Source organism: Cellulomonas sp. P4_H12 (assembly GCF_056400905.1).
In genome coordinates, this window is sequence record NZ_JBFUKJ010000017.1 from 1 (window position 1) to 55,392 (window position 55,392).

Sequence of the window (55,392 nt, forward strand, 5' to 3'; positions counted from 1 at the left end):
GCGCTGGAGCGCGCCGAGCTGGTCCTGCGCGGCGCGCGCCTCGTCGCGGGCCGCTGCCGCGTCGGCTCGCGACCGCTCGACCTCGGCCTGCGCCCGCTCCAGGCGGGCGCGCAGCTGTCCGGCGTCCGGGTCGGCGACCGCCTCCTGGGGCGGGAGCAGGTCGGGCCACCGGGACGACCCCTGGAGCCAGGCGCCGACGGCAGCGGCGACCGACGGCTCCGGCGTCCCCGGTCCGTCGGGGGCGACCTCGGTCGCCAGCTCGGGGTTCGCCTGTGCCCACACGCGCGCCACGCGGGCGCGGAACGCGTCGTCCTGCAGCGCGGACCACAGGGGTCCGGCGCCCGCGGTGGCGCGCCGGCGCGGGGCGAACCGGTGCACGGCGCGCAGCGACGCGGGCACCTCGGCCGCTTCGGCGGCCCCCAGCGCGTCCGCGGCGGCCTGCACGAGCGCGGCCCGCAGCGGGGCCGGCACGTCGACCGCCTCGTCGCGTGTCTCGTCCGCGCTGCGCATGTCCAGCACCCTAGGCGGCCCGGATGCGCGACGCGGCACGACGGGCGGGCGCGACCGGGTGATCGCCGGGAGCGCGGTGACCGGGTGCGCGACGCACCGGGCGAGGAGCGAGGGCGTGTCGGTGCGCGTAGGTAGCGTCCGGGTCATGTCGCCCGTCCGCCGTCTGCGCCCCGTCTGGGCGGACGCGACCCCGGACCCCGCGGCGCGACCGGTGCAGCTGAGCCTGGACGACCTGGGCACCCCGCTGTCGGACGTCGTCTTCGTCGTGGTCGACCTCGAGACGACGGGCGGCACGCCCGCGGACTCGGCGATCACCGAGATCGGCGCGGTCAAGGTGCGCGGCGGCGAGGTGCTGGGTGAGTTCCAGACGCTGGTCGACCCCGGCGGCCCCGTCCCGCCGTTCATCCAGGTGCTCACCGGCATCACCACCACCATGCTCATCGGCGCCCCGCCCATCGAGCAGGTGCTGCCCAGCTTCCTGGAGTTCTCCCGGGGTGCCGTGCTCGTCGCGCACAACGCCCCGTTCGACGTCGGCTTCCTCAAAGCCGCGGCGGCCCGCACCGGCCACGCGTGGCCGGGCAACAAGGTCGTGGACACCGTCCGGCTCGCCCGCCGCGTGGTCACCAAGGACGAGGCGCCCAACCACAAGCTGTCCACGCTCGCGAACCTCTTCCACGCCACGGTGACGCCGAACCACCGGGCGCTGTCCGACGCCCGCGCGACGGTCGACGTCCTGCACGCCCTGCTGTCCCGGATGGCGCCGCTGGGCATCACGCACCTCGAGGACCTGGCGACGGCCACCGACCCCGTGCCCGGTGACGTCCGACGCAAGCGCACCCTCGCCGACGGGCTGCCCGATGGCCCGGGCGTGTACCTGTTCCGCGGCCCGGGCGAGGAGGTCCTGTACGTCGGCACCTCGACCACCTCGCTGCGGCAGCGCGTCCGGTCGTACTTCACGTCGGCCGAGAAGCGGAGCCGGATGATCGAGATGGTGCGCGTCGCGCAGCGCGTCGACCCGATCCCCTGCGCGACGCCGCTCGAGGCCCGCGTGCGCGAGCTGCGCCTCATCGCCGCCCACTCCCCCCGGTACAACCGCCGGTCGCGCTTCCCCGAGCGGATGCCGTGGGTCCGGCTGACGTCCGAGCCGTACCCGCGCCTGTCCGTCGTGCGAGAGGTCAAGGACGAGGACGGCGCCACCTACATCGGGCCGTTCTCGTCGGCCTCCACCGCCCAGCTGGCCGTGGACGCCCTGCACGAGACGTTCCCCGTCCGGCAGTGCACCCGTCGACTCCCGCTGGTCGCGCCGGCGGGCGCGTCGGCCTGCGTGCTCGCGGAGATGGGCAAGTGCGGCGCACCGTGCACCGGGCACCAGGGCGTGACCGACTACGCCGACGTCGTCGCACGGGTTCGCGCCGCGATGCTCGCGGACGCGACCCCGGTGGTCGAGGCGCACGCCGACCGGATCGAGTGGCTCGTGGCGCAGGAGCGGTTCGAGGAGGCCGGCGTCGTCCGGGACCGGCTCGGCGGCTTCCTGCGCGGCGCGAGCCGCGCACAGAAGTTCGCCCCGCTCGCCGCGTGTGCCGAGCTCGTCGCTGCCAGGCGTGCCGACGACGGCGGCTGGGAGCTGGTGCTCGTGCGCTACGGCCGACTGGCCGGGACCGCGCGCGTCGACCGCCGCACCGACCCCCGGCCCGCGATCGCCACGCTGCAGGCCACAGGCGAGCAGGTCGAGCCGCCGGTCGCGCCGGCCCCGGCGGCGCACCCCGAGGAGACCGACCTCATCCTGGCGTGGCTCGAGAAGCCCGGTGTCCGCCTGGTCGAGGTCGACCGCCCGTGGGCCTGCCCGGTGCGGTCGGCGGAGGCGCTCGGCGACCCCGCAGCCGCGGTCGCGGCCGTGGTGCGACCTCGCCTCGCGCCTCTGATCCAGCTCGTCACCGCCGGGTCCGGGGAGCGCGAGCTCGACCCCGCCGAAGCCCGCCCGGTGACGCTGGAGCTCGACGACGCGCGGGTCATCCCGATCGGCATCCGCGCGCCCCGCACGGCATGATGACGAGCATGCTGACCGCCATCGTGCTCATCGACTCGGACGCCTCGAGGATCCCGGAGGTCGCCGCCGCGATCGCCGACATCCCGGGCGTCAGCGAGGTCTACTCCGTGACCGGGGAGGTGGACCTCATCGCCATGGTCCGGGTGCGCGAGCACGACGACCTGGCGGACGTCATCGCGGACAAGGTCAGCAAGATCGAGGGCGTCATCCGCACGCAGACGTACATCGCGTTCCGCACGTACTCGCAGCACGACCTGGAACAAGCGTTCGCCCTCGGGCTGGAGGACTGATCCGGAGCGCAGCGCAAGGTGAGGGGCGCGGAGCGTCACTCGCCTGGAGCGGAGCGCAGGATCAGGCCGACCGACAGCTGGAGGACTGACCTGGAGCGCAGCGGAGGCTGAGGGGCGCGGAGCGTCACTCGGCCGGAGCGGAGCGGAAGGTCAGTCCGACCAACAAGCACAGGGGACTGTTGGTGAGCCGACGAAGTCAGGGCCGCCCCTACGCCCCGCTCGCCGCCCGCCAGCGCTCCAGCACGTCGGCGGCCGCGCCGGTGTCCAGCGACCGCCGGGCGTGCTCTCGACCGGCGACGAGGCGCTCGACGAGGGTCCCGTCGGCGGTGCCGGGCAGGGTCCCGTCGGCCACGAGGGCCGCGGCGACGTTGAGGACGACGGTCTCGCGCACGGCGCCGGGCTCGCCGGCGAGGAGTCGCCGCGCGACGTCGGCGTTGTAGTCGGCCTTCGCGCCGCGCAGGGACGCGAGCTCGATGCGCGCCACTTCGAGGTCGGTCGCCCAGTCGACGACGGACTCGGTGACCTCCCCGTCGCGGACCTCCCAGATACGGGTCGGGCCGGTCGGCGCGATCTCGTCGAGGCCGTCCTCGCCGCGGAACACGAGCGCGCTGGAGCCGCGCTGCGCGAGCACGCCGGCCATGAGGGGCGCCATGCGGGGGTCGGCCACACCGATGGCACCCGAGCGCGGCTGCGCGGGGTTGGTGAGCGGGCCGAGGAAGTTGAAGGCGGTGCCGATGCCGAGCTCGGTGCGGGCGGCGGCGGTGTGTCGGAACGACGGGTGGAACACCTGCGCGAAGCAGAACGTGATGCCGACCTCGGTGGCCAGCTCGGCGACGCGGGCCGGGGGGTGGTCGAGCCGGATGCCGAGCTCCTCGAGCACGTCGGCGGAACCGGAGGACGACGACGCGGCCCGGTTGCCGTGCTTCACCACGGTGATCCCGGCCCCCGCGATGACGAGGGCCGACATCGTCGAGATGTTCACGGTGTGCGAGCGATCACCGCCGGTGCCGACGATGTCGAGGGTGCGGCCGGGGACCTCGATGCGGACGGCGTGCGCGAGCATCGTGTCGGCCAGGGCCGTGAGCTCGGCGACGGACTCGCCCTTGGTCTTGAGACCGACGAGGAACGCGGCGACCTTGGGCGTCGACGCGGCGCCGCTCATGATCTCGGCCATGGCCCACGACGTCTGCTCGGGTGACAGGTCACGCCGTGCGGTGAGGGTGCTGAAGAGATCGGGCCAGCTGGCCGTCTGCGACCCAGCGGCCACCTCGGTCATCGGGTGACGGCCTGCGCCTCGACGAGTGCCGCGACGGCCCCGTGCAGCTCGACCGGGTCGAGCGGGCGGCTGACCACGCCGTCGGCGTTCGACCAGGAGGCCAGCCAGGCGTCCTGCGGCCGGCCGGTGAGGACGAGCGTCGGGGGGCAGCGGTAGATCTCGTCCTTGAGCTGGCGCGCGAGGCCGAGGCCGCCGACCTTGTCCGCCTCGCCGTCGAGGATGACCAGGTCGAGCCCGCCGGCCTCGGTCGTGGCGATGACGGCCGCGGCGGTCGCCACCTCCACCCACTCGATGTCGGGCGCCCCGCGCCTCAGCCGACGCCCGACGGCGAGCCGGACCTGCGCGCGCGCGTCCACGTCGTCGCTGTACAGCAGGATGCGCGGACCGGGGGCCGCGGCTGCCTGATCGGGGTGCGCCGTGCTCGTGGAGCTCATGGAGAGGGTTCCTCACTCGTCGTCGACGTGACGTCCGAGGGCATCTTGGCACGGCGCGTCCCGCCCTGTCGGTGAGGCCCGCGATCGGGTCGCCCGGACGCATAGCACGGGGCTCGCGACGCGCCGCACGACGCCGGCCCCGCACACCGCCCCGACGGGTTCTCCGGCACGGCCAGATCCGCGTGAAATCCGGCCGACGCCTCGCGCGCGAGCGCCCAGATCCTGACGGTGTGACATTTACCTGTGGCGACGCTGAGGGTCCAACGTCCCATGCGGGTGCGTCATCAGCCATAATGACGAACGTGTCGACCGCAACGGCTGCCCCGCGCACCAGCCCCCACGTGAGCGTCAACCGACCGAACCCCGTGTCGGTAGGGACGATCGTCTGGCTGGCCAGCGAGCTCATGTTCTTCGCAGGCCTCTTCGCCATGTACTTCACGCTGCGTGGCGCAGCGCCGGAGGCATGGGCGGAGAACACGCCGAAGCTCAACGTCACCTTCGCCGCCATCAACACCACGGTGCTGGTGCTGTCGTCGGTGACGTGCCAGATGGGCGTGTGGGCCGCCGAGCGGTTCCAGCCCGTCCGCAGCGGGTCGATCTTCCAGGTGAACCGCTGGGGCATGAACGAGTGGGTGGCGCTCACCTACCTCATGGGCGCCTTCTTCATCGGCGGCCAGATCTACGAGTACGCCGGGCTGGTCAGCGAGGGCCTGACGATCTCGTCGAGCCCCTACGGCTCGGTCTTCTACCTGACCACCGGGTTCCACGGTCTGCACGTCGTCGGCGGTCTGCTCGCCTTCCTCTTCCTGCTCGGTCGCTCGTTCAGCGCCAAGCGCTTCGGTCACCACGAGGCCACCACCGGCATCGTCACGTCGTACTACTGGCACTTCGTCGACGTCGTGTGGATCGCGCTCTTCGCCGTCATCTACCTCTTGAAGTAAGGAGCGCCGGGCGCCTCCGCCCGATGCTCCGAAGTCCCTATCCCCCACGTGCGAGACGAGGATCGATCCGTGAAGGCACTCGCAGCCCGCAGGCAGGATCGGCGTGCGCCGATCGTGCTGCTCCTGCTGGCGCTGCTGCTCACCGGTGGCCTGTACGCGGTGCTGGCACCGACGTCGGCCGATGCGACGCCTGTGAAGGCGAGCACCAACGACATCGCGGCCGGCGAGAAGCTGTTCCAGGCCAACTGCGCCTCCTGCCACGGGCCTTCGGCGTCCGGCACGGAGAGCGCCCCGTCCCTCATCGGGGTGGGTGCCGCGGCGGTCGACTTCCAGGTGGGCACCGGCCGCATGCCGGCGCAGATGAGCGGCCCGCAGGTGCAGGTCAAGCCCGTCCAGTTCGACCAGGACCAGATCAACCAGCTCGCCGCGTTCGTCGCGTCGCTGGGTGCCGGTCCGGCCATCCCGACAGCGGAGCAGGTCGACCCCAGCCTGGGTGACCCCGCCACGGGTATGTCGATCTTCCGCACCAACTGCGCGATGTGCCACAACGCCGTCGGCGCCGGCGGTGCCCTCTCGCAGGGCAAGTTCGCGCCCAACCTGTGGGCGACCACGCCCACCCACCTGTACGAGGCCATGCTGACCGGCCCGCAGTCGATGCCCGTGTTCAACGACGCGAACATCACCCCCGAGGAGAAGCGCGACATCATCGCCTTCATCGACCAGCAGGGTGGCGCGTCCCCCGGCGGTCTCGACCTCGGTGCCCTCGGACCGGTGAGCGAGGGCCTGTGGGCCTGGGTCGTCGGCATGGGCCTGCTCATCGGCGCAGCAGTCTGGATCGGAGCGAAGTCCTCGTGAGCAACCTCGAACGCGGCCACGAGGCCAGCAACGAGATCACCACCCCCGTCCCGGCGGCCGTGCCCGACCGGTTCGAGGACCCGGGTCACCCGGAGCACCACGACCGCCTGGGCGACAACGACCCGAAGGCGAACAAGAAGGCCGAGCGTCAGGTCGTCTTCCTGTTCGCGATCTCGGTCCTGGCCACCATCGGCTTCCTGGTCGCGTACTTCGCGATCCCGCCGGGCGAGTCCGTCGAGTCGATGCGCCTCTCGAACCTCCTGCTCGGGCTCGGGCTCGCGCTCTCGCTCCTGGGCATCGGCTTCGCCGCCGTGCACTGGGCCAAGGCGCTGATGAACGACCACGAGAAGTCCGAGGAGCGCCACCTCCAGCAGAGCGACGAGCCCACGCGTGCGGCGGCTGTCGAGGTGCTCAAGGAGGGCGCCGCGGACTCGGCCATCGGTCGGCGCGGCGTGCTGCAGGGCGCCATGATCTCCGCCCTCGCGCTGTTCCCGCTGGCCATCATCGTGCCGCTCATCGGCAACGTGGGTGGGGACTGGAACGTCTCGAAGTTCCGTCACACCCTCTGGAAGAAGGGGACGCGCCTCGCGACCGACCCCACGAACCGGCCCATCAAGGCGTCGGACGTGACGATCGGCTCCGTGTTCCACGTCATCCCGTTCGACCTCGAGAAGTCCGACAACCCGCTGGACGAGAAGGCCAAGGCCGTCGTCCTGCTGGTCCGGCTCGACCCCTCGGAGCTCAAGGAGTCCGAGGAGAAGAAGAGCTGGTCCTACAACGGGATCGTCGCCTACTCGAAGATCTGCACCCACGTGGGTTGTCCGGTCGCGCTGTACGAGCAGCAGACCCACCACCTCCTCTGCCCGTGCCACCAGTCGACGTTCGACGTGGCCGACGGTGCGAAGGTCGTGTTCGGACCGGCGAAGCGGCCCCTGCCGCAGCTGCCGATCACCGTCGATGACGAGGGCTACCTGATCGCTCAGAGCGACTTCAACGAGCCCGTCGGCCCGAGCTACTGGGAGCGTCTGACGAAATGACGACGACAGCCAACCCGTCCCCCGTCGAGAAGCTCGCGGCGGGTACGGCGGACTACCTGGACCAGCGGACCGGCGTCGGCACTGCCGTCAAGGTCTTCGCTCGCAAGATCTTCCCCGACCACTGGTCGTTCCTGCTGGGCGAGATCGCGCTGTTCAGCTTCATCACGATCCTGATCTCCGGCGTGTTCCTCACGATGTTCTTCGTGCCGAGCATGAACGAGGTCACCTACGACGGACCGTGGGCCTCCCTGCAGGGCGTCCACATGTCCGAGGCGTTCGCCTCCACCCTGCACCTGTCGTTCGAGGTGCGCGGCGGCCTGCTCATGCGGCAGATCCACCACTGGGCCGCCCTCATCTTCATGGCCGCGATCGTCACCCACATGATGCGTGTCTTCTTCACGGGTGCCTTCCGCAAGCCGCGTGAGATCAACTGGGTCGTCGGCTTCCTGCTGCTCATCCTGGGCCTGGCCGCCGGCTTCTCCGGCTACTCGCTCCCGGACGACGTGCTGTCCGGCAACGGCCTGCGCATCACCGACGGCGTCGTGCGGTCGATCCCGATCATCGGCAGCTACACGTCGTACTTCATCTTCGGCGGAGAGTTCCCGGGCGAGGTGCTCATCCCGCGCCTGTTCACGGTGCACATCCTGCTGGTGCCCGGCATCATCCTGGCCCTGATCGGGCTGCACCTCTTCTTCGTGGTGCTGCACAAGCACACGCAGTACCCGGGCTCCGGCCGGTCGGACAAGAACGTCGTCGGCTACCCGCTGTTCCCGATCTACGTGGCGAAGGCCGGCGGCTACTTCTTCACCGTGTTCGGCGTCATCGCGCTGATGGCGGCGACCATGACGATCAACCCTGTGTGGAACTACGGCCCGTACGACCCGTCACCGGTGTCGGCAGGCGCGCAGCCCGACTGGTACATGCTGTTCCTCGAGGGATCGCTGCGCCTCATGCCAGGGTTCGCCGAGGTGGTGATCGGGCACTGGACGCTGTCGCTCAACGTGATCATCCCGGCCATGGTCGTGCCGGGCATCCTGTTCACGCTGCTCGCGGCGTACCCGTTCGTCGAGGCCGCTGTGACCGGCGACCGCCGCGAGCACCACGTGCTCGACCGCCCGCGCAACCGGCCGTTCCGCACGGCGTTCGGCGTCTCGCTCCTCACCGCGTTCTTCATCCTGGTGCTGGCCGGCTCGAACGACCTCATCGCGACGCACTTCCACCTGTCGATCAACGACATCACCTGGGCGTTCCGGGTGCTGATCTTCGTCGGCCCGTGGTTCGCGTTCTGGGTGACCAAGCGCATCTGCCTCGGCCTGCAGCGCAAGGACCGCGAGCTGGTGCTGCACGGCCACGAGACCGGTCGCATCGTGCGGTTCGCCAACGGTGAGTACATCGAGGTGCACAAGCCCCTGGACGCGCACGAGCGCTGGCTGCGCGTGCAGCACGACGCGATCCGCCCGCTCGAGATCGAGCCCGCGGAGGACTCGCGTGGCGTGCGGCGCAAGGGCTACGCCCTGGACCGCATGCGGCAGCGTCTCTCGCAGACGTTCTACGAGGACCGCGTCGAGCCCGTCACGCCGGCCGAGCTGGCGGCGTCGCACTCGCACGGCGAGCACGACTCCCTCGAGGGCGCTCCGGAGCACGCTCCGGCCCAGCTGACCGGCGCCGTGGGCGGCGGCCAGCACCTCGTGGATCCGCAGGATGAGACTGCCCCCGACGGGCGGAATCGCTGATCCTGAGCAAGAGTTGATCGTGGAGTCGGGCGGCTCGCCGTAACGGCGGGCCGCCCGTTCTTCGTTCCGACGGGCCGCGGCACGCGGTCCCAGACCGACGCAGGAGAGGTGTACTCACGCATGGCTGACTACTCGCTTCCGGATCTGCCCTACGACTACGCGGCACTCGAGCCGCACATCTCGGGGCGCATCATGGAGCTGCACCATGACAAGCACCACGCCGCCTACGTGACCGGCGCCAACACCGCGCTCGAGAAGCTCGCCGCGGCGCGCGCGTCCGACGACTTCGCCGCCGTGAACCTGCACGAGAAGAACCTGGCGTTCAACCTGGGCGGCCACGTCAACCACTCGGTGTTCTGGGAGAACCTCTCCCCCGACGGTGGCGACAAGCCCACCGGCGAGCTGGGCGCGGCGGTCGACGAGTTCTTCGGCTCGTTCGAGGCCTTCCAGAAGCACTTCGCGGCCAACGCGATCGGCATCCAGGGCTCCGGCTGGTCGATCCTGGCGTGGGACTCCATCGGCCAGAAGCTCGTGATCGTGCAGCTGTACGACCAGCAGAGCAACATCGCGCTGGGCCTGGTCCCCGTCGTCGTCCTGGACATGTGGGAGCACGCGTTCTACCTGGACTACGTCAACGTCAAGGCCGACTACGTCAAGGCGTGGTGGAACATCGTCAACTGGGCCGATGCCGCCGCACGCTTCGACCGTGCCCGCACGCAGACCTCGGGCCTCATCGTCGCGCTCTGAGCGCACGGCGCACGAAGGCCGGCACCCGTTCGCGGGTGCCGGCCTTCGGCGCGTCAGCGCCCCCTCAGGAGTTCGGTTGGAGCGTGCCGATCTCGATCCCGAACTCGTCGGCGAAGACGAGGTTCTCGCCCTGCACCGTCGCCTTCACCGACTCCGACAGCCACGTGTCGACGCTCTGGCACGCCATCCGCGTGGTCGCCCACGGCCCGAACGCCACCTGGTCGCCGTCCTGCTCCCACGTGCCCGTCACCCGGTTGCAGCCATCCGTGCCCGAGATGCTGCCGTCGTCCGCCAGCTCGAGCGACACCACGCCCTCGGTGTCCTGCATCCCCCACACGCCCGCCACGTCCGGCACGGGGGCGGCGGGGGTCGCGCCGGCAGTCCCCGTCGCGCCGCCGCACCCCGCCAGCCCTGCGGCGGCCGCGAGGACGACCACCGCGAGACGCGCCCTCATTTCGTCTTCTCGAGCGTGCCGATCTCCTTGCCCTTGTCGTCCATCACCGTGAGCTCCTTGCCCGACACCGTCGCCGACGACGCTCCCGAGAGCCAGGTGTCCACGCCGTCGCAGTGCATCATCGTCGCGGCGAAGGCGCCGAACTCGATGGTCGAGCCGTCGATCTTCCACGTCCCGTTCAGCTGGTTGCAGCCGTCGGACCCGTTGACGGTCCCGCTCTCGAGCATCTGGAGGTACACCAGCGGCGACGACTTCGGCTGCGACCACTCGCCGGTGACGTCCTTGGTGCTCAGCGCCGAGCCCGAGTCGCCGTCAGAGCTGCTGCTCGCGCACCCCGCGAGCACGACCCCGACCGCGCCGACGAGGACGGCGGTCCGGGCAGCAAATGCGTATGAATGCCTCATTCCGCCGACGCTAGCGCAGCGGACGCCAGAAGGCCCCCACCGAAACGGCGGGGGCCTCCTCGAGACGTCAGATCAGTGGGCGTGCTGTCCGCGGGAGAACTCGAACACCCAGCCGACCAGGCCGATCACGCCGAGGGCGACGCCGATGTAGGACAGCCAGAACCCGACCGCGAGGCCCGCGAACGTGATCGCGGCCGACACGCCGAGCACCAGCGGCCACCAGCTCCACGGGCTGAACACGCCCTGGTCGCCGGCGCCCTGCTCGATCTCGCCCAGCGGGTCGTCCTCGGGGCGCTCGTCGATGCGTCGCGACAGCAGCGCGAAGTAGGCACCGATCATGCCGACCAGGCCGCCGACGAGCGGGATGCCGACGGTACCGACGGGCTCGCCGTGGCTCCACGCCGCGTAGATCAGGCCGACGGGGACGAAGAACAGCACCCCGTAGAGGAAGAGCTTGGTCTCGAGCTTCATCGCGTGCCCTCCTCGTCGGTCGTCGGGCGGTCGTCGACGATCGTGGCCGACGACTGCTCCGGCTCACCCTTGCCGTTGACGACGCGGTCGGTCGCGACCTCGTTCAGGCCACGCCGGTCGCCCTCCCAGTCCAGGGGTCCGGGGTTCGGCTCCACGTGGTCCATCGCGGCGACCTCGGGGTGGTGCAGGTCGAACGCGGGGCGCTCCGAGCGGATCCGGGGCAGCGACGTGAAGTTGTGCCGCGGGGGCGGGCAGCTGGTGGCCCACTCGAGCGAGGCGCCGTAGCCCCACGGGTCGTCGACGGTGACCAGCGGCGCGTTGCGCCACGTGGTGTAGACGTTCCAGAGGAACGGCAGCGTGGATGCGGCCAGGATGACGGCACCGACGGTCGAGAGCTGGTTCATCCACGTGAAGCCGTCGTCCGGCGAGTAGTCCGCGTAGCGGCGGGGCATGCCCTTGACGCCCAGCCAGTGCTGGATGAGGAACGTGGTGTGGAAGCCGATGAACAGCATCCAGAAGTGGACCTTGCCCAGCCGCTCGTCGAGCATCCGGCCGGTCATCTTGGGCCACCAGAAGTAGAAGCCCGCGAACATGGCGAACACGACGGTGCCGAACACCACGTAGTGGAAGTGGGCGACCACGAAGTACGAGTCCGACAGCGAGAAGTCGAGCGCCGGGCTGGACAGGATGATGCCGGTCAGGCCGCCGAACAGGAACGTGACGAGGAAGCCGATCGTCCAGAGCATCGGCGTCTCGAAGGTGAGCTTGCCGCGCCACATCGTGCCGATCCAGTTGAAGAACTTCACGCCGGTCGGCACCGCGATGAGCATCGTCATGAACGAGAAGAACGGCAGCAGCACCGAGCCGGTGACGTACATGTGGTGGGCCCACACGGTCACGGACAGGGCCGCGATCGCGATCGTCGCGTACACCAGGCCCTTGTAGCCGAAGATCGGCTTGCGGCTGAAGACCGGCAGGATCTCGGTGATGATGCCGAAGAACGGCAGCGCGATGATGTAGACCTCGGGGTGCCCGAAGAACCAGAACAGGTGCTGCCAGAGGATGGCGCCGCCGTTCTCGGGGTTGAACACCTGGGCGCCGAGGCGCCGGTCCGCGCCGAGCGCGAAGAGCGCGGCGGCCAGCGGCGGGAACGCCATGAGCACGAGCAGCGACGTCACCAGGGTGTTCCAGGTGAAGATCGGCATCCGGAACATGGTCATGCCGGGCGCGCGCATGGTGACGATCGTGGTGATGAAGTTGACGGCACCCAGGATGGTGCCGAAGCCGGCGAGCGCCAGGCCGAACACCCAGAGGTCGCCGCCGAGCCCCGGCGAGTACACGGTGTTCGACAGCGGCGCGTACGCGAACCAGCCGAACGACGCGGCGCCCTGGGGCGTGAAGAACCCGGCACCGGCGATGGTGCCGCCGAAGAAGAACATCCAGTACGCGAGCATGTTGAGCCGCGGGAACGCGACGTCGGGCGCACCGATCTGCAGGGGCATGATCACGTTGGCGAAGCCCGCGAACAGCGGCGTCGCGAACAGCAGCAGCATGATCGTGCCGTGCATGGTGAACGCCTGGTTGTACTGCTCACGGGACTGGAAGATGTCCATGCCCGGGGCGAACAGCTCGGCGCGGATGAGCAGCGCCAGGATGCCGCCGATGGCGAACCAGACGAACGACGTGATCAGGTACAGGTACCCGATCGTCTTGTGGTCGGTCGAGGTGATCCACTTGATCACCGTGCGTCCGAGGGTCTGGCGCGACGGCGCCAGACCGGGGATGTGCTCCGCGACGGCGGCCATCACTTATCGCCTTCCTTCGGAGCGCTGTCCAGGTCTTGCTGGCGGCTGTACTCGAGACCGAGCGAGCCCTCCTGACCCTTCGCCTTGAGCTCCTCGATGTGCGCGTCGTAGTCCTCGCGCGACACGACCTTGACGTTGAACAGCATGGACGAGTGGTACTCGCCGCAGAGCTCGGCGCACTTGCCCAGGTACTCGCCGACCTGCGTCGGGGTGACCTGGAACGAGTTCGTCTTGCCCGGGATCATGTCCATCTTGTAGAGGAACGCGGGGATCCAGAACGAGTGGATGACGTCGCGGGAGTCGAGCGTGAACTCGACCCGCTCGTTGACGGGCAGGTACAGCGTGACCTGGTCCTTGAGCACCCCGGTGCCGGCGCTGCCCACGTCCTGCGCGTGCTGGCCGGTGTCGTACGCGTCGTCGTCGAGGTAGTTGAAGTCCCAGCTCCACTGCTTGCCGATGACCTGCACGTGGACGTCCGCGTCGGCCGAGGTGTCCTGCACCGCGGTGGTGTCGCGGTTCGTGTAGTAGAAGAGCACCCCGACCATGATGATCGGCAGGATCACGTACATGACCTCGAGCGGGACGTGGTACCGCAGCTGCACGGGGAGGGTGTCGTCACCCTTGCGCTTCCGGTAGACCGCGACGCACCACAGGATCAGGCCCCAGGTGATGAGGCCGACGACGAGCGCGGCGATCCACGAGCCGACCCACAGGCTGGTGATCCGGCCGGTCTGGTCGGTGATCTCGTGCTCGGAGCTGCCGGGGAGCCAGCCGCGCTGCACCTCGGCGGAGCATCCGCTCACGGCGACGGCGACGACGGCAAGCAGACCGGCCAGCAACAGGGCTGGTCGCCGCGTGCGACGGGGGGTGTCCGGGTGCAACGGGGGGACCTCTCACTCGCGTCCCGTCGACTCCCCCGCACTACTGCAGGACGCCGCCCGGGACCTTCGTCCTCGACCCGTGCAGCCTAGCGCGCCGACCACATCCTTTCGTCCTGGCGACACCCCTTGACGACACCGTGTCAGCACCATCACACCGCGGGTCCTTCACCGGACCCGACGCCCGTCGGGCACCGACAACCCCGTCGTCGCGCGCCTGGTCAGGTCCCTGCGGGGTTACGGTGCCCCCGTGAGCAGCCAGCCCGACCAGGCCGGCGTCGACGCCCCGCGCGACGCCCGTGTGACGCACACCACTGCTGCGCGGGTCGTCCTGGACGCCGGCGGCCGCGCCCCCTTGCTCCCGGCGGCCCGCACCGCGTTCCTCGAGGCCCTCGACCAGGGCTGGGCGGACCCGCGTCGTCTGCACGCCGAGGGTCGCCGTGCCCGCATGCTGCTCGACGGCGCACGCGAGGCGATCGCGGCGGCCGTGGGCGCCCGGACGCCGGAGGTGGACCTCGCGCCCTCCCACACGGCGACGCTGCACGGCGCCGTCCGGTCCGTGGCCCGTGGGCGCCGACGCACCGGCGCGGACGTCGTCGTCGGTGCGGTGGAGCGCGCCGCCGTGCTCAACGCGGCGGACTTCGCGGGGAACCGCGTCACGGTCCCGGTGGACCGGCTCGGCCGGGTGGACGGGGACGCGTTCGCGGCCGCGATCGCTCGGCCCGGGGTCGCGCTGGCCGCGCTCCAGCACGCCAACGGCGAGGTCGGCACGCTGCAGCCCGTCGAGGCCGCCCACGCCGCGGCACGGGCGGCCGGCGTGCCGCTGCTCGTCGACGCGGGCGCGAGCCTGGGCCACGTCGACGTCGGTGACGCGTGGGACCTGCTCGCCGCGGACGCGGGCGACTGGGGCGGCCCCGGCGGCCTCGGCGTGCTGGTCGCCCGGTCGGGTGTGCGGCGCTCGCCGGACTGGCCCGAGGACGAGGACCGCTGGTTCCCCGGGGGCGTGAGCGTCCCCGCCGCGCTCGCCGCCGCGGTCGCGTTGCAGGCGGCGATCTCGACCCGCACGACCGACGACGCGGTGCGCCGCCGGCTGGTGGACGTGATCCGGACGCGCGTGGCGGCCGACGTCCCCGACGTGGACGTCGTCGGCGACCCGACGGACCGGCTCCCCCATGTCGTGACGTTCTCCTGCCTCTACGTCGAGGGCGAGGCGCTCCTGTCGGCGCTGGACGCCCGCGGCTTCGCGGTCGGCTCGGGCTCGGCGTGCACGTCGAGCGCGCTGGAGCCCAGCCACGTGCTGGCGGCGATGGGCGCGCTCACGCACGGCAACATCCGGCTCGCGCTCCCCCGCGCCACCTCGCCGGCCGACGTCGACCGGTTCCTCGCCGAGCTGCCCGGCGTCGTCGCCGGCGTGCGGGAGTCCTGGGGGGTGGGCGGTCTGTGATCACCGTCGACGCGCGCGGGCTGCGCTGCCCGGCGCCGGTGATCCGGCTGGCGCGCGCGGCCTCGGACGCCCCGCCCGGGTCGGAGCTGACGGTGCTGGCCACAGACCCGGCGGCGGTGCACGACGTGCCGGCCTGGGCCCGGATGCGGGGCCACCAGATGGTCGCGACGACGGAGGAGGACGGCGTGCACGCGCTGACCGTCCGGACGCACGCATGACACAGGCCCGGCCCCCCGAGGGGGAACCGGGCCCGTGGTGAGCTCAGGTCAGCTGAACGACCCGCCGCACGCGCAGGCGCTGCCGGCGTTCGGGTTGTCGATGGTGAAGCCCTGCTTCTCGATCGAGTCGGCGAAGTCGATCGTGGCGCCCTCGAGGTAGGGGACGCTCATGCGGTCGACGACGACCTCGACACCGTCGTAGTCCTTGAGGGCGTCGCCGTCGAGGACACGCTCGTCGAAGTACAGCTGGTAGATGAGGCCCGAGCAGCCGCCGGGCTGGACGGCGACGCGCAGACGCAGGTCGTCGCGGCCTTCCTGCTCGAGGAGGCTGCGAACCTTGGAGGCGGCGAAGTCCGTGAGGAGGACGCCGTGCGTCTCGGTCGCGGTCTCGGTCGCGGTGGTCTCGCTCATGGTCTCTCCTGGGTGCTCGCTGGACAGCACTGCTCACGCATCAATCCTGGGCAACAGCACCAGGTTCGAGGTTGTTCCCGTCCAGGGTACGACCCGCGGGACAAGATCCCCGTCAACGTGACCAGGTTCTCGCCACGCGGGCGGACCGCGCCGCCAGGCTCCCCACCGGGTCCGCCAGCGCGGCGGCCACCTGCTCGGGCGTCTCGGCCACGGCGTAGGCCGCGGTGATGCCCGCCGCGGACAGCTCGCGGCGCCCGACCAGCACTTCCCCGGCGACGACCACCGTGGGCACGGCGTGCGCGAGCGCGCGGGACGCCACCTCCGGGACGACCTTGCCGTGCAGCGACTGCCAGTCGAACCGGCCCTCGCCGGTGACGACGACGTCGTGGTCGCCGATCCGGGCGTCCAGGCCGACGGCGTCCGCGACGAACACCGACCCGGGCACCAGCCGCCCGCCGAGCAGCGCGAGGCCGAAGCCGAGGCCTCCGGCCGCGCCGGCACCGGGCGCGGCGGTGAGCCGCGTCGTCGCCGACGCGGTACGCGTGCCGGCGAGCAGGTCCGGGCGCAGCGCATCACCCAGGGCGGCCGTGGCCGCGTGCGCGAAATGCCCCAGGGCCCGCTCGAGCTCCTGCGCCTGCTCGGGCGTGGCGCCCTTCTGGGGTGCGAACCCGGCGCTGGCACCGTGCAGGCCCAGCAGCGGGACGTCGACGTCGGTGGCGACGACGAGCTCCACGCCGCGCAGCCGGTCCCGCAGCTCCCGCAGACCGGCGAGGTCGTCCGGACCCACCGCGGCCAGCGATCCGCCGCCCGCGTCGAGCAGGTCGCTCGGCCCGTCGAGACCGAGAGCGCGCGCCAGCCCGACCAGCGCACCAGCCCCGCCGTCGTTCGTCGCCGAGCCCCCCAGCCCGACGACGACGCGGCGGGCGCCCGCGGCCACCGCCGCGGCGAGCAGCTCGCCGACCCCGCGGCTGGACGTCCGCGTCGGGTCGCGGAGCTCGTCCGGCACCAGCGGCAGGCCGACCGCCTGCGCGGACTCGAGGTACGCGGTCGTCCCGACGAACAGCAGCACGGCGGGCACCCGCACGCGCACGGGCGAGGTCACGGTCACCGGCACGAGCTCGCCGCCCAGCGCGGCGTGCAGGGTGGCGACGAAGCCCGGTCCCCCGTCGGACAGCGGGCACGTGCTCACCTCGTCGTGCGGCGCGGTCGCCCGCCACGCACCGGCCATGGCCTGCGCCGCCTCGTCGGCGGTCAGGCTCGAGCCGAAGCTGTCGGGGGCGATGAGCACGCGCACGCCGTGCATCGTGGCACGGCAGTCGACCGGCGGCGTGCAGGCCGGATTGTGCGAGGATCGCCGCGTGAGCGTGAGCACCTTCTCCGAGCCGGCTCCGTCGGCCCTCCTGCTGCTGGGCCGCGGCGTCGACCTGGCCTCCGAGCGCGGCGTCGAGTGCGTCGGCGATCTCCCCGCACCGAGCGACCCGGACCTCGTCGAACGCGCCCGCGCCGCGCGTGCCGCGCTGGGCAGCCGGGCGTTCGTGCTGGGGCACCACTACCAGCGCGACGAGGTCATCGAGTTCGCCGACGTCACGGGCGACTCCTTCAAGCTCGCGCGCGAGGCCGCCGCCCGGCCCGAGGCCGAGTTCATCATCTTCTGCGGCGTGCACTTCATGGCGGAGTCGGCGGACATCCTGACGTCCGACCACCAGCAGGTGATCCTCCCGGACCTCGCCGCGGGCTGCTCCATGGCGGACATGGCCGCCATCGACCAGGTCGAGGACGCGTGGGACGTGCTGGTCGACGCGGGGATCGCGGACCAGACGGTCCCGGTGACGTACATGAACTCGGCGGCGTCGATCAAGGCGTTCACTGGCCGCCACGGCGGCACCATCTGCACCTCGTCCAACGCGCACGTCGCGCTGCGGTGGGCCTTCGACAAGGTCGGCGGCGTCGGCGGCACCGGCAAGGTCCTGTTCATGCCCGACCAGCACCTCGGCCGCAACACCGCCGTGCAGCAGCTCGGTCTCTCTCTCGACGACTGCGTGGTCTTCGACCCGCGCAAGCCCGGCGGCGGCCTGACCACCCAGCAGCTGCGGGACGCCCGGATGATCCTGTGGCGCGGGCACTGCTCGGTGCACGGGCGGTTCTCGGTCCGGAACGTCACGGACATGCGCGCGGCGGTCCCGGACGTCACCGTGATCGTGCACCCCGAGTGCCAGCACGAGGTCGTGCTCGCGGCGGACCTCGTGGGGTCGACGGAGTACATCGTCAAGGCGCTCGACTCCGCGGCGCCCGGCAGCTCCTGGGCCGTGGGCACCGAGCTCAACCTCGTGCGGCGGCTCGCGGCGGCCCACCCGGACAAGAACATCCACTACCTGGACTCCACGGTCTGCTTCTGCTCGACCATGAACCGGATCGACCTGCCGCACCTGGTGTGGGCGATGGAGTCGCTGGTGGCCGGTCGGCCCGTCAACCGGATCGTCGTGGACGCGGACGACGCCCACTGGGCTCGCGTCGCGCTCGACCAGATGCTCGCCCTGCCGGGGTACTGAGCGTGTCCACGGGGCACCACCTGCGAGTCGGCATCTTCGTCTTCGACGACGCCGAGGAGCTCGACGTCGTCGGCCCGTACGAGGTCCTCTCGTACTGGGCGAACACCTCCGAGCTGCGGCCCGAGGTGGTGACGTTCTCCGTCGACGGCTTCGGCGTGCGCTGCGCCAAGGGCCTGCGGCTCGTCCCCGACCTCAGCCGGGACGAGCTGGGACCCGTGCACGTGCTCGTCTACCCCGGCGGCGCCGGCACGCGCCCGCTGCTGCGGGAGCCCGAGCACCTCGAGTGGGTGCGCGGCATGCGCGCCTCGACGCCGCTGCTCACGAGCGTGTGCACCGGGGCCCTCGTGTACGCCGCCGCGGGCCTGCTGTCGGGCCGCCCGGCGACCACGCACTGGGCGGCCTTCGACGAGCTCGCCCTGCTGGACCCGACCGTGCTGGCCGACACCGAGGCCCGCTTCGTCGACGACGGGGACATCGTCACGTCGGCCGGGGTCTCGGCGGGCATCGACATGGCGCTGCACCTGGTGGCCCGCCTGGAGTCCGTCGACGCCGCCAAGGCCGTGCGCCGCGGCATCCAGTACGACCCCGAGCCCCCGGTATGACGGGACCGCTCGACGCCCTGGTGCTCGAGCACGCGCTGCTCCCGGTCCGCGCCGGCCACGAGGACGAGTTCGAGCGGGCGATCGCTGAGGCCACGCCGCTCGTGGCGAGCATCCCGGGCTTCCGCGGGATCCACGTGTCGCGCGGCGTCGAGAGCCCCTCGACCTACCTGCTGCTCATCGGCTGGGACTCGGTCGAGGCGCACGAGGTCGGGTTCCGTCGGTCGCCGCAGTACCTGCGGTGGCGTGAGCTGCTGCACCACTTCTACGAGCCGTTCCCGGTGGTCGAGCACTTCGTCGCCGTTCCCGCCGAACCTACTCGCGAGTAACATCGCGCGGGTGACCCGGATGATCCAGCTCGCACTGGCCACCACCCGCCCCCGACCGGCCGTCCCCGGTCGCGGTCTGTTCGACCCGTCCGTCACCCGCATGCGCGTGCACCTGGGCGACCTGGACTTCTACCGGCACGTCAACAACGGCGTCTACCTGCAGATGATGGACGTCGCGCGCAGCAACTTCCTCGCGGACCTGGGTGCCTTCGGTCCGCTCAAGGAGCACGGCTGGTATCCCGTCGTGGCGTCGTCCACCGTCTCCTACCGCCGCTCGCTCACCCTCGGCCAGCGCTTCGAGATCTCCACCCGGTTGCTCGGCTGGGACCCCCGGTGCGCCTACCTCGAGCAGACGTTCCGCCGAGGTGACCAGCACGTCGCTCGCGGCGTCGTCGCCGGCCGGTTCCTCGGTCGGGACGGGTCCCGCATCCCCGCGCCGGACGTGATCGACCTGCTGGGCACCCACGACGGCCCGTCGCCCGAGCTCCCCGGCGACGTGCAGGCGTGGGCCGAGGCCGTCGGCGTCGCGCACCGCGAGACGGCCTGACCTCCCGCCGCGCTAGCCCGCTGCCAGACGCTCCAGCAGCAGCGCCTCCGCGAGCACGACCTTCTCCAGCTCACCCAGGTGGACCGACTCGTTGGCGCCGTGCGCCCGACCGTCGGGGTCCTCGACGCCGGTCACGAGGATCGACGCGTCGGGGTACACCTCCAGCAGGTCCGCGATGAACGGGATCGAGCCTCCGACGCCGATGTCCACCGGATCGGTCCCCCACGACTCCGCGAACGCCCAGCGGGCGGCCTGCATCGCCGGCGAGTCGAGCGGCGCCTGGAACGGCTTGCCCTGCTCGCCGTCGGTCACGGTCACGCGCGCGCCGAAGGGCGCGTGCTCGACCAGGTGCGTGCGCAGCGCGGCCATCGCGGCGGCCGGGTCCTGACCGGGCGCGAGCCGGACGGAGAGCTTGGCGGAGGCGCGCGGGGTGATCGTGTTGGACGCGCTGGCCACGCGCGGCGCGTCGAAGCCGATGACGCCGATGGCCGGACGCGTCCAGAGCCGGGCCGTGATCGGTCCCGTGCCCGCGAGCCGGACGCCGTCCAGCACGCTGGCGTCGGCGCGGAACGTCGCCTCGTCGTAGTCCACGGTCGGGTCCGGCGCGCGCACCAGCCCCGCGACCGCCACGTTGCCCTCGTCGTCGTGCAGCGTCGTGATCAGGCGGGCGAGCAGGGTCGGCGCGTCGAGGATCGCGCCGCCGAACATGCCCGAGTGCACGGCGTGCTCCAGGACCGCGACCTCCACCACGCAGTCGACCAGGCCGCGCAGCGACGTGGTCAGGCCGGGGACCCCGATCGCCCAGTTCGACGAGTCCGCGACGACGATGACGTCGGCCGCCAGCTCCTCGCGGTACGCGTGCAGAAAGGCGGTGAAGGTCGGCGAGCCGATCTCCTCCTCCCCCTCGACGAAAACGGTGACGCCGACGCCGAGGTCGTCGCCGAGCACCCGCAGCGCCCCGACGTGCGCGATGACGCCGGCCTTGTCGTCCGCCGCGCCGCGGCCGTACAGCCGGCCGCCGCGCTCGGTGGGCTCGAACGGCGGGCTGTCCCAGTCGGCGTCGTCCCCCGGCGGCTGGACGTCGTGGTGCGCGTAGAGGAGCACGGTCGGCGCACCCTCCGGGGCGGGGCGGCGCCCGACGACCGCGGGGGCACCGCCCGGCACGGAGAGCACCTGCACGTCGTCGAGGCCCGCGTCCCGCAGCAACGCCACGACGGCGTCGGCGCTCGCCGCCACGTGCGCCTGGTCGAACTCGGCGTTGGACACGCTCGGGATGCGCACCAGGGCCTCGAGGTCGGCACGCAGCGCGCCGAACGCGGACGCCGTGCGCGAGCGCAGGGCCGCCGTGCGGTCGCCGGGAAGGATGGTCGGGTTCGGGGAGGCGTCGGTCACGGACAAGCACGCTACTCGACTACCCTGGCGGGGTGTTCGGACGCAGCAACGACCCCCAGCCCGTGACTCCCGCACTGACGGAGAGCGCGCCGCCGCCCACGGACGCGGGCAAGGGCCGCCCGACACCGAAGCGCAAGGTCTCCGAGGCCGCGAACAAGCGGCCGCTCGTCGCGCCGACCACCAAGAAGGCCACCCGCGAGCAGGCCAAGGCCCAGCGCGACGTCGAGTACCGGGCCATGCAGACCGGCGACGAGCGCAACATGCCGGCCAAGGACCGCGGCCCCGTGCGCCGCTACATCCGCGACGCCGTCGACGCCCGCTGGAACCTCGGCGAGTTCTTCCTGCCGATGGCGGCCGTCTTCCTGGTCATCCAGTTCGCGCTGGCCAAGACCGGGCTCGCCGTCGTGGCCATCCTGGCGCTGTACATCTACATCCTCGCGGCGGCCATCGACGGGTGGCTCATGTGGCGAAGCGTGAAGAAGCGCATCGTCGCCAAGTTCGGGGCTGAGCACATCCCGCGCGGCGTCGCGATGTACGCGGTGCTCCGCGCGTTCCAGATCCGCCCCGCGCGGCTGCCCAAGCCGCAGGTGAAGCACGGACAGCGCCCCTCCTGAGCCCGCCGTAGGGTGGCGGGCATGGTTTCCTACCGCTACCTGGGCCGCTCCGGCCTGAAGATCACCGAGATCACCTACGGCAACTGGCTCACGCACGGCTCGCAGGTGGAGAACGACACCGCGAAGGCGTGCGTGCGCGCCGCGCTCGACGCGGGCATCACCAGCTTCGACACCGCGGACGTGTACGCCAACACCAAGGCGGAGACCGTCCTGGGCGAGGCGCTGAAGGGCGAGCGGCGTCAGTCGCTCGAGATCTTCACGAAGGTCTACTGGCCCACCGGCCCCGGTGGGGCCAACGACTCCGGCCTGTCGCGCAAGCACATCCTGGAGTCCATCGACGGCTCGCTGCAGCGCCTCCAGACCGACTACGTCGACCTCTACCAGGCGCACCGGTACGACCAGTCGACGCCGCTCGAGGAGACGATGCAGGCGTTCGCCGACGTCGTCCGCGCGGGCAAGGCGCTCTACATCGGCGTCTCGGAGTGGACCGCGGACCAGATCCGCGCCGGCCACGCGCTGGCGAAGGACCTGGGCGTGCAGCTCGTCTCCAACCAGCCGCAGTACTCGGCGCTCTGGCGCGTCATCGAGGGCGAGGTCGTCCCGACGTCCGAGGAGCTCGGGGTGTCGCAGATCGTCTGGTCCCCCGTCGCCCAGGGCGTGCTCACCGGCAAGTACAAGCCGGGTGCCGCGCCGCCCGAGGGGTCCCGCGCCACCGACGAGAAGGGCGGCGCCCGGTTCATCGGGCGCTTCCTCGAGCAGCCCGACGTGCTGCAGCGCGTGCAGGACCTCACGCCCGTCGCCGACGAGCTCGGGCTCTCGCTGGCCCAGCTGGCCGTGGCGTGGGTGCTGCAGAACCAGAACGTCGCCGCGGCGATCATCGGCGCCTCGCGGCCCGAGCAGGTCACCGAGAACGTGAAGGCGTCGGGCGTGACCATCCCGGCGGAGCTGCTGGCCCGGATCGACACGATCCTCGGTGACTCCGTCGTCTCCGACCCGGCGGAGACCGCCAAGAACGCGCCGCCGGCGCGCTGACGTCGGGTCCGGCCCCGGGTCGACCCCGGGGCCGGACCCCCGTCAGACGGTGACCGGCTCGCGGACCTCGCCGGTCGGCACGGTCAGACGCGGCAGGAACACGTGCACCAGCGGGCCGATCGCCACCGCGTAGGCGAGCGTCGCGAAGCCGACGGTGCCGCCGAGCAGCCAGCCCACGGACACGACCGCGACCTCGATGGTCGTGCGGACGAGGCGCACCGAGCGGCCGGTCCGTCGCACCAGGCCGGTCATGAGCCCGTCGCGAGGACCCGGGCCGAGCCGGGCGCCGACGTAGAGCCCGGTGGCCAGCCCGTTGAGCACGATGCCGCCCGCCGCCAGCGCGATGCGGACGCCCAGCGCGTCGGGCAGGCCGCCCACCAGCGTCAGGAACGGGTCGACGAGCAGGCTGATCACGGCCACGTTCGCGATCGTGCCGATCCCGGGCCGCTGGCGCAGCGGGATCCAGCACGCGAGCACCACGAGCCCGACCAGCAGGGTGACCGCGCCGAACGAGAGACCCGTGCGGCGGACGATCCCCTGGGTGAGGACGTCCCACGGCATGCTGCCGAGTCCGGCGTCGACGAGCATCGCGATCGAGGCGGCGTAGAGCACGAGGCCGACCAGCAGCTGCACTCCCCGGCGCACGGGTCGCGCGTCGGCAGTGGTCCGGTTCAGCACCGCGCGAGCATACGTCCGCCCGCGGGGGGCCTTCACGGCCGCTCCTCGAACCACGCGTGGTGCGAGGCGGGCGGCGGGCGGTGACCCCGACCGTCCCGACGGACGACGATCGCCACGGCGACGGTGAGGCTCGCGACCAGGAGGATCGCTGATATCCACATGCTCATGGTGAGCCATGCTGGCTCGCAACTGGCATCGCTTGGAATAGCCACTTCTGGCATAGTGGCCTGGTGACCAGCACCCCCGAGCTTCCCGTCGACCGCCGGATCAGCGGCCACCGCCTCGGCTCGGTGCTCGGCGCCTGGCAGCGTCCGGGCCCGGCGTACGTCGCCCTGGCCGACGCGGTCCGGGCAGCCATCCTCTCGGGCACGGTCCCGCTCAGCACCCGCCTCCCCAGCGAGCGCGAGCTGGCCGACGCCACGGGCGTGTCCCGCACGACGACCACGGCGACGTACGGACTGCTGCGCGACGAGGGCTACCTGGTGAGCCGGCGCGGGTCGGGCACCGTCACCACCCTGCCGGCCGGTCCGGGGGCGCGGTCGTCGATGGCCGAGACGTCCCGCGCCGAGCCCGGGATCGTCGACCTCGCCATGGCCGCGCCGTCGGCCCCCTCGTCCCTGCACGGCGCGTACCTCGCCGCGCTGGACGCCCTCCCCCGGCACCTGACGGGCACCGGGTACGCCCCGCTCGGTCTGCCGGTCCTGCGCGAGGCGATCGCGCGGTGGTACACCCTGCGCGGCACGCCCACGACGCCGGACCAGGTCCTCGTCACCACCGGCGCGCAGCAGGCCATCCACCTGCTGGTCAGCGCGCACGCCGGTCCGGGCGACCGGGTGGTGGTCGAGCACCCGACGTACCCGCACGCCATCGACGTCGTCCGGTCCGTGGGTGCCCGCGCCGTGCCCGTCCCGTCCGGCGAGACCGGGCTGGACATCGACCTGCTCGAGTCGACGCTGCGCCAGGTGGCACCCCGGCTCGTGTACCTGATCCCGAGCCACCGGAACCCGACGGGAACCAGCCTGAGCGACGAGGACGCCGCCCGGGTCCGGGCGCTCGCCCGCCGGCACCGGACGACGATCGTCGGCGACGAGGTCCTCGCCGAGCTGACGATGGACGGTCCGGCGCCCGGCTCGTTCGCCGGCGACGCCACCTCGGCGTACGTCGTCTCCATCGGCTCCGCGTCGAAGAGCTACTGGGGAGGTCTGCGCGTCGGCTGGGTCCGCGCGCACCCCGACCTGGTCCACCGGATCGCCACCACGCGGGCGCACGTGGACATCGGCACGGCGCTCCTCGAGCAGCTGGTCGTGGCCGAGCTGCTGGCCCACTCCGACGAGCTCCTCGCCGGACGCCGGGCGGCCCTGCGGGACCGCCGCGACCTGCTCGTCGGGCTCCTGCGCGACCACCTGCCCTCGTGGCGGTTCGAGGTGCCCGCCGGCGGCCTGTCGCTGTGGGCCGACCTCGGTGCGCCGGCGTCCAGCGCGCTGGCCGCGATCTCGACCCGGTACGGGGTCCGGGTGGTCCCGGGCACCGCGTTCGGGGTGGACGGCAGCTTCGAGCGGAACCTGCGCCTGCCCTTCACCTCGACGGCCGACGACCTGCGCCGCGCCGTGACCGGGCTGGCGGACGCATGGGCCGGCCTGGGCGTCACGGAGCCCGCGGCGCCCCCGGCCGGGGTCCACGCGATGGTCTGACGGTCAGATCAGGGGCAACGTCAGCGTCGCGGTCGCCTGCAGGCCCTCGTGCAGCAGCCCGACCGCCTGGACGCCCTGCGCCGCGAGGGTCCGCCAGTGCTCGCCCAGCCACTGCTCGGCGTCGTACTGCGTGGTGAAGACCGGGCTCACGGGCCGGTCGAGCACCGTGCCGTCGGCCCCGTCGAACCGCCACTCCCACTGCGGCCGGAGCACCATCACCCGACCGCCGTCCGGTGGTGGGTCCCGCGCAGCGCCTGGTCGGCCGCGAGCGCCCGGGTGATCCGCGACGCGTAGGCCGGTCCCTCGTAGATCAGCCCGGTGTAGCCCTGCACGAGGGTGGCGCCGACGGCGACGTACTCCCGGGCGTCCGCGGGTGTGGTGATGCCGCCGACGCCGATGATGACCGCGTCGGGCCCGAGCCGGCTGCGCAGGCGGGCGACGACGTCCAGCCCGCGCGCCAGCACCGGCGGACCCGAGAGCCCGCCAGGCCCGAGGTCGTGGCCGATGGTGGTGTTCACGGCGACGATCCCGTCCAGGCCGAGCTCGGCGGCGAGCTCGGCCACCGCGTCCACGTCGTCGTCGGACAGGTCCGGCGCGATCTTGACCAGCAGGGGCACCGGGGCGAGGCCGGCGGCCGCCGTCGCCTCGTCGGCCGCCACGCGCGTGGCCTCGAGGATCGGGCGCAGCGCCTCGACCGACTGCAGGTCCCGCAGGCCCGGCGTGTTGGGCGACGACACGTTGACGACGAGGTAGTCGGCGTACGGGGCGAGCCGGCCGGCGCTGGTGGCGTAGTCGACGGGAGCCTGCTCCGCGGGCGTCACCTTCGTCTTGCCGATGTTCACGCCGACCACGAGCCGACGCCCGGCGGGTGTCGCGCGCAGCCTGCGCAGCCGCGCCGCCACGGCCTGCGAGCCCTCGTTGTTGAAGCCCATCCGGTTGCGCAGGGCGCGCTGGTCCAGCACCCGCCAGAGCCGCGGCGGCTCGTTGCCAGGCTGGGCGTGCGCGGTGACGGTCCCCACCTCGACGAAGCCGAACCCGAGCATGGTGAGGCCGGCGACCCCGAGCGCGTTCTTGTCGAAGCCTGCGGCGAGGCCGAAGCGCGACGGGAAGCGCCGACCCCAGACGTGGACCGCGCCCCGGTCGGACGCGGCGAACGCGCGGCCGACGACCTGGCGCAGGCCCGGGACCTGGGCCACCACCCGGATCAGGCGGAACGCGACCTCGTGCGCGCGCTCGGGATCCATGCGGCGGAAGACGAGGTCGAACAGCAGGCGGTACACGCTGTTCACCCTAGGTCGTCGGCGCGGGAGCGGCCCGTGCGCCACAGCCAGAGCAGCCCGAGGAACGGCAGCACCAGCGGGATGTAGCCGTAGCCCTGGCCGAACGCCGACCACACGGTCTCGTCGGGGAACTCGCCCACGTCGACCAGCGAGAGGACGCCGACGGTGAGCACGCCGACCAGCTCGATGGTCACGGCCCACCAGGCGAGCCGCCGCCGGTCGGTGGCCAGCGCGACCGTCGCGACGATGTAGACCAGCCCCGCCGCGAGCGAGAGCAGGTACGCGACGGGCGCCTCGTCGAGCTTGGTCGCCACCTGGTAGATGCCCCGGGCGGTCGCGGCCAGCGCGAGGATCCCGTAGACGGCGACCAGGAGGCGGCCGGGCCCGCTCCCCGTTGGTCGGTGTGCTACCTGTCGATCGGTCACACGGTCCCCCAGATCTGGAGCAGTCGGAGTTCGAGGAAGGCGACGGTCAGCGCGGCGACGAGCAGGACCACCGAGCTCCAGCGCGTGCGCTCGGCGAACGCCCACGCGGCGGCGATCGGCAGGATGAGCAGCTGCGTCAGCACGTACCCCCACAGGAGCACGCCGTCGACGTCGGGGCTACCGGTCGCGGCCAGCACGCCGGCGACGACGGCCTGCACCACGAGGACCGCCTCGACGACCGCGCCGCCCCACAGCTGGCGCAGGACCACCGCGCGGTCCCGGACGACGAACCAGAGCGCCCAGCCCGCGAGCGCGAGGCACAGCGCGGCCACGAGGAGGGCGAGGGGGACGATCACGGTGCCCCACCGTACCGGCGGGGGCCGCGCCGACCGTCCACCGTCCGGATCTATCATCGAGCGGTGACCCTGACGCTGACCTCCCAGGACCCTGCCCGCCTCGCCGTCGACGCCCTGGTCGTCGCGGTCGCCCAGCAGGACGGAGCGCCCGTCGTCCTCGGCGCCGAGCGCCTGCCCAAGGACCTGCGCGCCGTGCTGGCCGACGCCGCCGCGCTCGGCATCACCGGTGCGGCCGACGAGGTCCGCCGCCTGCCCGGTACCGGGCTGGTCGCCACCGTCGTCGTGCTCACCGGCGTCGGCCCCGCCGACAAGGTCACGCCCGAGGCGCTGCGCCGGGCCGCCGGTGCCGCCACGCGGGAGCTCGCCGGCACCGCGCGCGTCGGCCTCGCGCTGCCGGCCGACGACACCGCGTCCGTCGCCGCCGTCGCGGAGGGCGCCCTGTTCGGCGCCTACTCCTACACCCGCTACCGGGCGTCCGAGGCGGCGAAGCAGGCGCCCGTGAGCGTCCTCCAGCTCGTCACCGCCCACCCGCGCGACCGGGCCGCCACGGCTGCCGTCGCCCGCGCCGAGATCGTCGCCGCCGCCGTGCACGGCACCCGCGACCTGGTGAACGCGGCGCCCAACGACCTGTACCCGGCGGCGTTCGCGGAGATCGCGAAGACGGCGGCGAAGGACGCCGGTGCCAAGGGGCTCAAGGTCACCGTGCTCGACGACAAGGCGCTCGCGGCCGGCGGGTACGGGGGCCTCATCGGCGTCGGGCAGGGCTCCGTGCGCGGCCCCCGCCTGGTCAAGGTGGCGTACACGCCGTCCCGACCGAAGGCCAAGGTCGCGCTCGTGGGCAAGGGCATCACGTTCGACTCGGGCGGCATCTCGATCAAGCCCGCCGCCGGCATGGAGGCCATGAAGTCCGACATGGCCGGTGCCGCCGCGGTGCTGCACACGGTGCTCGCCGCGGCCCGGCTCGAGCTCCCGGTCGCCGTGACCGGCTGGCTGTGCCTCGCGGAGAACATGCCGTCCGGCACCGCCCAGCGGCCGTCCGACGTGCTGACCATCCGCGGCGGCAAGACGGTCGAGGTGCTCAACACCGACGCCGAGGGCCGCCTGGTCATGGCCGACGGGCTCGTGGCCGCCGTCGAGGAGAAGCCGGACGTCGTCATCGACATCGCCACCCTCACCGGCGCGCAGCTGGTCGCGCTCGGCCACCGCGTGTCCGCCGTGATGGGCACGGACGACGTGCGCGGCGAGGTCGTCGCCGCCGCGGAGACGAGCGGGGAGCTGTTCTGGCCGATGCCCCTGCCCGCGGACCTCAAGGCGGGGCTCAAGTCGAAGGTCGCCGACCTCGCGAACATCGGCGACCGGTTCGGCGGCATGCTCACCGCGGGGATCTTCCTGCAGGAGTTCGTCGGGCAGACCCCGTGGGCGCACCTCGACATCGCGGGGCCGGCCTACAACGAGCGCTCGGCGCACGGGTACACACCCGTCGGCGGCACCGGTGTCGGCGTCCGCACGCTGCTCGCGCTCCTCGAGGGGCGCGCGCCGGCGGCCTGACCCCTCAGGGCTCGAGCGCGAGGGGCAGGCCGAGCGCAGCGACGTGGTGGGCGCCCACGAAGGCGTTGATCTCGGCGATGCGCCCGTCGACCACACGCAGGACGTCGACCACCAGCGCCTCGTGCTGCGCCCCGCCGGGCAGGCGCAGGTAGTTCACCAGCGCCGGGCGGCCGTTGGCGCTGGTCGCGACGGTCCGCCAGTCCAGCGGCCGGGCCAGGAACTCGCTCACCGCACCGGGGCCGACCACGGGGGCGTCGGGCGGCATCGTGATCCGCACGTCGTCGGCGAGCAGCATCCGGAACGCCTCGGCGTCGGACGCGCCCGCGTAGCGCCGCAGGACGTCCTCGTCCTGCGCCGTGAGCGCCGGTCGGCGCCACTCGCGCGGGTCGGCGGGCGCGTGCCGCCGGATCGTGGCCCGCGCACGCTGGACCAGGCTGTTCGCCGCCGGGAGCGGCACGCCGAGGGCGTCGGCGATCTCCGCCGGTGTCCAGCCGCTGACGTCGCGCAGCACGAACGCGGCCCGCTGCCGCGGCGGCAGATGCCACAGGGCCGCGATGAGCGCGAGCTCCACCAGCTCGTCGGCCTCGGCCTCCGTGTCGGGGTACGGGCCGATCTTTGTGCTCAGCTCCAGGGCCTCGCCGACGGGCACCGTCCGACGCCCGGCCGCCTTCTGGCTGTCGAGCCACACGTTCGTCGCGATGCGGTACAGCCACGTCCGCACGGAGGCGCGGCCCTCGAAGCGGTCGCGGCCGCGCCAGGCGCGCAGGAACGTCTCCTGGACGAGGTCATCCGCATCCGCGACGTTGCCGGCGAGCCGGTAGCCGTGCGCGCGCAGCTCCCGCCGGTGGGCGGCGAACGCGTCCTCGAGCCACGCGCCCTGCGGGTCCCGCGCTGACGCCCCACCGATGACGTTCGCGGGCTGGCTCGTCAGTACGGCGACCGATCCTCGTCTCTCCGAAGGAGCTCCCATGACCGCCACGCCCCCCATCGTCGACCGCACGACCTGGCTGCGCGAGCGCGCCGACCTGCTGGTCCGCGAGAAGGCCCACACCCGCGCGGGCAGCACCCTGGCGGCCGAGCGTCGGCGGCTGCCGATGGTCGAGGTCGACGCGGGCGTCCGGCTGACCGGCGCGGGCGGCCCGACGCCGCTGCTCGACGTGTTCGAGGGGCGTGACCAGCTCCTGGTCTGCAAGCACATGTGGCACCGCGGCCGGGGCTTCGAGGACCAGTGCCGGGGCTGCACGGCGACCGTGTGGAACTTCCAGGACGCCACCTACCTCGAGGCCCGCGGGGTCACGTTCGCCGTCTGGTGCGAGGGTCCGTCCGACGAGTTCGCGCCCTACCGCGAGTTCATGGGCTACCGGGCACCGTGGTACTCGGTGGACGGCGTCGACTCCCCCGGCATCTCCGACGGCTGGATCACCGCCTACCTACGCGTCGGGGACCGGGTCTTCCAGACCTACGAGACCGACGGGCGCGGCTGCGAGGCCATGATGCCCGCGCTCCAGCTGCTCGACCTGACCGTGTACGGCCGCCAGGAGGAGTGGGAGGACTCCCCGGAGGGCTGGCCGCAGGACCCGACGCAGAGCTGGTTCCGCCGCGACGGACGACCGATCCCCCAGTGGACGCGGCCCGGCGTCACGCCGGTCGGCTCCCATGCGGAGGGCGACTGCTGCTAGGGATGCTTGCGCCTGCCGGCCAGCCGCTGCCGCGAGTTCCAGTCGCGAACGCGCTGGGGGTAGCCGGTCCGCTGGACGTCGTAGACGGGGATGCCCATGTCGCGCGCGAGCTGCCAGGCGGTCGCGGGGTCCGGCACGCGGCGCCGGGTCCACTCGCCGTCCGTCGCGACGAGCATCATCGTCGTCGGGGTGTCGTTGGTCCGGGGCTCGACGTAGGCCTCCACGCCGACCCGCGTGGCGACGAAGTCCTTGAGGTGCGCGAGCGTCGCCGCCCGCGCGTCGCGGTCCGTCGGCGCGTCGGTAGCGGCCGGCTTGCGGCGCGAGAACAGGCCCATGGCGCACGAGAGTAACCTGCGAGCCTGTCGGTCCGCGGGGTGTGATGCGCGAGACGGAACAGCAGTCATGGGACGACTGTTCTGCTCATCACATGGTCGCGCGCGTCGTCCAGGTCGTTCCAGGCCTGCGGGGATGACAGGATGGTCGGCGAGCTCGAGACCACCAAGTCTGCGTATGAGGAGTCTGCACGTGGCCGACACGAACGGCACCGCTTTCGACATCGTCGTCCTGGGCGGAGGCAGTGGTGGCTACGCCGCCGCGCTGCGCGCCGCACAGCTGGGCAAGACCGTCGCCCTGATCGAGGCTGACAAGGTCGGCGGCACCTGCCTGCACTACGGATGCATCCCCACCAAGGCGCTGCTGCACGCCGCCGAGCTGGCGGACAACGCCCGCGAGGGCGCCAAGTTCGGCGTCCACACGAGCCTCGACCACATCGACATGAACGGTGTGAACGAGTACAAGTCCTCGGTGATCGGCCGCCTGTACAAGGGCCTCCAGGGCCTGGTGAAGTCGCGCAAGATCACCGTCTTCGAGGGCTACGGCAAGCTCGTCGGCCCGGACGCCGTCGAGGTGAACGGCGAGCGCATCACCGGCGAGCACATCGTGCTGGCCACCGGCTCGTACGCGCGGTCCCTGCCCGGTCTCGAGATCGGCGGCCGGGTCGTCACGTCCGACCAGGCGCTGCAGCTCGACTGGGTGCCGAAGTCCGTGATCGTGCTCGGCGGCGGCGTCATCGGCTCCGAGTTCGCCAGCGTCTGGAAGTCGTTCGGCGCCGACGTCACCATCATCGAGGCGCTCCCCCACCTGGTCGCCAACGAGGACGAGGCGCTGTCCAAGGCGTTCGAGCGCGCGTTCCGCAAGCGCGGCATCAACTTCAACCTGGGCGTCCGCTTCTCCGGCGTCACGCAGGACGACAACGGCGTGCACGTCACGCTCGAGGACGGCAAGACGTTCGACGCCGACCTCCTGCTCGTCGCCGTCGGCCGCGGGCCGCGCACCTCGGGCGTCGGCTACGAGGAGCAGGGCATCACGCTCGACCGCGGGTTCGTCATCACCGACGAGCGCCTGCACACCGGCGTCGCCAACATCCACGCGGTCGGCGACATCGTCCCCGGCCTGCAGCTCGCCCACCGTGGCTTCGCGCAGGGCATCTTCGTCGCCGAGGAGATCGCCGGCCTCAACCCGGCCGTCATCGTCGAGTCGGGCATCCCGCGCGTGACCTACTCCGAGCCCGAGGTCGCCTCGGTCGGCCTCACGGAGGCGCGCGCCAAGGAGGTCCACGGTGCGGACGGCGTCGAGACGCTCGAGTACAACCTGGGTGGCAACGGCAAGAGCCAGATCCTCGGCACGCAGGGGTTCGTCAAGCTCGTGCGCCAGAAGGACGGCCCGGTGGTCGGCGTCCACATGATCGGTGCGCGCGTCGGCGAGCTCATCGGCGAGGGCCAGCTCATCGTCAACTGGGAGGCCTACCCCGAGGACGTCGCGTCCCTCGTGCACGCCCACCCCACGCAGAACGAGGCCCTCGGGGAAGCGCACCTCGCGCTCGCCGGCAAGCCGCTGCACGCCCACAACTGACCTACGGATCGAAGGAGACACGAGCGGTCATGTCCGACAACGTGCAGCTGCCCGCACTCGGTGAGTCCGTCACCGAGGGGACCGTCACCCGCTGGCTGAAGAACGTGGGCGACACGGTGGAGGTCGACGAGCCCCTGCTCGAGATCTCGACCGACAAGGTCGACACCGAGATCCCGTCGCCGTTCGCCGGCGTGCTCGAGCAGATCCTGGTGCAGGAGGACGAGACCGTCGAGGTCGGCGCCACCCTCGCCGTGATCGGGTCCGGCCAGTCCTCCTCCGGCGGGGGCGAGGCCGCTCCGGCTGCCGACGAGCCCGCTGCTGAGGAGCCCGCCGCCGAGCAGGCTCCCGCCGAGGAGTCGGCCGCCGAGGCCTCCCCGGCCGAGCAGTCGGTCGAGTCGCACGAGGAGCCCGCCCCGGCGCAGCCCGCGCCGGCGGCAGCGTCGGACGACGGTGGCGCCAGCGAGAACGTCACGCTCCCCGCGCTCGGCGAGTCCGTCACCGAGGGCACCGTCACCCGCTGGCTGAAGGCCGTGGGCGACGAGGTCGCCGTGGACGAGCCGCTGCTCGAGATCTCGACGGACAAGGTCGACACCGAGATCCCGTCGCCGTTCGCCGGCACGCTGCAGCAGATCCTGGTGCAGGAGGACGAGACCGTCGAGGTCGGCGCCGTCCTCGCGGTCATCGGCTCCGGGGCGGCGCCCGCCGCTGCCGCTCCCGAGGAGAAGGTGCCCGAGACCGAGCAGAAGGCCCCGGAGCCGCAGAGCGCTCCGGAGCCCGCCGCCGAGCAGGAGTCGGCCGCGGCCGCTCCCGCGCCGGTCGCCACCCCGACGCCCGTCCCGGCTACGCCGACGCCGGCACCCGTGCCCGCCACGCCCGCCCCGGCAGCCGCCCCGGCTCCCGCCGCGTCCGGCACGTACCTCACCCCGCTCGTCCGCAAGCTCGCGGCCGAGAAGGGTGTCGACGTCGCCGCACTCGTCGGCACCGGCGTCGGCGGCCGCATCCGCAAGGAGGACGTGCTCGACGCCGCGGCGAAGGCCGAGTCCGAGAAGGCCGCCGCCGAGGCCGCCAAGGCCCAGCCGGCTGCGGCGCCCGCCGCCGCACCGAAGGCTGCGGCCGTCCCGGCGGTCTCGCCCCTTCGCGGCACCACCGAGAAGGCCAGCCGGCTGCGCCAGATCATCGCCGAGCGCATGGTCGACGCCCTGCACTCTCAGGCGCAGCTCACCACGGTGGTCGAGGTGGACGTCACCAAGGTCGCGCGGCTCCGTGCGAAGGCGAAGGAGGACTTCAAGGCACGCGAGGGCGTCAACCTGACGTTCCTGCCGTTCTTCGTCCTCGCCGCGGTCGAGGCGCTCAAGGCGTTCCCGAAGATCAACGGCGTGCTCGAGGGCAACCAGATCACGTACCACGCACAGGAGAACGTCGGCATCGCCGTCGACACCGAGAAGGGCCTCCTCGTCCCCGTGATCCGTGACGCGGGCGACCTGAACCTCGCCGGCATCTCGCGCAAGATCGTGGACCTGGCCGGTCGCACCCGCCAGAACAAGGTCACGCCCGACGAGCTCAGCGGCGCCACGTTCACGGTGACCAACACGGGTTCGGGCGGCGCGATCATCGACACCCCGATCGTCCCCGGCGGCACTTCCGCGATCCTCGGCACCGGCGCGATCGTCAAGCGCCCGGTCGTCATCCAGGACGCGGACGGCGCCGAGGTCATCGCCATCCGCTCGATGTGCTACCTGTCCCTGTCCTACGACCACCGCCTGGTCGACGGGGCCGACGCCTCGCGGTACCTGAGCGCGGTCAAGGCCCGTATCGAGGAGGGCGCGTTCGAGTCCGAGGTCGGCCTCTGACGCACGGCCGCACCTGACCGGCCGACGGCCCGGCGCCCCACACGGGGTGCCGGGCCGTCGACATGTCGGCCGGACCGCGCGACCGTAGGGTGACGGCATGCAGGTCGTCATCGCGGGGTCGCACGGGTTCATCGGCAGCAGGCTCGTCCCGCACCTGCGGGACGCCGGCCACGAGGTCACGGTCCTGGTGCGCGGCGACGCGCGGGGTGCCCACGAGGTCGCGTGGGACCCGACCGAGGGGCGGCTGGACCGGGGCGCGATCGCGGGCGCCGACGCGGTCATCAACCTTGCGGGCGTCAACCCCGGGTCGAGGCCGTTGACCGCGGCCCGCAAGCGCGAGGTCCTGTCGTCGCGCGTGCTGACCACCCGCCTGCTGGCGCGGACGCTCGCCGAGCTCGACGACGGGCCGCAGGTGCTGCTGCAGGCCTCGGGGATCGGCGCGTACGGCTCCCGGGGCGAGGACGTGCTCGACGAGGACGAGCCGATCGGCACGACCTTCTTCGCGAACGTCGTGCGGCAGTGGGAGGCGGCGACGACGCCCGCCGCCGACGCCGGCGTCCGGGTCGTGCGCCTGCGCACGGGAATCGTGCTGGGGCAGGGCGGCGGCGCGCTGGGACCCCTGCTCCCGGTCATCAAGGCCGGCGTCGGCGGCCGGCTGGGGTCGGGCCGGCAGTTCTGGCCGTGGATCACGCTGCTGGACGAGGTCCGGGCGATCGAGCACCTCCTCACGGCCGACGTGCACGGGCCGGTCAACCTCGTCACCGCCCCCGCGCGCAACGCCGAGGTGGTCGCCGCCCTGGCCGCGGCCTTCCACCGGCCGGCGGCGGTCCCGGTGCCGGCCTTCGCGCTGCGGACGGTGCTCGGCGACTTCTCGTCCGAGGTGCTCGGGTCGATCCGCGCGATCCCGGCCGTGCTGGACGCCAGCGGCTTCGTCCCCGTGCACGGCGACCTTGCCACCGCTGCCGCGTGGGTGGCTGCGGGCTGAGCTCACCCGTCGGCGACGTCCCAGACCCGCCAGCCGTCGTCGGTCCAGCGCAGGCCGAGCACGACCGTGCGGGCCGGTGGCGCGGGCGTCTGCGACGGCATGGACGTCACGGAGGTCACCGCGACGTCCGTGGTGCCGCGGCTCCCGTCGCCCGCCACGAGCCACGCGTCGTGCACCTCGACCGCGAGCCCGTCCACGCGCTGCCCGGCGCGGCCGGCCAGGAGCCGCGCGTCCGCCGTGTGCGCGGGGCCACCGAGTACCTCGGCCGCCTCCAGCGCCGTCGGGTCGGCGGCGCCCACCGCCGCCGCTCGTCGGCTGCTGAGCTCGGCGGCGGCCGCCACCGGCTCGTCGCGGTCCCGCACAACATCGACCGGCGCTGCGGCCAGAAGCCCCTGCGCGACGGCAGCTGCCGACAGCACACCGGCGAGCGCCACGGCCGCGAGGCCGACCCGCGACGCCCGGCGACGACGAGCTCGCGCCGCGTGACGCGCACCGCGGGAGGTCGCGGGCTCGCGCCGCGCACCGGCCGCCAGGGCCGAGGAGGCCAGCGCGCCGGCGTCGGGCAGTCGGACGGGTTCTGGCTCCGTGATCCGGAAGCAGCGGTCCACCACGCGACCGGCCTCGATGCCCGGCACCCGCAGCAGCTCCGCCAGCGCCTCCCGGAGCGCCGGCGCGTCGGGCACGAGGTCGACGTCCTGCCAGGGCAGCACCGCGAGGATCGTGGTGATCAGGCGCCGCACGTCGGCTTCCGGGTCACCGGCCGCCAGGATCGCGCCGCGCAGGTCGGTGAGCACCGGCCGGCCGTCGGGGCGCACGACGACGGCCGACGCCGACACGGCACCGTGGGCCATGCCGGCGTCGTGCAGGGCCCCCAGCGCGCCCGCGACGGGGATCGCCACCGTGGCCGCCTCGCCGTCGCTCAGCGGAGCGCGCGCCGCGCGGACCTGCGCGAGGGACAGGCCGGGTACGTGCTCGACGACGAGCCCCAGCCGGCCGGGTGAGAGCTCGACGACGTCGAGCACCTGCGCGAGGTGCTCGTGCCGCAGCGCACGCAGCCGAGCGACCCGGGCAGAGAGGAGCTCGTCGAGCACGGCGGGCACGACGTGGAGCTCGAGCCGCCGGTCGGATCCGTCGAGAGCCACCGCCAGCCAGCCCTCGCCGGCCGTGTCGACCGGCCGGAACCCGACCTGGGCGAGCACGGTCTCGACGTCGGCCGGCACGAGGAACGCGTCCATGCCGGTCATCCAAGACCGATCCGGACCCGCGCGTCGGCCGTCGTCCACAGGCGGCGGACGCCTCAGTCGAGCAGGACGACCCGACGCTCGGCGGCGGACACCTGGGCGGCGTCGAGCACGCGTGCGGTCCGCGCCGCGTCGGCGGGGTCGACGGGCGGGGGGCCGCCGTCGAGCACCCACCGCACGACGGCGCGGTACAGGTCGACGTGGCCGCCGGGCGCGCGGGGCACGGGGGTGCGCTCCGCGCCGCGCACCAGCCACCCCTCGTGCACCGGCTCGCCGGGGCGGCGGGTCTCCTCGTACGCGTCGTCGAGCGCGGCGAACGGCGTCGGTTCCCCCTCGAAGCTGGTGACCAGGAACGCGCCGCCGTCGCCCAGCACGCGGGTGCGGGGTCCGGGGGCGCCGACGACGGCACCGGCCTGGAGGTGGCTCACGACGCCGTCCCGCGCGTGCACGAGCGCGAGGAACACGTCGTCGGTCGCGGGCGTCGTGCGCGCGTGCAGCTCGGCGTAGACCTGCGCGACGGGTCCGAAGAGCTGCACGGCGGAGTCGACCAGGTGCGCGCCGAGGTCGAGCAGGAGCCCGCCGGACTCCGGGTCGTTCTCCTTCCAACGGTCCTGCGGCACCGGGCGGAACCTCTCCCAGCGTCGCTCGAACCGGTGCACCGCCCCCAGCTCTCCGCTCGCCAGGAGACCCAGCAGTGTGAGCTGCTCGCTGTCCCACCGCCGGTTCTGGAAGACGGTGAGCCGGCCGTCCGCGCGGTCGGCCAGCGCCTGCGCGTCGGCGGCGCTGGTGGCCAGCGGCTTGTCGACGAGCACGTGCAGGCCGGCGTCCAGCGCGGCGCTCACGTGCGCCACGTGCTCGCCGGTGGGGCTCGCGACGACGACGAGGTCGAGCTCGTCGGCCCGCGCGAGGAGCCCGTCGACGTCGGGCACGACCGCTGCGCCCGGCCAGTCCTGCTCCACCTGGGTCGCCCGGCTCCGCGTGACGACCGTGGTGACGCGCTGCCCCGCCTCGCGCAGCAGCCGGGCGTGGATCCCCCGGCCCGCTCCGCCGTACCCGACCAGCCCGACCCGCAGCGACTCCATGCGGCTCACTCTAGGTCGGCGGTCGCACCGTCCCTGCGCCCGAGCGCGCTCGGCCACCAGGTGCGGCGCCCCAGGTCGTGCACGAGGGCGGGCACCAGCAGGCTCCGGACCACGAGGGTGTCCAGCAGCACGCCGAACGCGACGATGAACGCGATCTGCGCGAGGAACAGCAGCGGGATGACGCCCAGCGCCGCGAAGGTGGTGGCCAGCACCACGCCCGCCGAGGTGATGACGCCGCCGGTGACCGCCAGGCCCCGCACCACGCCTGCGCGCGTCCCGACCTGCGCGGACTCCTCACGCACGCGGGTCATGAGGAAGATCGAGTAGTCGACCCCGAGCGCCACGAGGAACACGAAGGCGAACAGCGGCACGACGGGGTCCGCGCCCGCGAACCCGAACACGTGGTTGAAGAAGATCGCGGCCACGCCGAGCGCCGCCGCGAAGGACAGCACGTTGGCGACGAGCAGCAGCGCGGCCGCGACGACCGACCGCAGCAGGAACATGAGGATCAGCCCGATCACCAGCAGCACGACCGGGACGATCACCCGGAGGTCCCGCTCGCTGGCCAGCTGGGTGTCCAACGTCTGCGCGGCGGCTCCGCCGACGACGGCGGTGGGGCTGACCTCGTGCACGGCGGCGCGCAGGTCCTCGACGGTCGCGACGGCCGCCTGGGTGTCGGCCGAGGCCGTCGTCGTGACGTCGAGCCGCACGCGCCCGTCGACCACGATCGGCGGCGCGTCCGTCGCCGGGGCACCCGCTCCCGCCGGCGCCCCGGTGTACGGCACGACGGCGTCCACGCCCTCGACCCCCTCGGCCGCGGTGGTGACGGCGTCGACGTCCGCCTCGTCGACGATGACGATCGCGGGCTGCACCGCGCCGGCCGGGAAGTGCTCGGTCAGCACCGCCTCGCCGCTGACCGCGTCCACGTCGGTGAGGAAGATGTCGACCTGGCTGGTCCCGGACGCGTTGAGCGTGGGCAGGAACGCCGCACCGATGCACAGCGCGACGGCGGTGAGGATCCACACCGCGCGGTCCCTCCGGCCGACGAACCGCGCGAGCCGCGCCCAGACCCCGGTGCCCTGCGCCGGGTCCACGACGGCGGCGTCGACCGCGTCGGGCCGCGGCGCGCGCGGCCAGAACAGGACGCGCGAGTGCTTGCCGAAGACGAGGAGCAGGGCCGGCAGGAGCGTGAGGGCGCCGAGCAGCGCCGACGCGATGCCGATGGCCGCGACGGGCCCGAGGCTGCGGTTGGAGCCGAGGTCGGACAGCAGCAGGCACAGGACGCCGGCGATGACCGTGCCCGCGCTGGCGGCGATGGGCTCGACGCACGCCCGCAGCGCGCGGCGCATGGCGGCGGCGGGGTGCTCGACGTGGTGGAGCTCCTCCCGGTACCGCGCGACCAGCAGCAGGGCGTAGTCGACCGATGCGCCGACCACGAGGATCGAGAGGATCCCCTGGGACTGGCCGTTGAGGACGATCGTGCCGTTCTTGGCGAGGTGATAGACCACCAGGCCGGCCAGGCACAGGGCGAACACCGCCGTGAAGATGACCACGAACGGCAGGAACGGCGAGCGGTAGACGATCGCGAGGATCAGCAGGACCGCACCGAGCGCGACCAGCAGGAGCACGCCGTCGATGCCGCCGAAGGCCGTGACCAGGTCGGCGACGAACCCCGCCGGTCCGGTGACCCAGGCGTGCAGGCCCAGCTCGCCGGCGGACGTCGCCGTCGCACCGAGGTCCTCCTCCAGGGACTCCCGCAGCGCGAGCACGAACGAGTCGGTCACGCCCTCGTCGTCGGCCAGCAGCTGGTCCGCCTTCGCAGCGTCCAGCGAGAACGCGACCAGCAGCGCCTGCCCGTCCTCGGACGGGACCACGGCCGGTTCTCCGACGAGGTAGTCGGACCAGGTGCCCTCGTTCCCCGCCGGCAGCGCCTGGTCGGGCACCCCCTCCGCCCACTGCTGGACCGCCGCCAGCTGCTCCGGGGTGACGTCGCCGCCGTCCTCCGGCTCCAGCACGACGAGCGCCGGTAGGGTCTCCGTGTCGACGAAGCCCTTGCTCTCCTCTGCGGCCTGGGTGGACTCGGCCGACGAGGGCAGGAATGCCGAGGCGTCGTTGGTCTGGACCTGGGACAGCTTGCCCTGAGCCATCCCGCCCACCGACCCGATGCCCAGCCAGACCACCAGGGCGACGCCGACGAGCACGGCGCGGACGATCGTCGAGCGGCGATTACTCAGCATGCTGAGTATCATTGGCGACGATCCTCCGAAGAGCAAATGGAGGCGGGATCATGGAGCACGAGGACGAGCCGGCGGAGACGCTCGACCCGGCTTCGCCCGACCCCGCGCACTGGCCCGTCGGACGGCTCCTGTCCGCGGCGTCCCGACGCGTCGAGCGGGACTGGAACGCGCACCTGGCCGCCTGGGACCTCAACCACGCCAGCCTGCCGGTGCTGGTCCACCTGGTGCGCTCGTCGATGTCCCAGCGCGAGCTCGCCGCCGCCTGCGGCGTGACGGAGCAGACCATGAGCCGCGTCCTGTCCCGGATGGAGCGCACCGGCTACATCACGCGCACGCCGCACGAGGCCGACCGCCGTCGCCACGTCATCGCGATCACCGACGCCGGCCGAGGCGCCCTCGCCGTGGCGTCGGACCGCGAGTTCGCCGAGGAGCTGGTCACGCGGGGGCTGACCGACGAGCAGACGGAGCAGCTGCGCGGGCTCCTCGCCCTCGTGGCCCGTCCCGCCGCGGACGCGGGTTAGCCTGACGGGCATGCGGTTCGACGAGCTCGACCTCGGCACGCGTCTGCTCCCCTACGAGCCCACGTGGCAGCTGCAGCGCGAGGTCCTCGCCGCCGTCGCCGACGGCACCCACGAAGACGTCGTGCTCCTGTGCGAGCACGAGGACGTGTACACCGCGGGCCGCCGGACGGCGTCCTGGGACCGGCCCGTCGACGGCACCCCGGTGGTCGACGTCGACCGCGGGGGTCGCATCACGTGGCACGGACCGGGACAGCTGGTGGGCTACCCGATCGTCAAGCTGGCGACGCCCATCGACGTCGTGCGCTACGTGCGGGCGCTCGAGGAGGCGCTGATCCGTACGTGCGCCGACCTCGGCCTCACCGCGATCCGGGTCGAGGGGCGCAGCGGGGTCTGGTTCGCGGCCGACGACCGTCGTCGCGAGCGCAAGGTCGCCGCGATCGGCGTGCGGGTCTCCCGCGGCGTCACCATGCACGGGTTCGCGCTCAACTGCGAGCCGGACCTGGCCGCCTTCGACCGCATCGTGCCGTGCGGCATCACCGACGCCGACGTGACGTCGCTGTCGGTCGAGACGGGCCGACGCGTGACCATCGCCGAGGTCACTCCCCTGGTGCGCGCGCACCTCGTCGAGACCCTCGTCCCGATCATCGAGGTCCGACCGGCCGTCGCCACGGTGTGACGCGCACCTCCCCCGCAGCCGACGCGGCAGCGGCGGGTTAGTCTGACCGGCGTGACGATCGCAGCCGATGGCCGACGCATGCTCCGCATCGAGGCGCGCAACGCCGAGACCCCGATCGAGCGCAAGCCGGAGTGGATCCGCACGCGCGCGACGATGGGCCCCGAGTACACCGAGCTCAAGGGCCTGGTGAAGCGCGAGGGCCTCAACACGGTGTGCGAGGAAGCCGGCTGCCCCAACATCTTCGAGTGCTGGGAAGACCGCGAGGCGACGTTCCTCATCGGCGGCGACCAGTGCACGCGGCGCTGCGACTTCTGCCAGATCGACACCGGCAAGCCGGCCGCCTTCGACGCCGACGAGCCCCGCCGGGTGGCCGCGTCCGTCCAGGCCATGGGCCTGAAGTACTCGACCGTGACCGGCGTGGCCCGCGACGACCTGCCCGACGGCGGCGCCTGGCTCTACGCCGAGACGGTCCGCCAGATCCACGCGGTGAACCCCGGGACCGGCGTCGAGCTGCTCATCCCCGACTTCAACGCGACCCCCGAGCTGCTGGCCGAGGTCTTCTCGTCGCGACCCGAGGTGCTCGCGCACAACCTCGAGACGGTCCCCCGCATCTTCAAGCAGATCCGCCCCGGCTTCCGCTACGACCGCTCGCTGTCGGTGCTCACCGCAGCGCGCGAGGCCGGGCTGGTCACCAAGTCCAACCTCATCCTCGGCATGGGCGAGACCACCGAGGAGGTCGTCGAGGCCCTCGCCGAGCTGCGCGAGGCCGGCTGCGACCTGATCACGATCACGCAGTACCTGCGCCCGTCGGTGCGGCACCACCCCGTCTCGCGGTGGGTGCGCCCCGAGGAGTTCGTCGAGCTGTCCGCCGAGGCCGAGCGCCTGGGGTTCCTCGGCGTGATGTCCGGCCCGCTGGTCCGGTCGTCGTACCGCGCGGGCCGCCTCTGGGGCCAGGCCATGCGCCGCTACGGCCGCCCGATCCCCGAGGCGCTGGCCCACTTCGCCGAGCCGACGACGTCCCGCCAGGAGGCGGCGAGCCTGCTCGCCCGCTGACGCGCCCCACGGCGTCGGAACGGCCCTGCAGGGTCGGTAGACTTCGGGCCCATGGCCCGTGACAACTCCCCCGCCGCTGCACCCACCGGCAAGAAGACCCGCTGGTACCACCAGGTGTGGCAGGCGTACCAGATGACCCGCAAGAACGACCCCGCGGTCACGTGGATCGTGCTGGCGGTGTTCGTCGGCATCATCGCGCTCGGGCTCATCATCGGCCTGCTGATCGGCCACTGGCTGTACGTCCTGCTGCTGAGCATCCCGTTCGCGGCGCTCGGGGCCATGTTCATCCTCGCCCGGCGCGCCGAGACGGCCGCCTACACGCAGATCGAGGGCCAGCCGGGCGCCGCCTTCGCCGCCCTGGGCACCATCCGCCGCGGGTGGACGTTCGCGCAGGAGCCCGTCGCGGTCGACCCCCGCACGCAGGACATGGTGTTCCGCGGCGTCGGGCGCCCCGGTGTCGTCCTCGTCGGCGAGGGCCCCGCGTCGCGCATCGGCAAGCTGCTGGAGTCGGAGCGCAAGCGCACCGCGCGCGTCATCTCCGGCGCGCCGATCACGCTCATCCAGGTGGGCGACGGCGACGGCCAGGTCACGCTGCGCAAGCTGCCGCGCGCCGTCCAGAAGCTCCGCCCGAAGCTGTCCAAGCAGGAGGTCGCCGAGGTCAGCAAGCGCCTCACCGCCCTCGGTGGCATCAAGCTCCCGGTGCCCAAGGGCGTCGACCCGATGCGCGCCCGCCCCGACCGCAAGGGCATGCGCGGCCGCTGAGCCAGCAGTGCGCGACCGGCGTCAGCGGCGGACGATGGCCGTCCCCGCGACGCGGTCGTGCAGGCCGCGTCCGTCGCTGTCCCACACGGCGGCCGGGACGACCAGGCAGAGCAGCACCGTGCGCACGAGCGCGCTGAGGAAGCCCGGGGCGGCCGTCGCCCACACCGGATCGGTGCGCTCGGTGGGGCGGTCGGGGAACACGCGGCGCACGCGCAGACCCAGCAGCCGGTGGCCGACCGTGTGGCCGATCGAGCCGACCAGCAGCACGTTCTCCAGCGCGAAGATGCCGAGGGTGGCCAGCGGGTTGCCGCGGGACAGGACGAACGCGGTCGGGTCGACCGCGAAGAACGCCCCGGAGATCAGCAGGCAGGCCATCCAGTCGATGACCAGGGCCACCGCGCGACGCCCCAGCGGCGCGAGCGCGCCCGTGCCGGAGCCGGGCAAGCCGAGGCGCACGCCACGCGGGACCGAGCCCCCCGGCCCGTCGGGGTCCTCGGGGGTACCGCCCAGCCACGAGCTCAGGTCACGACGATCTGCCACCCGAGCAGGGTAGGCGACGGGGTGAGACACCGACGACCGCCCCTTGCCGTCGGGCATAGGGTCAACATTCGTTACACGAGGGACGGGCTCGTAACGCTGTCGAAACACTTGGTACACGACAGAGAAACGCCGCGCTCGTAGCCTCGCCTTGCCCGACCCGACGGGTACCATCGACCGAGGAGCAGCGGATGTTCAGCAAGCCAGAGGAAGTCCTGGCGTTCATCAAGAGCGAGGACGTGAAGTTCGTCGACGTCCGGTTCTGTGACCTGCCCGGCACGATGCAGCACTTCAACGTCCCGGCCTACTCGCTGGAGCTGGACTTCTTCACGGACGGCCAGATGTTCGACGGATCCTCGATCCGTGGCTTCCAGGCGATCCACGAGTCGGACATGAAGCTGATCCCGGACATCAGCACCGCGTACATCGACCCCTTCCGGGTCGAGAAGACGCTGAACATCAACTTCCACATCGTGGACCCGTACACCGACGAGCCCTACAGCCGCGACCCGCGTCAGGTCGCCGCGAAGGCCGAGGCGTACCTGAAGTCGACCGGCATCGCAGACACGGCGTTCTTCGCCCCCGAGGCCGAGTTCTACATCTTCGACGACGTCCGCTTCCACACGAAGCAGAACGAGTCGTTCTACAAGATCGACTCCTTCGAGGCGGCCTGGAACTCGGGCCGCGAGGAGGAGGGTGGCAACCTCGGCCACAAGATCCCCTACAAGGGCGGCTACTTCCCCGTCCCGCCGGTCGACGGCTTCTCGGACATCCGCGACCAGATCAGCCTGCAGCTGGACGCCCTCGGCCTCGGTGTCGAGCGCGCCCACCACGAGGTCGGCACGGCCGGCCAGCAGGAGATCAACTACCGCTTCGACAAGCTCGCCATCTCCGGCGACAAGGTCATGCTCTTCAAGTACGTCGTGAAGAACGTGGCGCACCAGAACGGCAAGACGGCCACCTTCATGCCGAAGCCGCTCTTCGGCGACAACGGCTCCGGCATGCACGTCCACCAGTCCCTCTGGAAGGACGGCGAGCCGCTGTTCTTCGACGAGAAGGGCTACGGCGGCCTGTCCGACCTCGCGCGCTGGTACATCGGCGGCCTGCTCAAGCACGCGCCCTCGCTGCTGGCGTTCACCAACCCGACGGTGAACTCCTACCACCGCCTGGTCCCCGGCTTCGAGGCCCCGGTCAACCTGGTCTACTCGGCCCGCAACCGCTCCGCGTGCATCCGCATCCCGGTCACCGGTTCCAACCCGAAGGCCAAGCGCATCGAGTTCCGCGTGCCGGACCCGTCGTCGAACCCGTACCTCGCGTTCGCGGCCATGCTCATGGCCGGCATCGACGGCATCCAGAACCGGATCGAGCCGCCGGACCCGGTGGACAAGGACCTGTACGAGCTGCCCCCCGAGGAGCACGCCCTCATCCAGCAGGTCCCCGGCTCGCTGGGCGAGGTGCTCAACAGCCTGGAGGCGGACCACGACTTCCTCACGGCGGGCAACGTCTTCACGCCCGACCTGATCGCGACGTGGATCGACTACAAGCGCAACGCCGAGGTCGACCCGATCCGTCTGCGCCCGCACCCGCACGAGTTCGAGCTGTACTACGACGTCTGATCGTTCGCGGCTGCTCCCGTGAGCGTCTGACCCGTAGTCCCCGACACCCCCGTCGCCCTCGTGGCGGCGGGGGTGTCTCACGTCGTCCGACTGCGTGCCTCCTCCTCGCCGCGGCCGAATCGTTCGTCGATGAGGCCGTGCCGCAGGCCGCGGTCGCTGACCGTCAGCCGATCCATCCCCAGCTTGTCGAGGACCGTGCGCACGATGCAGGCGCCGGCGAGGATCACCTCGGCGCGCTTCGGCTGGAGGCCCACGATGGAGCGGCGTGCCTCGGCGTCCCGCGTGCGGTACATCTCGATCTGGCGGTCGACCTCGTCGCGCTCGAGGACGGCTCCCTGGACGGCGTCCGGGTCGTAGCGCTCCAGGCCCAGCCTGACGGCGGTGAGGTTCGTAATGCCCCCGCCCATGCCCACGAGGACCTCCGGCGACGGACGGTCGTCGAGCCGGTCCAGGTCGGCGGCGATCGCGGCCAGCGCTGCGTCGAGCGTCTCGCGGGAGACCTCGCCGTCGAGGCCGAAGCGCTCCGTGTACCGGGCGGCTCCGACGTCCACGCTGAACCGCTCGTCGACCGAGGCGCCCTGGCCGAACGTGAACTGAGAGCTGCCGCCGCCGGTGTCGAAGACGACGATCGAGCCGTCCGAGACGCCGAGGCCGGCAAGGGCCGCGACGTAGGCCAGGCGGCTCTCCTCCTCGCCGGAGACGACCTCCACGGCGACACCCGTCGCGCCCTCGATGACCTCCAGGACGTCGGCCCGGTTGTCGGCCATGCGCAGGCCGGCCGTGCCGACGGCGGCGATCTCCCTGACCAGGTGGCTGCGCGCCTCCACGACCATCCCGCGGATGGCCTGCGCCGTCCGGTCGAGCGCCGCGGGCGAGATCCTGCCGGAGTCCGCGAGCCCGGCTCCCAGCTGGGTCACCTCGGCGCGGTCGACCAGCGTCTCCCAGCCGCCGTCCTGGACCGGCTGGCCGATGTGGAACTTCACGGAGTTCGTGCCCACGTCGATGGTCGCGTACCGGGGCGGCTGGCCGTCGAAGAGGGCTCCCAGGCCACGCGGGTAGCTCGTGTTGATCCGGTTGCCCAGTCCCACCGCGCGGACTGCGGCCACGACGGCGGCGAGATCCTCCGACTCGATGGCGATCGTCCTGGTCACCCAGTCGCCCACCTCGACCTCGGACAGCTCGCCGATGCAGCCCTCGATCATGTGGCGCACGCGCCGCTTGCGAACGGGCACCGCGCGCACGCCGGGGTGCGGTTCGACCACGTCCCGGAGGAGCTCCTCGAGGCTGTACGTCTCCCGCTCCAGGTGGGGAACGGGCAGGCGCAGGGCGGCGAAGACGGCCTCGATGTCGCCGTGGCCGAGCGGGAACGGGGTCTTGAGGACGGGCTCCCACCGTTCGAGCCCACTGGTGCCCAGCTCCCGGAGGAGCTTGATGTCCATGAGCCCGTCACGCACCTTGACCGTGTCGCCGTCCACGGACAGGAGATACAGCTCGTCGCTCTCCTTCGTCCCCGTGGGCGCCCGGCCGGCCAGGTACTCCTCCGCAGGCCCGAGCTCGACACCGAAGGTGCGCCACTCCCACCGGGGCACGATGCCCGTGCTGCCCACGGTCATCGCAGCCCCCGATGGCTGCCGGGCGGACGACGTCGCACTGCGTGCCTCTCGATCCCGGTGACGAGGCTCATGCCGGCTTCGCCTGCAGCTCCGCCGAGAAGAACTCGAGGGCCGTCTTGGTCTTGGTCTGTTGCTCCCCGGTGAGGTCGACACCCTTGTCGGCGAGGAACCGCCGCAGCTCGGCGGTCACCGTGAGGACGTCGGAAGGCTGGCACTTGGTGGACAGCTCGAGGATGCGGGAGCCGTCCGGGTAGAGCCACATCTCGGCGACGAGGGCGCGACCGAACGTCTCCGGCACGACCTTCAGCTTGAGCACGAAGATGGGGCCGAGAATCGAGAGATCGTCGATCTTCAAACCGTCCGGGGCATGCTCGGCGAAGAACGCCCGCTGCTCCTTCGAGAACAGCTTGCGCAGCCGCTGCTCGCCGGACACCGAGGCGCGGACCGCGGTGGCGGGGAGCTTGCCCTTCAGCGACGCGCTGCACACGTAGCTGCCGGGCACGACGTCCACCTCGACGGTGAAGTTCGGCGAGCGGCGGATCTCGCTCGGGAGCTCGGAGGGCACCACGGGCCGCAGCTTCACCACCGAGTCGTTCCCCCGTGCCTGGATCCGCCGCGCCCGCACGACGACGCCGGCCCGGCTGAGCCGGAGGTCGGGGGTGTCGAAGAAGTACACGTGGCGGATCTGGGCGTCCAGCGGGTCGAGGCCGAGCGTCGCCGTCGTCGACCGGTGGGCGAGCTCGGGCACCGTCAGCTTGAGCTCGACGCTGTCGGCGCCGGTGATCAGCTCGCGCAGCCGCAGCAGCTCGTCGGACAGCAGTGGCAGGCTCCCGGTCGCGCTCACGTCGCTCGCTCTCCGCCCGCGCCGCACAGGACGCTCCGACCTTCGCAATGTACGCCCGTGGGCACCCCGGAAACAGGGCCTGACGAGGCAGGATGCACGTAGCCGGGCGGTCAGGTGCCGGTGCTGGCGCGTGCTGAGCTCAGTTGAGCGACGCGTCCTCGGCGAACGTCGACACGATCGCCAGGTCGCCGCCCTGACGTCGCAGCACTCGCCGCCACATCCCGCCGGGCTCGCGCGTCAGGAGGTCGTCGGGGAGGGCGTCGACGACGAACCACGACCGCTCCTCCAGCTCCCGCTCGAGCTGGTCCGGCGACCAGCCGGCGTACCCCGCGAACACGCGGACACCGCGGACACGGGCCTCGACCGTCTCGGGCACGGCGTCGAGGTCGACGAGGCCGAACGGTCCGATCATGGCGTCGACGTCCGGCGACCCGCTCGCACCGGCCGCCAGGACCGCGATCCCCATGGCCGTGTCCTGCCCGACGGGGCCGCCGAGGAACAGCACCGGCGGCTCGGTGACGTGCTCGTGCCAGTCGGGCAGCACCACGCCGACCTCGACCGTCGACGGCCGGTTGAGCACCACCCCGAGCGCACCGTTGGGGCCGTGGTCGAGCAGGAGGATGACCGTCCGGTGGAACGTCGGCTCCCGCAGCGCGGGCGCGGCGACCAGGAGTCGTCCTCGCATGGTCGGCCCGTCGGTCATGCTCCCATCATCGTCGAGACTCCCCGACCCGGCCGTCGGAGCGCGGCGGCGTCACGACACCCGGCCCAGCGCGATCGCCGCGTACATCAGGGCCGCCACGCTCTCGCCGTCGGTGATCGTTCCGTCCGCGACCAGCTGCAGGACCTGCGGCCACGGCACGCGCCGGACGCTCGTGATCCCCTCCTCCGCCTGCCCGACCGGTCGGCCGGAGGCTCGCAGGCCACGGGCGAGGAACACGTGCTCCGGCGCATGGCACACGCCGTTGAGCGCGAACATCGAGCCGACGGCCTCCCAGCTGTCCGCCTCGAGCCCGGTCTCCTCAGCCAGCTCGCGGCGGGCCGCGAGCAACGGCTCCTCGCCGTCGGAGCCACCGGCCGGCACCTCGAGCGACACCGTGCCCGTGGCGTACCGCGCCACCTCCACCAGGACCACCTCGTCGTCGTCGGTGAGCGGCACGACGAACACCGCGGGGTTCCGGAGCTCGACCACGCCGTAGATCCCCGTGGCGCCGTCGGGGCGGTCGACCTCGTCCTCACGCACGCGGATCCACGGGTTCTCGTAGACGGTCGTCGAGGACCGGGTGCGCCAGCTGCTCATGCCCCCAGCCTTCCAGAGCGGCCGAGCAGCAGAGGCGGCCGCTCTGCCCACACCCTGCGCCGATGACCCCCTGTGTGCGGGCTGGGCACCAGTTGTGGAGGGACCCGAAACCACTGCACACAACGTGCACCGGACCCCCGCGCAAGTCTCTGACGTGCACGGACGCCCGTGCCTAGCGTGTCGCTCATGACCGACTCCGGTGCTCCGACGCCCCCGCCCACGCCTGCCCTGCCCGCCCCGCCGCCCTCCTGGGCGGCGGGGCGCGCTGTTCCCGTCCCGCGCGAGCCGGGTCGGCTCGCACGGGTGCTGGTGCCGTTCTGGGCGGAGCGCCGACGACCCGTCGCCACCCGGACGCTCGTGATCTGCGCCGCGGTCGGGGTGCTCGGCGGCGCGCTGCTCGTGGGGCACCGACCCGGCCTGGGGGTCGCACTCGTCGGCCTCGCCGTGTGGGTGGCGGCCGCTCCCGACCTGATCCGGCGCCGCTCGGTGGACGACCTGCTGACGGCGGCGCTGTCGATCGCGCTCCTCGCCGTGGTCGCCGTCCGGGACGCGGGGTGGGTGGTCGTCCTGTGCGCGCTGGCCGCGGCGTGGGCGGGCGTCGCCGGCATCACGTCGTCGAGGTCGGCGCCCGCCACGCTGCTCGCGCCGCTGAGCTGGGCGGCCGGCGCCGTGCGAGCGCTGCCCTGGGTGGCCAAGGGTCTCGAGACGCGGCTCGGCTCGCGCCGCGGCCAGCTGCTGGTCGCCGTGCGCAGCGTGGCGATCACCGTGGGGCTGCTGCTGGTCTTCGGGCTCCTGTTCGCCAGCGCCGACCGGGTCTTCGCCAGCCTGCTGCCGCACGCCCGGGCCGACCTGATCCCGGGCCAGGTCGTCGTCGGCGCGCTGGTCGCCCTCGTCGCGGCCAGCCTCGCGCACCTCGCCCTCGCGCCGCCCAGCTGGTCCGAGGTGCGACTCGCACCGGCGAGGCCCGCGCGGCGCGGCGAGTGGCTGCTGCCGGTCGTCGCGCTCGACGCGCTGGTGCTGCTGTTCGTGCTGGTGCAGGTCGGTGCGCTGCTGGGCGGGCACCGGCACGTCCTGGAGTCGGTCGGGCTGACCTACGCCGAGTACGCGCGGCAGGGGTTCTGGCAGCTGCTCGCCGTCACCGCCCTGACCCTCGTGGTCGTGGCCGTCGCCGCCCGCCGGGCACCCCGCGAGACCACGACCGACCGGCTGGTGACGCGCGTCGCGCTCGGTGTGCTCTGCATCGGCACGCTGGGCGTCGTCGCCTCCGCGCTGCGGCGCATGGACCTGTACGTCGACGCGTTCGGGCTCACGCGCCTACGGATGTTCGTCACCGTGGTCGAGGTCGCGCTCGCCGCCGTGCTCGTCCTCCTTCTGGTCGCGGGGATCCGCTGGAGCGGACGATGGCTGCCGCGCGCGGTGCTCCAGGTGGCCGCGGTCGCGATGCTCGCGCTCGCCCTGGTCAACCCCGACGCCCAGATCGTCCGGAACAACACCACGGCCGACCTCGCGGTGGACCTCGACGTCGGCTACCTGGCCGGGCTCTCCGCCGACGCCGTCCCGGCCTTCGCGCAGATCGAGCACGAGCCGTTCCTGCGGTCCTGCCTGCTCGCGGCCGCCGACGTCACGCCCGCCAGCGGACTGGCGGACTGGAACCTCGGCCGCGAGCGTGCGGCACGGCTCCTCGCCCAGGACGCCGGCTCCGGCTCGGCGTGCAGCAGGCGCTAGACGACGACCCCCTCGTCGACGGCGGCCGCCTCCCGTGGTCGAGGTCGTGCGGCGAGGGTCGCCAGGCCCAGGACGAGCAGGGCGATGACGAACACGGTGATCACGTAGGCGGGGGTGAGGCGGTCGGCCAGGACCAGGGCCAAGGCGGCCAGGGCGATCACGACGACCCGGATGAGGGTGCGCTGCTGGTCCAGCCAGACGCCGACCGGGCCGGTGCTGATGCCGTGCCGGTCCCCCGTGTTGCGCAGCCACGCGCTGGCCTGTCCGGAGGAGGCGCGCAGCTGGCGGGCGGCGGTGGTGCCGCCGGCGGCGAACGCGATGATCGCGATCAGCAGCCCGAGCACCAGGCCGACGCGCAGCTCGATGCGCAGCAGGGAGATCACCTGGTCGTAGATGGCCACCGCGGTGTCCACGCGTTGCACGGTGGGCGGCAGGGAGTTGGCGTACAGCGACCTGCCGATCAGCAGCGCCGCGCCGAGCAGCACCATCGCGCCGGCGAGCGACAGCCCCGCGATCACCAGCGCCCGGGAGCGGCGCTGCGCGGCGAGCACACCGGCGGCCAGCAGCCCCAGCGACAGGTAGGGCAGCAGGCCCCCGAGCACGTCGATCAGCCGGTAGGCGTTCTGCAGCCTGACCAGGTCGGCGCTGGACGCGATGGGGAACGTCACCTTGATGTCGGGGATGCGGCTGACCAGGGTGAACCCGGCCTGCTCCAGCGAGGTCTTGACCTGATCGATGACCGGTGTCAGGTCGAGGGTGAGCTGACCGCTGTCGCTGATCTTCGCCAGCGCGTCCGGGTCACCCCGCAGCGTGGCGACGATCTGCTCGTGCGCGGCCCGGTTGGCCTCTTGCCACGTGTTCTCGAACGCGTCCGAGCTGACGATCTTGGTCACGTTCTTGTGGACGAAGTTCGTGATCGCGTCCTGCAGCGGCTGCTGCAGGGACTGCACCGCGCCGGAGACGATCGGCGGCAGGTCCAGCCCGGCGACCGCGTCGGTGGCCTGGGTGGTCAGCTCCTGGACGTTGAGCGCGTCCACGATCGCCAGGGTGACCCGGTTGCTGACCGCGGACTGCACCAGCGGGTCCGAGGCGATCGGCGCGACCGTGTCCACGTACCGGTCGGTGTCCACCATGAGCCCGCGTGCCCACGACCCCACCACCGCGACCGGCGCCAGCAGCGCACCGATCAGGATCAGCACCACCGCCGCGGTGGAGCGGCCCACCTTGCGGCGCCGACGCGGAGGCTGCACCGCGACCGGGGCTGCGGCGGTCGACGCGCGAAGCCGCGCGTTCTCCGTCTCCAGCAGCTGGAGGCGCGCGAGCAGCACGGCCCGGTCCTCAGTCGGCGACGACGCGGGTACCTCGACGTCGATGTGCGTCGGGATCTCCTGCGTGTCGTGCTGCGGCGAGGCGACGCCCGAGGTGTCGAGCGGCAGGGTGTCGTTCTCGGAGGCTCCCGGCGTCTCGGTGTCGGGTGCCACCTCGTCCGGCGCGCCCGCGTCCGGCGCCGTCTCGTCGGGCGTGCCGGCGTCCGGCGTCACGGCCGGTGACTCCGTGTCCGGGGTCTGCGGCGCGTCGTCGACGACGGCCGGCTCCGGCTCCGTCCCCGGGGACGTGGCGGCGGGTCGCCGTGGCTTGCGGGGCGACGGATTGTTCTCGACCACTAGATCCCCCGATATGTCCGACATGTACACGACGTGCTGAGCATGGCAGTTCCCCTGCTCAGAGCGCGATAGCCGACGTCCGGCAGGTCGCCCGAGGGCGAGCCGACGGCTCAGCCGTAGAAGACGCGCTCGACCACGGTGCGTGCTCGCCGCGCCGTGCGCAGGTAGTCCTGCTCCAGCTCGCCGCCGGACCCGGCCGGGTACCCGACGACGCGCGCAAGGCCCGCCAGCGCCTGCCGGTCGTGCGGCAGCACGTCGGCGTGCGCGCCGCCGCGCCCGCTCCAGAGCACGTTCGCGTCGCGCAGGCGGCTGGCCAGCAGCCACGCCTCGGTCAGCACCCGGGCGTCGTCGGCGTCCAGCAGCCCGGCCTCCGCAGCGGCCTCGAGCGCCCCCAGCGTCGCCGTCGTGCGCAGCTCAGGGACGGCGTCGGCGTGCTGGAGCTGCAGCAGCTGCGCGGTCCACTCCACGTCGGCGATGCCGCCGCGCCCGAGCTTGAGGTGCCGGGCGGGCTCGACGCCGCGCGGCAGCCGCTCGGACTCGACGCGCGCCTTGATCCGGCGGACCTCGCGCTCGGCGGCCGCGTCGATGCCACCGGCCGGATAGCGCAGCGGGTCGACGAGCCGGACGAAGCGCTCCCCCAGCTCGTCGTCGCCGGCGACGGGCCGGGCCCGGAGCAGGGCCTGGCTCTCCCACGTGGAGGACCAGCGCCCGTAGTACTCCGCGTACGAGTCGAACGAGCGCACCAGCGGCCCGTTGCGCCCCTCGGGCCGCAGGTCTGCGTCGACGTCGAGGGTCGGCTCCGGGCCGACGGTCCCGAGCAGCGAGCGGAGCTTCGTCGTGACGTGGAGGGCGAACTCCTGCGCGGCGACGGGGTCCGCGCCCTCGACCGGGTCGTGCACGAAGAGCACGTCGGCGTCGGACGAGTAGCCCATCTCCCCGCCGCCCCACCGACCCATCGCCACGACGAGCAGGCGCGTCGGGTTCTCCTCGAGCCCTCGCTCGACGCGCACCTCCCACTCGGCGACGCGCAGGGCGCCCACGAGCACGACGTCCGCGGCGGCGCTCAGGCTCCGCGACGCCCGCTCGCCGGTGACCACGCCGAGCACGTCGGCCGCGGCCGTGCGGGCCAGCTCGCGCCGGCGCAGCCCGCGCAGCGCGGTGATCGCCGGCACCGGCTCGTCGGATCGCGTGAGGATCGCGTCGGCCTCGGCGGTGAGCCGCTGGTAGGTCCGCGGCACCAGGTCCGCGTCGTCGGCGAGCCAGGTGACGGACTCGGGCGACCGGGTCAGCGCGTCGGCGACGTACCGGGACGTCGACAGCACGCGCGCCAGGCGGCGGGCGGCCGTCCCGGAGTCGCGCAGCAGCTTGAGGTACCAGTGGGTGGTGCCGAGCTCGTCGGAGAGCCGGCGGAACGCGAGCAGGCCGCCGTCGGGGTCGGCCCCGTCCGCGAACCAGCCGAGCATCACCGGCAGCAGCTGGCGCTGGATCGACGCGCGGCGCGAGACGCCCTCGGTGAGCGCGGCGATGTGCCGCATGGCGCCCGCGGGGTCCGTGTAGCCGATGGCGGCCAGCCGCGCCTTGGCCGCGTCCGGCGCGAGGCTGGCCTCTTCGGTCGACAGCTGGGCCGTCGCGGGCAGCAGCGGCCGGTAGAACAGCTCCTCGTGCAGGCCGCGGACCTCGCGGCGCGCCGTCCGCCACCGCTCGTCCAGGCCCGCCGCCCCCTCCGCCCGCATGCCGATCGAGCGGGCGAGCCGCCGCAGGTCCGGCTCCGAGGTCGGCATGAGGTGCGTGCGCCGGAGCCGGTACAGCTGGATGCGGTGCTCGAGCACGCGCAGCAGGCGGTAGCAGACGGCCAGCTGCGCGGCGTGCGAGCGCCCGACGTAGCCACCGGCGGCGAGGGCCGCGAGCGCGGTCAGCGTGCTGGGGCTCCGGATCGACTCGTCGGCACGCCCGTGCACCAGCTGCAGCAGCTGCACGGTGAACTCGACGTCCCGCAGCCCGCCGACGCCGAGCTTGAGCTGCCGGTCCGCCTCGGCGGCCGGCACGTGCCCCTCGACGCGCCGACGCATCGCCTGGGAGTCCTCGACGAAGTGCTCGCGCGTCACCGCGCTCCAGACGAAGGGCTGCGTCATCTCGACGTACTCGAGCCCGAGGGCCTGGTCACCGGCCAGCGGACGCGCCTTGAGCAGCGCCTGGAACTCCCACGTCTTGGCCCAGCGCTCGTAGTACGCCTTGTGGCTGGCGAGCGTCCGCACCAGGGGCCCGTCCTTGCCCTCGGGGCGCAGCGCCGCGTCGACGGGCCACAGGGCGGGCTCGGCCGACGGGGTCGAGCACGCGCGGGCCAGACCGGCCGCGAGCCGCGAGGCCGCGGCGAGCGCCTCGGCCTCGTCGACGCCGTCCACGGGTTCGGCGACGTAGATGACGTCGACGTCGCTCACGTAGTTGAGCTCCCGGCCGCCGCCCTTGCCCATGCCGATGACCGCGAGGCGCACGCCCAGCCCGTGGTCGTCGAGGTCGGCGCGGGCCAGGGCGAGCGCCGCCTCGAGGGCCGCTCCCGCGAGGTCCGCCAGGGCCGCCGCGACGCCCGGCAGGCGGCTCAGCGGGTCCGCGCTGGTGAGGTCCGTGGCCGCGATCCGCAGCAGCCGGGTGCGGTACGCCAGCCGCATGGCGTCGGTGCCGGGCGCCCCGACGACCGTCGCCACGGGGACGTCGGCGTCGGCGTCGGCCCCCACCGCGGCGAGCAGCTCGGCGCGCACCGCCGCGACCGGCACACCGGTGCCCGGCGTCTCGTCGACGATCACGCGCAGGTTCTCCGGGTGGGCCACCAGGGTGTCGCCCAGCGCCACGGACGCGCCGACGACCGCCAGCAGCCGGGCCCTCGCCGGGCCGTCCTCCGCGAGGACCCCGCGCAGGATCTCCCCGAGCTCCGCGTCAGTGCCGACGGCCCCCGCGAGCTTGGCGAGGGCGAGCAGCGCCTGGTCCGGGTCGGCGACGTCCGCCAGCGGCGCGATGAGCAGCTCGGCGGGTTCGTCGACGACGCGCAGCAGGGCGGCGTCGGCCAGGAGCCGCTCCGCACGCGCAGCATCGGCCACGCCGACCCG

The 55,392-nt window shown here is 72.9% G+C and carries 55 protein-coding genes and 1 pseudogene (1 of these 56 only partly in view); 27 read left to right on the forward strand and 29 right to left on the reverse strand.

What is annotated here, in order from left to right:
• Positions 1-510 (reverse strand): annotated as a pseudogene (locus AC1DQC_RS10970) (NYN domain-containing protein); the annotation flags it as partial.
• Positions 511-655: 145 nt separating this feature from the next.
• Here AC1DQC_RS10970 and AC1DQC_RS10975 point away from each other — a divergent pair.
• A complete protein-coding gene (locus AC1DQC_RS10975) occupies positions 656-2,557 on the forward strand; it encodes a DEDD exonuclease domain-containing protein (RefSeq protein WP_477051270.1) in 1,902 nt (633 codons plus the stop codon).
• 8 nt (positions 2,558-2,565) lie between these two features.
• Complete coding sequence (locus AC1DQC_RS10980; protein ID WP_370503424.1) at positions 2,566-2,847, forward strand: Lrp/AsnC family transcriptional regulator; 282 nt, start codon at positions 2,566-2,568, stop codon at positions 2,845-2,847.
• Between the two features lie 208 nt (positions 2,848-3,055).
• Here the strand turns inward: AC1DQC_RS10980 and trpD are convergent, their stop codons facing one another.
• Together trpD and AC1DQC_RS10990 are read right to left on the reverse strand one after the other, a co-directional pair.
• Positions 3,056-4,123, reverse strand: coding sequence for an anthranilate phosphoribosyltransferase (trpD, locus tag AC1DQC_RS10985; RefSeq protein ID WP_477051271.1), 1,068 nt, complete (start codon positions 4,121-4,123; stop codon positions 3,056-3,058).
• Positions 4,120-4,557: a hypothetical protein gene (locus tag AC1DQC_RS10990; protein WP_477051272.1), complete on the reverse strand. Its 438-nt coding sequence runs from the start codon at positions 4,555-4,557 to the stop codon at positions 4,120-4,122. Before AC1DQC_RS10990 ends, trpD begins: the two co-directional genes overlap by 4 nt.
• Before the next feature lie 293 nt (positions 4,558-4,850).
• Here AC1DQC_RS10990 and ctaE point away from each other — a divergent pair, with 293 nt between their 5' ends.
• The 5 genes from ctaE to AC1DQC_RS11015 all read left to right on the forward strand — a co-directional run bounded on the left by ctaE (position 4,851) and on the right by AC1DQC_RS11015 (position 9,870).
• A complete protein-coding gene (gene ctaE, locus AC1DQC_RS10995; RefSeq protein ID WP_477051273.1) occupies positions 4,851-5,498 on the forward strand; it encodes an aa3-type cytochrome oxidase subunit III in 648 nt (215 codons plus the stop codon).
• Positions 5,499-5,567: 69 nt separating this feature from the next.
• Positions 5,568-6,353, forward strand: a complete 786-nt coding sequence (gene qcrC / locus AC1DQC_RS11000) for a cytochrome bc1 complex diheme cytochrome c subunit (RefSeq protein WP_477051274.1) — start codon at positions 5,568-5,570, stop codon at positions 6,351-6,353.
• The gene (gene qcrA / locus AC1DQC_RS11005; RefSeq protein ID WP_477051275.1) at positions 6,350-7,390 is read left to right on the forward strand and encodes a cytochrome bc1 complex Rieske iron-sulfur subunit; all 1,041 of its coding nucleotides are present in this window, start codon (positions 6,350-6,352) and stop codon (positions 7,388-7,390) included. Before qcrC ends, qcrA begins: the two co-directional genes overlap by 4 nt.
• Positions 7,387-9,123 carry a cytochrome bc1 complex cytochrome b subunit gene (gene qcrB / locus AC1DQC_RS11010; protein ID WP_477051276.1) on the forward strand — a complete coding sequence of 579 codons (1,737 nt, stop codon included), beginning with the start codon at positions 7,387-7,389 and terminating at the stop codon, positions 9,121-9,123. Before qcrA ends, qcrB begins: the two co-directional genes overlap by 4 nt.
• A gap of 120 nt (positions 9,124-9,243) precedes the next feature.
• The gene (locus AC1DQC_RS11015) at positions 9,244-9,870 is read left to right on the forward strand and encodes a superoxide dismutase (RefSeq protein WP_477051277.1); all 627 of its coding nucleotides are present in this window, start codon (positions 9,244-9,246) and stop codon (positions 9,868-9,870) included.
• A 64-nt stretch (positions 9,871-9,934) separates the two neighbouring features.
• On the opposite strand, the gene AC1DQC_RS11020 is transcribed toward AC1DQC_RS11015, so the two are convergent.
• The 5 genes from AC1DQC_RS11020 to ctaC all read right to left on the reverse strand — a co-directional run bounded on the left by AC1DQC_RS11020 (position 9,935) and on the right by ctaC (position 13,885).
• Positions 9,935-10,324 carry an META domain-containing protein gene (locus AC1DQC_RS11020; RefSeq protein WP_477051278.1) on the reverse strand — a complete coding sequence of 130 codons (390 nt, stop codon included), beginning with the start codon at positions 10,322-10,324 and terminating at the stop codon, positions 9,935-9,937.
• Positions 10,321-10,728, reverse strand: coding sequence for an META domain-containing protein (locus AC1DQC_RS11025; protein WP_477051279.1), 408 nt, complete (start codon positions 10,726-10,728; stop codon positions 10,321-10,323). The genes AC1DQC_RS11020 and AC1DQC_RS11025 overlap by 4 nt, the downstream gene beginning before the upstream one ends.
• A 72-nt stretch (positions 10,729-10,800) precedes the next feature.
• A complete protein-coding gene (locus AC1DQC_RS11030) occupies positions 10,801-11,199 on the reverse strand; it encodes a cytochrome c oxidase subunit 4 (RefSeq protein WP_477051280.1) in 399 nt (132 codons plus the stop codon).
• Positions 11,196-13,004 carry an aa3-type cytochrome oxidase subunit I gene (gene ctaD / locus AC1DQC_RS11035; RefSeq protein ID WP_477051281.1) on the reverse strand — a complete coding sequence of 603 codons (1,809 nt, stop codon included), beginning with the start codon at positions 13,002-13,004 and terminating at the stop codon, positions 11,196-11,198. Before ctaD ends, AC1DQC_RS11030 begins: the two co-directional genes overlap by 4 nt.
• Positions 13,004-13,885: an aa3-type cytochrome oxidase subunit II gene (ctaC, locus tag AC1DQC_RS11040; RefSeq protein WP_477051282.1), complete on the reverse strand. Its 882-nt coding sequence runs from the start codon at positions 13,883-13,885 to the stop codon at positions 13,004-13,006. The genes ctaD and ctaC overlap by 1 nt, the downstream gene beginning before the upstream one ends.
• A gap of 247 nt (positions 13,886-14,132) precedes the next feature.
• Here ctaC and AC1DQC_RS11045 point away from each other — a divergent pair, with 247 nt between their 5' ends.
• On the forward strand, positions 14,133-15,326 hold the full coding sequence (locus AC1DQC_RS11045) for a cysteine desulfurase family protein (protein ID WP_477051283.1): 1,194 nt from the start codon (positions 14,133-14,135) through the stop codon (positions 15,324-15,326).
• Positions 15,326-15,544, forward strand: coding sequence for a sulfurtransferase TusA family protein (locus AC1DQC_RS11050; RefSeq protein ID WP_477051436.1), 219 nt, complete (start codon positions 15,326-15,328; stop codon positions 15,542-15,544). Before AC1DQC_RS11045 ends, AC1DQC_RS11050 begins: the two co-directional genes overlap by 1 nt.
• A gap of 48 nt (positions 15,545-15,592) precedes the next feature.
• Here AC1DQC_RS11050 and erpA read toward each other — a convergent pair whose 3' ends face one another.
• Positions 15,593-15,955 carry an iron-sulfur cluster insertion protein ErpA gene (gene erpA, locus AC1DQC_RS11055; protein ID WP_370503438.1) on the reverse strand — a complete coding sequence of 121 codons (363 nt, stop codon included), beginning with the start codon at positions 15,953-15,955 and terminating at the stop codon, positions 15,593-15,595.
• A gap of 112 nt (positions 15,956-16,067) precedes the next feature.
• Entirely contained in the window at positions 16,068-17,258 is a 1,191-nt protein-coding gene (locus AC1DQC_RS11060; protein WP_477051284.1) for a glycerate kinase family protein, read from the reverse strand.
• Between the two features lie 55 nt (positions 17,259-17,313).
• Here AC1DQC_RS11060 and nadA point away from each other — a divergent pair, with 55 nt between their 5' ends.
• The 4 genes from nadA to AC1DQC_RS11080 are packed head-to-tail and all read left to right on the forward strand — an operon-like array spanning position 17,314 to position 19,979.
• Entirely contained in the window at positions 17,314-18,504 is a 1,191-nt protein-coding gene (gene nadA / locus AC1DQC_RS11065; protein WP_477051285.1) for a quinolinate synthase NadA, read from the forward strand.
• Positions 18,505-18,506: 2 nt separating this feature from the next.
• Positions 18,507-19,106 (forward strand): DJ-1/PfpI family protein, encoded by a 600-nt coding sequence (locus AC1DQC_RS11070; RefSeq protein WP_477051286.1) that lies wholly within the window; start codon positions 18,507-18,509, stop codon positions 19,104-19,106.
• Positions 19,103-19,432: an antibiotic biosynthesis monooxygenase family protein gene (locus AC1DQC_RS11075; protein WP_477051287.1), complete on the forward strand. Its 330-nt coding sequence runs from the start codon at positions 19,103-19,105 to the stop codon at positions 19,430-19,432. The genes AC1DQC_RS11070 and AC1DQC_RS11075 overlap by 4 nt, the downstream gene beginning before the upstream one ends.
• Before the next feature lie 19 nt (positions 19,433-19,451).
• On the forward strand, positions 19,452-19,979 hold the full coding sequence (locus tag AC1DQC_RS11080) for an acyl-CoA thioesterase (RefSeq protein ID WP_477051437.1): 528 nt from the start codon (positions 19,452-19,454) through the stop codon (positions 19,977-19,979).
• A gap of 12 nt (positions 19,980-19,991) precedes the next feature.
• Here the strand turns inward: AC1DQC_RS11080 and AC1DQC_RS11085 are convergent, their stop codons facing one another.
• The gene (locus tag AC1DQC_RS11085) at positions 19,992-21,371 is read right to left on the reverse strand and encodes a M20/M25/M40 family metallo-hydrolase (protein ID WP_477051288.1); all 1,380 of its coding nucleotides are present in this window, start codon (positions 21,369-21,371) and stop codon (positions 19,992-19,994) included.
• Positions 21,372-21,403: 32 nt separating this feature from the next.
• Between AC1DQC_RS11085 and AC1DQC_RS11090 the strand changes: the two genes are divergently transcribed.
• Positions 21,404-21,985, forward strand: coding sequence for a DUF3043 domain-containing protein (locus tag AC1DQC_RS11090; RefSeq protein ID WP_477051289.1), 582 nt, complete (start codon positions 21,404-21,406; stop codon positions 21,983-21,985).
• 21 nt (positions 21,986-22,006) lie between these two features.
• The gene (locus AC1DQC_RS11095) at positions 22,007-23,017 is read left to right on the forward strand and encodes an aldo/keto reductase family protein (RefSeq protein ID WP_477051290.1); all 1,011 of its coding nucleotides are present in this window, start codon (positions 22,007-22,009) and stop codon (positions 23,015-23,017) included.
• Between the two features lie 42 nt (positions 23,018-23,059).
• Here AC1DQC_RS11095 and yczE read toward each other — a convergent pair whose 3' ends face one another.
• Together yczE and AC1DQC_RS11105 are read right to left on the reverse strand one after the other, a co-directional pair.
• A complete protein-coding gene (gene yczE / locus AC1DQC_RS11100) occupies positions 23,060-23,695 on the reverse strand; it encodes a membrane protein YczE (protein ID WP_477051291.1) in 636 nt (211 codons plus the stop codon).
• A gap of 32 nt (positions 23,696-23,727) precedes the next feature.
• Positions 23,728-23,862 carry a hypothetical protein gene (locus AC1DQC_RS11105; RefSeq protein WP_477051292.1) on the reverse strand — a complete coding sequence of 45 codons (135 nt, stop codon included), beginning with the start codon at positions 23,860-23,862 and terminating at the stop codon, positions 23,728-23,730.
• Between the two features lie 63 nt (positions 23,863-23,925).
• Here AC1DQC_RS11105 and yczR point away from each other — a divergent pair, with 63 nt between their 5' ends.
• Positions 23,926-25,386: a MocR-like transcription factor YczR gene (gene yczR / locus AC1DQC_RS11110; protein WP_477051293.1), complete on the forward strand. Its 1,461-nt coding sequence runs from the start codon at positions 23,926-23,928 to the stop codon at positions 25,384-25,386.
• Between the two features lie 3 nt (positions 25,387-25,389).
• Here yczR and AC1DQC_RS11115 read toward each other — a convergent pair whose 3' ends face one another.
• The 4 genes from AC1DQC_RS11115 to AC1DQC_RS11130 are packed head-to-tail and all read right to left on the reverse strand — an operon-like array spanning position 25,390 to position 27,447.
• Complete coding sequence (locus AC1DQC_RS11115; RefSeq protein WP_477051294.1) at positions 25,390-25,602, reverse strand: hypothetical protein; 213 nt, start codon at positions 25,600-25,602, stop codon at positions 25,390-25,392.
• Positions 25,602-26,666 (reverse strand): quinone-dependent dihydroorotate dehydrogenase, encoded by a 1,065-nt coding sequence (locus tag AC1DQC_RS11120; protein WP_477051295.1) that lies wholly within the window; start codon positions 26,664-26,666, stop codon positions 25,602-25,604. Before AC1DQC_RS11120 ends, AC1DQC_RS11115 begins: the two co-directional genes overlap by 1 nt.
• A 5-nt stretch (positions 26,667-26,671) precedes the next feature.
• Complete coding sequence (locus AC1DQC_RS11125; RefSeq protein ID WP_477051296.1) at positions 26,672-27,091, reverse strand: hypothetical protein; 420 nt, start codon at positions 27,089-27,091, stop codon at positions 26,672-26,674.
• Positions 27,088-27,447 (reverse strand): hypothetical protein, encoded by a 360-nt coding sequence (locus AC1DQC_RS11130; protein WP_477051297.1) that lies wholly within the window; start codon positions 27,445-27,447, stop codon positions 27,088-27,090. The genes AC1DQC_RS11125 and AC1DQC_RS11130 overlap by 4 nt, the downstream gene beginning before the upstream one ends.
• A 63-nt stretch (positions 27,448-27,510) precedes the next feature.
• Here AC1DQC_RS11130 and AC1DQC_RS11135 point away from each other — a divergent pair, with 63 nt between their 5' ends.
• Positions 27,511-28,995 (forward strand): leucyl aminopeptidase, encoded by a 1,485-nt coding sequence (locus tag AC1DQC_RS11135; protein WP_477051298.1) that lies wholly within the window; start codon positions 27,511-27,513, stop codon positions 28,993-28,995.
• Between the two features lie 4 nt (positions 28,996-28,999).
• Here AC1DQC_RS11135 and AC1DQC_RS11140 read toward each other — a convergent pair whose 3' ends face one another.
• Positions 29,000-29,965, reverse strand: coding sequence for an RNA polymerase subunit sigma-70 (locus tag AC1DQC_RS11140; protein WP_477051299.1), 966 nt, complete (start codon positions 29,963-29,965; stop codon positions 29,000-29,002).
• Here AC1DQC_RS11140 and AC1DQC_RS11145 point away from each other — a divergent pair.
• Positions 29,964-30,674, forward strand: coding sequence for a DUF899 family protein (locus tag AC1DQC_RS11145; protein ID WP_477051300.1), 711 nt, complete (start codon positions 29,964-29,966; stop codon positions 30,672-30,674). The genes AC1DQC_RS11140 and AC1DQC_RS11145 overlap by 2 nt on opposite strands.
• Here AC1DQC_RS11145 and AC1DQC_RS11150 read toward each other — a convergent pair.
• A complete protein-coding gene (locus AC1DQC_RS11150; protein WP_477051301.1) occupies positions 30,671-31,009 on the reverse strand; it encodes an oxidoreductase in 339 nt (112 codons plus the stop codon). The genes AC1DQC_RS11145 and AC1DQC_RS11150 overlap by 4 nt on opposite strands.
• A 190-nt stretch (positions 31,010-31,199) precedes the next feature.
• On the opposite strand from AC1DQC_RS11150, the gene lpdA reads away from it, so the two are divergent.
• From lpdA to AC1DQC_RS11165, 3 genes are all read left to right on the forward strand, one after another.
• Positions 31,200-32,585, forward strand: a complete 1,386-nt coding sequence (lpdA, locus tag AC1DQC_RS11155; RefSeq protein WP_477051302.1) for a dihydrolipoyl dehydrogenase — start codon at positions 31,200-31,202, stop codon at positions 32,583-32,585.
• Between the two features lie 29 nt (positions 32,586-32,614).
• The gene (gene sucB / locus AC1DQC_RS11160) at positions 32,615-34,435 is read left to right on the forward strand and encodes a 2-oxoglutarate dehydrogenase, E2 component, dihydrolipoamide succinyltransferase (RefSeq protein WP_477051303.1); all 1,821 of its coding nucleotides are present in this window, start codon (positions 32,615-32,617) and stop codon (positions 34,433-34,435) included.
• A 97-nt stretch (positions 34,436-34,532) separates the two neighbouring features.
• A complete protein-coding gene (locus tag AC1DQC_RS11165; protein WP_477051304.1) occupies positions 34,533-35,420 on the forward strand; it encodes a TIGR01777 family oxidoreductase in 888 nt (295 codons plus the stop codon).
• A gap of 2 nt (positions 35,421-35,422) precedes the next feature.
• Here the strand turns inward: AC1DQC_RS11165 and AC1DQC_RS11170 are convergent, their stop codons facing one another.
• The 3 genes from AC1DQC_RS11170 to AC1DQC_RS11180 all read right to left on the reverse strand — a co-directional run bounded on the left by AC1DQC_RS11170 (position 35,423) and on the right by AC1DQC_RS11180 (position 39,980).
• Positions 35,423-36,655, reverse strand: coding sequence for a protein kinase family protein (locus AC1DQC_RS11170; RefSeq protein WP_477051305.1), 1,233 nt, complete (start codon positions 36,653-36,655; stop codon positions 35,423-35,425).
• Positions 36,656-36,717: 62 nt separating this feature from the next.
• Entirely contained in the window at positions 36,718-37,743 is a 1,026-nt protein-coding gene (locus tag AC1DQC_RS11175) for a Gfo/Idh/MocA family protein (RefSeq protein WP_477051306.1), read from the reverse strand.
• Positions 37,744-37,748: 5 nt separating this feature from the next.
• Positions 37,749-39,980 (reverse strand): MMPL family transporter, encoded by a 2,232-nt coding sequence (locus AC1DQC_RS11180; protein ID WP_477051307.1) that lies wholly within the window; start codon positions 39,978-39,980, stop codon positions 37,749-37,751.
• Between the two features lie 50 nt (positions 39,981-40,030).
• On the opposite strand from AC1DQC_RS11180, the gene AC1DQC_RS11185 reads away from it, so the two are divergent.
• From AC1DQC_RS11185 to AC1DQC_RS11200, 4 genes are read left to right on the forward strand one after another with little or no spacing between them, the layout of a single operon-like run.
• Positions 40,031-40,501: a MarR family winged helix-turn-helix transcriptional regulator gene (locus AC1DQC_RS11185; RefSeq protein WP_477051308.1), complete on the forward strand. Its 471-nt coding sequence runs from the start codon at positions 40,031-40,033 to the stop codon at positions 40,499-40,501.
• Positions 40,502-40,511: 10 nt separating this feature from the next.
• Positions 40,512-41,177 carry a lipoyl(octanoyl) transferase LipB gene (lipB, locus tag AC1DQC_RS11190; RefSeq protein ID WP_477051309.1) on the forward strand — a complete coding sequence of 222 codons (666 nt, stop codon included), beginning with the start codon at positions 40,512-40,514 and terminating at the stop codon, positions 41,175-41,177.
• A 51-nt stretch (positions 41,178-41,228) separates the two neighbouring features.
• Complete coding sequence (lipA, locus tag AC1DQC_RS11195) at positions 41,229-42,230, forward strand: lipoyl synthase (protein WP_477051310.1); 1,002 nt, start codon at positions 41,229-41,231, stop codon at positions 42,228-42,230.
• 51 nt (positions 42,231-42,281) lie between these two features.
• Positions 42,282-42,992 carry a DUF4191 domain-containing protein gene (locus AC1DQC_RS11200; RefSeq protein WP_477051311.1) on the forward strand — a complete coding sequence of 237 codons (711 nt, stop codon included), beginning with the start codon at positions 42,282-42,284 and terminating at the stop codon, positions 42,990-42,992.
• A gap of 21 nt (positions 42,993-43,013) precedes the next feature.
• On the opposite strand, the gene AC1DQC_RS11205 is transcribed toward AC1DQC_RS11200, so the two are convergent.
• Positions 43,014-43,532 carry an RDD family protein gene (locus AC1DQC_RS11205; RefSeq protein ID WP_477051312.1) on the reverse strand — a complete coding sequence of 173 codons (519 nt, stop codon included), beginning with the start codon at positions 43,530-43,532 and terminating at the stop codon, positions 43,014-43,016.
• Between the two features lie 188 nt (positions 43,533-43,720).
• On the opposite strand from AC1DQC_RS11205, the gene glnA reads away from it, so the two are divergent.
• Positions 43,721-45,145, forward strand: a complete 1,425-nt coding sequence (gene glnA / locus AC1DQC_RS11210; protein ID WP_477051313.1) for a type I glutamate--ammonia ligase — start codon at positions 43,721-43,723, stop codon at positions 45,143-45,145.
• Between the two features lie 77 nt (positions 45,146-45,222).
• Here glnA and AC1DQC_RS11215 read toward each other — a convergent pair whose 3' ends face one another.
• The 4 genes from AC1DQC_RS11215 to AC1DQC_RS11230 form a co-directional block, all read right to left on the reverse strand.
• Entirely contained in the window at positions 45,223-46,758 is a 1,536-nt protein-coding gene (locus AC1DQC_RS11215; RefSeq protein ID WP_477051314.1) for a Ppx/GppA phosphatase family protein, read from the reverse strand.
• Between the two features lie 67 nt (positions 46,759-46,825).
• Positions 46,826-47,602: a hypothetical protein gene (locus AC1DQC_RS11220; protein WP_477051315.1), complete on the reverse strand. Its 777-nt coding sequence runs from the start codon at positions 47,600-47,602 to the stop codon at positions 46,826-46,828.
• Positions 47,603-47,741: 139 nt separating this feature from the next.
• On the reverse strand, positions 47,742-48,305 hold the full coding sequence (locus AC1DQC_RS11225; RefSeq protein WP_477051316.1) for a YqgE/AlgH family protein: 564 nt from the start codon (positions 48,303-48,305) through the stop codon (positions 47,742-47,744).
• Between the two features lie 51 nt (positions 48,306-48,356).
• The gene (locus tag AC1DQC_RS11230) at positions 48,357-48,902 is read right to left on the reverse strand and encodes an NUDIX domain-containing protein (protein WP_477051317.1); all 546 of its coding nucleotides are present in this window, start codon (positions 48,900-48,902) and stop codon (positions 48,357-48,359) included.
• 186 nt (positions 48,903-49,088) lie between these two features.
• Here AC1DQC_RS11230 and AC1DQC_RS11235 point away from each other — a divergent pair, with 186 nt between their 5' ends.
• Positions 49,089-50,627 carry a DUF4153 domain-containing protein gene (locus AC1DQC_RS11235; protein WP_477051318.1) on the forward strand — a complete coding sequence of 513 codons (1,539 nt, stop codon included), beginning with the start codon at positions 49,089-49,091 and terminating at the stop codon, positions 50,625-50,627.
• On the opposite strand, the gene AC1DQC_RS11240 is transcribed toward AC1DQC_RS11235, so the two are convergent.
• Both AC1DQC_RS11240 and AC1DQC_RS11245 read right to left on the reverse strand, forming a co-directional pair.
• Positions 50,624-52,315, reverse strand: coding sequence for a hypothetical protein (locus AC1DQC_RS11240; protein WP_477051319.1), 1,692 nt, complete (start codon positions 52,313-52,315; stop codon positions 50,624-50,626). The two genes, AC1DQC_RS11235 and AC1DQC_RS11240, sit on opposite strands and share 4 nt — an antisense overlap.
• Positions 52,316-52,401: 86 nt before the next feature.
• Positions 52,402-55,392, reverse strand: the 3' portion of a protein-coding gene (locus AC1DQC_RS11245; protein WP_477051320.1) for a bifunctional [glutamine synthetase] adenylyltransferase/[glutamine synthetase]-adenylyl-L-tyrosine phosphorylase. 72 nt of this gene lie beyond the right edge of the window; 2,991 of the gene's 3,063 nt are visible here — the last part of the coding sequence; its start codon lies beyond the right edge, outside the window; it ends in the stop codon at positions 52,402-52,404.

Bases quoted from the DNA above. Each gene is read 5' to 3' on its own strand.
- AC1DQC_RS10975 (WP_477051270.1), top strand. From the start codon at position 656: ATGTCGCCCGTCCGCCGTCTGCGCCCCGTCTGGGCGGACGCGACCCCG.
- AC1DQC_RS10980 (WP_370503424.1), top strand. From the start codon at position 2,566: ATGCTGACCGCCATCGTGCTCATCGACTCGGACGCCTCGAGGATCCCG.
- trpD (WP_477051271.1), bottom strand. From the start codon at position 4,123: ATGACCGAGGTGGCCGCTGGGTCGCAGACGGCCAGCTGGCCCGATCTC.
- AC1DQC_RS10990 (WP_477051272.1), bottom strand. From the start codon at position 4,557: ATGAGCTCCACGAGCACGGCGCACCCCGATCAGGCAGCCGCGGCCCCC.
- ctaE (WP_477051273.1), top strand. From the start codon at position 4,851: ATGACGAACGTGTCGACCGCAACGGCTGCCCCGCGCACCAGCCCCCAC.
- qcrB (WP_477051276.1), top strand. From the start codon at position 7,387: ATGACGACGACAGCCAACCCGTCCCCCGTCGAGAAGCTCGCGGCGGGT.
- AC1DQC_RS11015 (WP_477051277.1), top strand. From the start codon at position 9,244: ATGGCTGACTACTCGCTTCCGGATCTGCCCTACGACTACGCGGCACTC.
- AC1DQC_RS11020 (WP_477051278.1), bottom strand. From the start codon at position 10,324: ATGAGGGCGCGTCTCGCGGTGGTCGTCCTCGCGGCCGCCGCAGGGCTG.
- AC1DQC_RS11025 (WP_477051279.1), bottom strand. From the start codon at position 10,728: ATGAGGCATTCATACGCATTTGCTGCCCGGACCGCCGTCCTCGTCGGC.
- AC1DQC_RS11030 (WP_477051280.1), bottom strand. From the start codon at position 11,199: ATGAAGCTCGAGACCAAGCTCTTCCTCTACGGGGTGCTGTTCTTCGTC.
- ctaD (WP_477051281.1), bottom strand. From the start codon at position 13,004: ATGGCCGCCGTCGCGGAGCACATCCCCGGTCTGGCGCCGTCGCGCCAG.
- erpA (WP_370503438.1), bottom strand. From the start codon at position 15,955: ATGAGCGAGACCACCGCGACCGAGACCGCGACCGAGACGCACGGCGTC.
- AC1DQC_RS11060 (WP_477051284.1), bottom strand. From the start codon at position 17,258: ATGCACGGCGTGCGCGTGCTCATCGCCCCCGACAGCTTCGGCTCGAGC.
- AC1DQC_RS11075 (WP_477051287.1), top strand. From the start codon at position 19,103: ATGACGGGACCGCTCGACGCCCTGGTGCTCGAGCACGCGCTGCTCCCG.
- AC1DQC_RS11080 (WP_477051437.1), top strand. From the start codon at position 19,452: ATGATCCAGCTCGCACTGGCCACCACCCGCCCCCGACCGGCCGTCCCC.
- AC1DQC_RS11095 (WP_477051290.1), top strand. From the start codon at position 22,007: ATGGTTTCCTACCGCTACCTGGGCCGCTCCGGCCTGAAGATCACCGAG.
- AC1DQC_RS11105 (WP_477051292.1), bottom strand. From the start codon at position 23,862: ATGAGCATGTGGATATCAGCGATCCTCCTGGTCGCGAGCCTCACCGTC.
- AC1DQC_RS11115 (WP_477051294.1), bottom strand. From the start codon at position 25,602: ATGGTGCTCCGGCCGCAGTGGGAGTGGCGGTTCGACGGGGCCGACGGC.
- AC1DQC_RS11145 (WP_477051300.1), top strand. From the start codon at position 29,964: ATGACCGCCACGCCCCCCATCGTCGACCGCACGACCTGGCTGCGCGAG.
- AC1DQC_RS11140 (WP_477051299.1), bottom strand. From the start codon at position 29,965: ATGGGAGCTCCTTCGGAGAGACGAGGATCGGTCGCCGTACTGACGAGC.
- AC1DQC_RS11150 (WP_477051301.1), bottom strand. From the start codon at position 31,009: ATGGGCCTGTTCTCGCGCCGCAAGCCGGCCGCTACCGACGCGCCGACG.
- sucB (WP_477051303.1), top strand. From the start codon at position 32,615: ATGTCCGACAACGTGCAGCTGCCCGCACTCGGTGAGTCCGTCACCGAG.
- AC1DQC_RS11165 (WP_477051304.1), top strand. From the start codon at position 34,533: ATGCAGGTCGTCATCGCGGGGTCGCACGGGTTCATCGGCAGCAGGCTC.
- AC1DQC_RS11170 (WP_477051305.1), bottom strand. From the start codon at position 36,655: ATGGACGCGTTCCTCGTGCCGGCCGACGTCGAGACCGTGCTCGCCCAG.
- AC1DQC_RS11175 (WP_477051306.1), bottom strand. From the start codon at position 37,743: ATGGAGTCGCTGCGGGTCGGGCTGGTCGGGTACGGCGGAGCGGGCCGG.
- AC1DQC_RS11180 (WP_477051307.1), bottom strand. From the start codon at position 39,980: ATGCTGAGTAATCGCCGCTCGACGATCGTCCGCGCCGTGCTCGTCGGC.
- AC1DQC_RS11185 (WP_477051308.1), top strand. From the start codon at position 40,031: ATGGAGCACGAGGACGAGCCGGCGGAGACGCTCGACCCGGCTTCGCCC.
- lipB (WP_477051309.1), top strand. From the start codon at position 40,512: ATGCGGTTCGACGAGCTCGACCTCGGCACGCGTCTGCTCCCCTACGAG.
- AC1DQC_RS11200 (WP_477051311.1), top strand. From the start codon at position 42,282: ATGGCCCGTGACAACTCCCCCGCCGCTGCACCCACCGGCAAGAAGACC.
- glnA (WP_477051313.1), top strand. From the start codon at position 43,721: ATGTTCAGCAAGCCAGAGGAAGTCCTGGCGTTCATCAAGAGCGAGGAC.
- AC1DQC_RS11215 (WP_477051314.1), bottom strand. From the start codon at position 46,758: ATGACCGTGGGCAGCACGGGCATCGTGCCCCGGTGGGAGTGGCGCACC.
- AC1DQC_RS11225 (WP_477051316.1), bottom strand. From the start codon at position 48,305: ATGACCGACGGGCCGACCATGCGAGGACGACTCCTGGTCGCCGCGCCC.
- AC1DQC_RS11230 (WP_477051317.1), bottom strand. From the start codon at position 48,902: ATGAGCAGCTGGCGCACCCGGTCCTCGACGACCGTCTACGAGAACCCG.
- AC1DQC_RS11235 (WP_477051318.1), top strand. From the start codon at position 49,089: ATGACCGACTCCGGTGCTCCGACGCCCCCGCCCACGCCTGCCCTGCCC.
- AC1DQC_RS11240 (WP_477051319.1), bottom strand. From the start codon at position 52,315: ATGTCGGACATATCGGGGGATCTAGTGGTCGAGAACAATCCGTCGCCC.